The following is a 55,701-nucleotide window of genomic DNA, read 5'->3' as shown; positions in this document are numbered from 1 at the left end:
CAGGCGCGACGGTGCACTTCGTGATCCCCGAGACCGATGCCGGCCCGATCGTGATGCAGGGCGCGGTTCCCGTCAGCGACCACGACACGGGTGATACGCTGTCCGAGCGCATCCTCGAAGTCGAACACCGCATCTACCCTGAGGCGCTGCGGCTGCTTGCGACCGGCAAGGTCCGGATCGAGGGCGATGTGTGCAGGACGGAAGGAAGCGGGCCGTCGGAGAATTTTCTGGTTGCGCCGGTGGTGCGCTGAACCGCTGTCCTCGCGGCGGTCTTTCCAAACGAAATCCCCCGGCGGAGCCGGGGGCAACGTCATGATCTCTCGCATGTCAGTCTTGAGAGAAATCAGGAGACCTTGAGGTTCTCCGCGGAGGCTTTGCCGCGGTTCTCCACGAGGTCGTATTCAACCACCTGGTTTTCGTTGAGGGTGGAGAGTCCGGCACGCTCGACGGCGGAGATGTGGACGAATACGTCCTTGTCGCCGCCATTCGGCTTGATGAACCCATAGCCCTTGGTCGGGTTGAACCATTTGACGGTGCCCTTTTGCGGCATCGCTAGTCTCCTCCACTAGGTATAAAAAAGACGCGGCCGCTGTTTCGCGTGCCACGCCACAAACGGGCTTCCGAAGTCTGTTCGAGTCTCAACGTCGCGAAACGCACAGCGAGCGGCCAATTCCGATTGTGTCCAATATTGCAACATGAAAATCGCGCGTTAGCAAGCAGTGCGCGAATTTCAAGGGCGGGCAGGACGTGCCGCCCTGCAATTTCCGACCTGTGGCCGCGGAACCACAATCGAGGCAATAGCCTCGGTGACAGCGTGCTCAGCGGTTGACCCTCCGGAGCAGTTCGGCACAAATCGCGACATGCGCGCGCCGTGCGTGTTGCATTTTTGCGCGCCGCCTTTTGCTTCGGGATTTGTCGACATGTGCTGCACATCGCAGCCCTCCGGGACACGGCAGACGATCGGGCTGGACCGCGTCCGCAGGGTCGCGGCCGCGATCGCGGTGGCGTTTGCGCTTGTCCTGACGATGTCGGCGACCGCGCCGGTCTTCGCGCAAAGCCCGACACCGACGCCGACCCCGACACCCACGCCGTCACCGACCCCGATGCCGTCGCCGACAGCGACCAATTACGACCAGTCGGTCGGCAACAGCGCGCTCAATCTCGGCTCCAACTTCCTGGAGCGGCTCAGCAACCAGGCTTCGGGCGGTTTCGACCGGGCGTCCCGCACCAATCCCGGCGGCGGCGGCGCGTCGGCGAGCACGGAAGATCCGCGCTATCGCACCTGGTTCGAGGGCTACGGCATCTCTGTGCGCTCCGACGCACAAGGCGACTTTGTCGGCGACAAGCGCAAGACGGCCGGCGGCGTCGCCGGCTTCGGCGCGCGCGTGGCACCGGGTGTCAATCTCGGCTTCTCCGTCGACCAGAGCCATACCGACATCGACGTGCCGCTGGCGCTGCAGTCGGCGACGCTCGACCTGACGCAAATCGGCATCAACGGTTCGGTCGACAAGGGCCCGTGGACCTGGGCCTTTGCCGTGGTGCACGGCTTCGGCAAGGTCCGTTCCAGCCGCGACACCGGCGTCGGCCTTGCGACTGCGGGCTATCGCGCTGCGATCGACGGCGCGCTAACCGAGATCAGCTATTACTGGACCAAGGACCAGATGCGCATCGTGCCGAAGGGGGCGCTGGAATATGTGCGCGCCACCAGTGCGGCTTTCCAGGAGACCGGCGGCCTCGACCCGCTCAACGTCGGCTCGACCGCGCTCTCACGCGCGCGCGTGATGATCGGGGCCGAGATCGGCCGCTACTTCATCATCGACCAGAAGATCCTCGACCTGTCCGCCTACGGCAAATTCGTCGACAATTTCCATCAGGATCTCGGATCGATCCAGGTCAGCCTGGGAACCCAGAGCATCGTCGTTCCCGGCATCGGCGAGAGCCGCTACGGCGCGGATGCCGGAGCCTCGGCTTCGCTCAGCCTGACCAACGTGGCGCGGCTTTACGTCAATTACGACGGCAAGTTTCGCAGCTTGCTGACGTCGCACCAGGGCACGTTCGGTTTCGAATACAAATGGTGAGCGGAAAGCTCGCCTGGCTGTTCAGGCCGGCGTCGCCGCGACATATCCCGTCAGGCCAAAACCCTCCCGCGCGGCCGTCATCATCGGCACCAGCGCGTTCGGATGGATGAACTCGTCGCGGAAGCAGGGATAGGCCTTTGGATCGAAGATCTTCTTCAGCCAGTCGACCACGATCTTGTGGCGCTCGGAGGCTCGGAACTCCTTGTGATAGGTGAGCCAGAGATCGGCGTGGTGGCTGACGCCGAGATCGACGGCGACCAGCGGCGCGCCAAGCGCGATCGAGACCGTCGGCAGGAAGCCGATGCCGGCGCCGCGTTCGACGGCGTAGAGCACGCCGACCGAGGAATTGGTCTTGATCCCGACGATACCTTCCAGCGACTTCAATCCGAGCACACGGGCATAGGCGCCGTCGTCGACCTGCGGTGCGCTCTGCTTGATGATGCGGTGGTTCTTCAGCTCCGCAAGGGTCGCGGGCACGCCGTAGAGGTTTTCGTACTCCTTGGAGAGGAAGGGATAGATGTGGAGGCGGCCGAGCTTGGCGACGATCAAATCGGGATTGGTCGGCGGCTCGAGCTGGATCGCGATGTCAGATTCAAGCCGTGCGACGTCGGCCTGCTCCATCGCGCAGCGCAGGTCGACGGTGATCCTGCGGTAGGTCTTCTGGAAGTCGATCAGTCGTGGCAGGATCCAGAAATTGCCGGGGCCCTCCGTCACCGCGACGCGCACGATGCCCGAGGTGTCGTTCGACGATCGCGACGCGCGCCGGAAGACGTTGAAGGCATGACGCTCCATATGCGCAACGTCGGCGATCATCGCGGTGCCTTCATCGCTGAGCGTGAGCCCGCTCTGGTCGCGCAGGAACAGCTTGCAGCCGATGCTCTCTTCGAGCCGGTCGACCCGGCGCATCAGCGTGGTCGAGGTGAGCCCGAGCTCCTCGGCGGCATTGCGAAAACTTTTATACTTTGCGCACGCTAAAAACAGTTTCAAATCGTCCCAGGACGCATCCAGGGCTTCTTCACGGTGCTGCATCATCGCAGCACCCCGGTGCAATAACTGCTGCATACTCCTGATCCCCAGCCGCTAAGCTCAGTGGCATAGCGGGGCGCGAAGCCTCGAACGATAGAGGCGTGACATGGGTATGGAAAGGGGCTCGTTTGCCGCAAGGCATGATTTCGATGCCTTACCGCTGAGCGCGGACGTCGATGTCCGCTGCGCGCAATTTTCCGAAATTTCCGCACTTGCGCAGATGGCGCACCGGCTGGTGCCGGGCGTGCGGATAGGGACAGAAGAGCTTGCGCGATACTTCACGTTCGATCCCCAGAGCATCCTGACATTCAGCCGAAAGGGCCAGCTCGTCGGCGGTATGGCCTTCCTGTTCCTCAACGACCGCGGGCACGATGCGCTGCTGCTCGACGAGATCTGCCTCACTGCGCCCGAGACGCACTATCTCGCTTCCGCGAAGGAAGAGGTCGCCGCCATCTACATCTGGGCGATCGCGGCGACGGGGCGCGGCATCGCTGGTCTCGGCAAGGCGGCTGCACACCTGCGACAGCTAAGGTTTCGCGGCGCGGATTGCTATGCGCAGCCGTCAACGGTGGCAGGACGCGACATCATGAAGGCGACCGGCTTCGCGCCGGTCCCGAGTTTCCAGCCCGACCTCTGGTGCTACGAGCGGCCCTGGCATCGGCAACCCATGCGTATGGCGGGCCCGATCATTCAAGCAAGGAGTTTTGCAGATGCACGGTACTAGGATTCCCGTCGCCAAGCCCTGTTCCCGCGCCATCACCATCCGCCTCGCGCGCGATCCAAACGATCTCATGCTGGTCACCGCCATTCGTTCCGCGGTCTATCTCGCCGAGCAGGATTGTCCCTTCGAGGAGGAGTTCGATGGCAACGACATGGTCGCGGCGCACTTCATCGGCTTCGTCGGCAACGAACCTGCGGGCTGTCTGCGGGTGCGCTTCTTCGGCGATTTCGCCAAGGTGGAGCGGCTCGCGGTGCGTCACCAATACAGGCGCTCGCGCGTCTCTTTCAAGCTGGTGCAGGCCAGTGTCGACTACGTGAAGCGCAAGGGATTTCGCAAGATCTACGGTCAGGCGCAGGACAGGCTGGTCGATTTCTGGGCGCATTTCGGCGCCAAGCCGCTCGGCCATAATCGCAAGATCACGTTCTCGGATTTTTCCTACACGGAGATGCTGCTGGAGATCGAGCCGGGCCCGGACGCGATCACGCTGGACAGCGATCCCTATGTGATCATCCGTCCCGAGGGCGATTGGGACCGGCCGGGCGTGCTCGACGCCTCGGCGGGGCGGGCGGTGACCTCGCCGCTGCGGGACCTCGCGCTCGCTGACCGCTGAAATTGGTGCAGCCTGGCGCAAGACAATGCTGGCCTCCATCCACGACGATCCGCCACTCTTGGTCTGTGCGGATCTTCAGGTCGAATATCTGACCCCCGGGCGTCGCCACGTCATCCTCGACGGCGACGCCGCGACCGCACGCTGCCTGGAATTGCTGATGCTATGGCGCGGCAATCTGTGGCCCGTGATGCATCTGAAGCGCATTGCGCAGGCCGCGTGGTTCAATCCGGCATCAAGGCTGACCGATTGGATTGCGGAGATGAAGCCGCGGCCGGGCGAGCTGACGTTCGAGCATCCGCTCCCGTCCGCCTACAGCTCGTCGCGGTTTGTGGACTACATGTCCAATATCCGCAATGTCCGCTGCATTCTGATCGGTTTTTCCCTCGACGAGACCATCTTGGCCACCGCCGCCGACGGGTTTCACCGCAGCCATCGCTATCGGGTCGTCGCCGACGCCGTGGCTTGCCGGCAGCCGGCCACGGGCGATGCCGCCGCCTATAAGCATGCGGTAGTGAATGTCATCGGGAATTTTGCTACAATCCAGTCCAGCGCCGAACTGATCAGAACCAGCGGCGCCGTTGCGGTGTAAGCGCCGCGACCGGCGGATGGGGTGAGAGATTGTCACGGGGAGACGAGCTCAAGGAGCTGGCGAGCGACCTGTCGCATGCCGCCGAGAAGGCGCGCAGGCTTGGCCTGCCGACGACGGTCTATCTGCTTTCGATGGCGCTGGTGGAGGTGAGGGAAGCCGCAGCCGGCGCCGGCGACGGGCATGACGACGACGCGGCGTGAGAGCTGGCCCAGCGGTTCTCTGACGTGAGGCCCTGGATGTGCCGTTCCGTGATGCGCGGCTTTGTCATCTGCGGCTTTGTGCAACGCTGCTGAGCGCTTGCTGCCGACGAATTGGCGTTGCAAGTTCTGCGCTGTCGCAATAGCCAAGGTACTCGATCACCGAGTGATGACGCCGGCTATGCCTGCGACGTGACGCTTTCAAGGATCTCTAGCAATGTCCATGCTGCCCAATTCGCAAGAGGCCCGGGATGTGGCCTATCAGCTCCATCCCTACACCAACGCGCGCACGCATCAGCAGGCCGGTCCCCTGGTGATCGAACGCGGTGATGGTCCTTACGTCTTCGATGCATCGGGCAAGCGCTATTTCGAGGCGATGGCCGGTCTGTGGAGCGTCGGGCTCGGCTTCAACGAGAAGCGGCTGGTCGAGGCCGCATACAAGCAGATGCAGGCGCTGCCGTTCTATCACACGTTCTCCGCCAAATCGCACGGGCCCTCGATCGACCTCGCCGAGAAACTGGTGGCGCTTGCGCCTGTGCCGATGAGCAAGGTGTTCTTCACCAATTCCGGCTCGGAAGCCAACGACACCGTGTTGAAGCTGATCGCCTATCGCTCCAACGCGCTCGGCCAGCCGCAGCGCAAGAAGGTGATCAGCCGGATGCGCGCCTATCACGGCGTCACCATTGCGTCGGCCAGCCTGACGGGTCTGCCGAACAATCACCGCTCGTTCGACCTGCCGCTGCCGAACATCCTGCACACGGGCTCGCCGCATTTCTACAAGGACGGCGCCGCCGGCGAGAGTGAGGAGGCGTTTGCGACGCGCCGGGCGGAGGAACTCGATGCCCTGATCCAGAAGGAGGGACCCGATACGATCGCGGCGTTCTTCGGCGAGCCGGTGATGGGGGCAGGCGGCGTCATCGTGCCGCCGGCGACCTATTGGGACAAGATCCAGGCGGTCCTGAAGAAGTACGACATCCTGCTGGTCGCCGACGAAGTGATCTGCGGCTTCGGCCGCACCGGCAAGATGTTCGGCTGCGAGACCTACGGCATCAAGCCCGACGTGCTCGTGGTCTCCAAGCAGATCACCTCGAGTTATTTCCCGTTCTCGGCGATCATCATGAACGACCGCATGTTCGAGCCGATCGCGGACGAGAGCAACAAGATCGGCGTGCTCGGCCACGGCTTCACCGCGGGCGGCCATCCGGTCGGCTCGGCGATCGCGCTGGAGAATCTGAAGATCATCGAGGAGCGCGGCCTGGTCGCGCATGCCGCCGAACTCGGTGCCTATATGCAAGGCAAGCTGCGCGAGCTCACCAGCCATCCGCTGGTCGGCGAGGTCCGCGGCGTCGGCATGATCGCGGCGATCGAGCTCGTGCTGGACAAGGGCCGCAAGACGGCCGCCAGCACGCCCGGCGCGGTCGGCGGCATCGCCAGCCGCATGCTCCAGGAGCGCGGCGTGATCTCGCGCAACATGCTGGATGCGATCGCGATCTGCCCGCCGTTGATCGTCAACAAGTCCCACATCGACGATCTGGTCGCAGCGATTACCGGCGTGCTGAACGACATGAAGCCGGAAGTGGCCAAGCTAACGCCGGCGTAAGCCGAGCCACGGCGTCAAATTTCGTCATTGCGAGCGCAGCGAAGCAATCCAGAATCCCTCCTCGGAAACAGTCTGGATTGCTTCGTCGCAAGAGCTCCTCGCAATGACGGTGGAGAGGCGGTGCGGCTGACCGTTACGCCCGCTGAACTCCGATCACGCGGCCTTTCTCGACCGCCAGCGCCAGCTCGCCGCGCTTCAGCTTCAGCGCGGCGTCACCGAACAGCTCGCGGCGCCAGCCGCGCAGGGCGGGGACGTCGGCCTCGTCGTCGGCTGCGATCTCTTCGAGGTCGTCGACCGTCGCGATCACCTTGCTGGCGACCGCATGCTTCTCGGCGGTCATGCGCAGCAGCACCTTCAAGAGCTCGACGATGGCCGCGCCATTGTTGTTGTTGCGCGGCTTCTCCAGCTTCGGCAGCGTCGCAAAGTCCCGGGCCAGGCCGCGCTCGACCGCGGCGACGATGTCCGCGCCCCATTTGGACTTCTCAAAACCTTTCGGCACCGAGCGGAGATGGGCGAGCTTCTCCAGCGTGGTCGGCGCGTGGGTCGCGATGTCGGTGACCGCCTCGTCGCGCAGCACGCGGCCGCGCGGCACGTCACGGCTCTGCGCCTCCTGCTCGCGCCAGGCGGCGACCTCCATGAGGACGGCGAGATCCTTCGGCTTGCGCACGCGCGTCTTCAGCCGTTCCCAGGCGCGCTCGGGGTGGAAGTCGTAGGTTCTGGGGGAGGTGAGGACCTCCATCTCGATGGAGACCCATTCGCTGCGGCGGCGCTTCTTGAGATCGGCGTCGAGCGCTGCGAACACGTCGCGCAAATGGGTGACGTCGGACACCGCGTAATGCATCTGCTCCTTGGTCAGCGGCCGACGCGACCAGTCGGTGAAGCGGTGGGTCTTGTCCGGGCGGTGGCCGGTGACCTTCTCGACCAGCGCGTCGTAAGCGATGCTGTCGCCGTAACCGAGCACCATCGCGGCGACCTGGGTGTCGAACACCGGGTGCGGGATGATATTGGCCTGATGCCAGATGATCTCGATGTCCTGACGGGCGGCGTGGAAGACCTTCAGCACGCCCTCATTGGCCATCAGCTCGAAGAACGGCTTGAGATCGATGCCGGCGGCCAGGGTATCGATGACGATAGCCTCCTCGGCGCTGGCCATCTGCACCACGCACAGCAGCGGGTAATAGGTGGTCTCGCGCAGGAACTCGGTATCGACGGTAATGACGGGGTGCTTGGCCAGCCGGCTGCAGGCAGCCGCGAGGTCAGCGGTGGTGGTAATTAAATCCATGAACGGCCCATGACACTTGATATCAGCCGTTCTGCCGAAAGTGCTGTGATGTCAAGGGGCTCGATGCGAATTCGAGCCTTGCATTCGGTCCGGAATCGTCTTTTCCGACGAAATTCCTATTCGTAGCGGACCCGGTGCGAGGATTTGCGCGCGCAGGGCAGCGCCACCACGACCACGCACATGCCGACCAGCGCCAGCCCCAGGAACTCGAAAACCAACAGATCCACGGCGAAATCTCCAGAAACATTGATAGATTTGTCGGGGGCGCGTTGAGGGTCTGTTAATTGCGATGGTTACCGGCGGTGCGACGGGCCGGATGGTGGACGGGGGGTTAATGGGGGCGCTCAGGCGATCGCGTTCGCCAGCACGCTTTGAAAGCCACCAAAGCCGGGCTTGGCCACGTCTGAATCGTAGTCGAAGCCCATATTGACGGTCTCACCCGACTGCTTGATGTTCCAGCCCTTAAATGTCTTCGATCCGCGCCAGCCGGTGGACATTGCGAGCCACGCGTATTTGGCCAGGCCCTGATTGGTCAGCGTTCCGCAGGTGAGGCCGGAGCCGTAGACGCCGATCTGGTAGATCGGCGCGTGGTGGCTGATCGCATCGAAGCCGGATGCGATCCCGCGAAAATAATCGCGAACAGGTCCTGCGATCTCCGTCGCGTTGAAATCGGCGTCCACGGCGAAATAGATGGGCGTGTCCTTCGGCTGGCCGGCAAGTAGCGCCTGATGATAGGCGGACGTCGCCTCGTTGACGCCGCTGGTGAACGAAAAATGCCCGATCTTGTCGGAGGCGCTCTCCCAGACCGCAACGACCGACAAGCCGGCGGCCGAAAGGGTTGCCACCTCCTGGGCGGACAGTGGCGGATAATGTGATGAAGCGTTGCGGTAATAGCGGCAGACGAAGGTGAAGCCCGCTTTCTTGATCTTCACGGCTTTGTCCTGGCAGTCCAAGGCACAGTCGATCCCGCCAACCGTCGAGCCCGATCCCGCCGGTCCCGCCGATCCAGCTCCAGCCGTGCTCGCGCCGAGGTTGTCGGGCGGGCCGCCGGTCGGCTTGCTCTGCGGCAACAAGCCGTTCTCTTTGCCGACCTGCGCAAGTTGGTCCATGAACAGATTGTCGATGTGGCCCTGCAGTTCGGTGATGATTGCTTTCAATGTATCGGTGATCGCCTGCAGCTTGGCGATCTCGGTTTCGAATTCCTCGAGCGTGATTCGAAGATCGAGATCCGAGAGCGCTTGCAACTTCTCCACGATCTTCTGGCGATCCTCGTCGGTCGTTGCCTTCTTGTAGGCCTGGCGCAGTGACTCCTCGAGGTCTTGGATGATCTCCAGCGGGGTGGATGCCATGCCCTATCTCCCGTCAAAACTGATTTGCTCGAAATTGCCGAAAGTCCTCGTCGTCCGGGGATCAGGCCACACCGTTATCCCGTCCGGCTTGCGCGAGCTGGTCCATGAACAGATTGTCGATATGGCCCCGCAGCTCCGCGATGATCTTTCTCAAGGCCTCGGTGACCGCTTGCAGCTCGGCGATGCCGGACGTGAAATTGCGTTGCGTGATCTCGAGATCGAGGTCGGAGAGGGCTTGCAGCTGCTGCTCGATCTTCTGTCGATCCGCGTCCGTGGTCGCCTTCGTCAATGCCTCTTGAAGCGGCACTTTGAGGTCCTGAATGATTTCCAGCGCGGTGGGCATACGTCGCCTCCCATTCGAAATTACTTGGTCGCAAGCTCCGCAAGATGCTTCTTTGCGCTCTGCGCGACAGCATCCATTTCGATCGCAACCGCTGTCAGGCCGGTGATGGTGCTGACGACGGTGGGGGGTGCCTCGGCGGCCAGTTTGGCCCGTTCAAGCGCTTTCGCGGTCGCATCAATCAAGATGACCCAGTCCGCCAGCAATTTCCTGTACGTATTGACCTTGTCTGTATCGGCCGCAGTCAGGCCTGCTCTCACCGCGGTGTCGCTGTTTCGTATGGCTGCCGTCAGAACCGGAAAAATATACCGCGTCGATTCACGCAGCTCGTGCAGCAACGCCATCACTGTCGGATATGCCTTCACCAGGAAAGTACGAAAGTACTCTCGCGAGCGAAGTTTCAACGCCTCTTGAACGAACGGCAACAGGACCTGGAATGCAGCATCGATCGCGGGCAAGGCGGCCGCGACATGCGGCTCCGCCTTGGTCAGCCCCGAAATGACTGATGAGGTGTCTTTGACACCGGAAATCAACGAACTCTCGAGCGCAGAAATCTTCCCGGCCAACGCCTCGGCGGTTTGCCCGGTCTCCAATCCATAGAGGATGTCGTTATAGGTTTTGATCGTGTCCAGCGAAGCACGTAATGCGGCTGTGCCGGGCGGATCGATGGAGTCGGTGTAATATCTTGCTAGATTGGGATCGAACGTGACCGAGTTCAGGGCCTTCCTGTTGACCCTGAGAAACAGCCAGCGTTCCTGAATCGCAAGCTGATCGAAGATCGACGCGGATGTTGTTTGCGCCTTGTCGAACGCAGCCTTGTAGGCTTCGAATTCGGCGATGCCACCCGTCGCACAGGCATTCAACGCGAAAGCCGCAGCGATCAAGAACAAGGCCGCTCTAAGATCTACAATACGCCTATAAAAATAAACAGACCAACGCTCACGCATGATCCCTCACGCCCATCTTATGTGATGAGCGCCTCCCCCAACATCAGATGTTAGGTGAGTGATGCGGATAATGCAACCGCAATATGCGGCGGGAAAATCGCAGGCCGACGGAGGAAGTGGTTTGCCGGGCTGCCGGCGCTCCCGTGGGAAACGCCGGCACGAGTTAGATCCGTGAGACCTACGGCAGCTTCAGCGACGTCTCCGCATTGTAAGGCTTCAGCGTTTCGTCGGCGGCCTTCTGCGCCGCAGCCAACGCTTCCTTCGGCTGCTTCTTGCCGTTGAGGACCAGCATCACCTCGTCCTCGAGGTTCTTGCGGACCGGCACGGTCTTGTAGGTCGCGAACCACGGCTTGGCGACGTCGAGCTGCTCGACGGCGGTCCTGGCATCCGGGTTCTTGTTCAGGAAGTCGACCATGTCAGGCGTCTTGTACGCCGCCATGTTGGGCGCGAAATAGCCGGTGGCGCGGCTCCACCAGCCGCTCTTCTCGGGCGAGGTCATCCACTTGATCAGCGTCCAGGCCGCCTTTTGCTTCTCGGCTTCGAGACCTGCCGGAACGATCAGCGAGGCGCCGCCGATCGGCACGGCGTTGCGGACGTTGCGCGGGATGAAGGCGACCTTGTAGGCGAACTTGGCGTTGTCGCGCACATAGGTGAGCGAGCCCGTCGACAGCATCATCATCGCGGCGTTGCCGGAGATGAAGGCGGTGCTGACGGCAGGTCCTGGCGTTGCGCCGGGCGGATGCACCTTGTGCTTGGTGACGAGATCATTCCACCAGGAGAGCGCCCCCAGCATCGAGGGCGTGTCGTAATAGACCTCGCCGCCGAACTCCTCGTTGTAATAGCGCCCGCCATTGCTCATGGTGAGCGTTTCCATCATCCAGCCGCAATAGTCGTAGGCGCAGGGAATCTCGATGCCCCATTGGGTCACCTTGTCGCCCTCGCGCTTGGTCAGCTTCTTGGCCCAGTCGGTGAGCTCGGCCCAGGTCTGCGGCGGCTGGCTCGGATCGAGGCCCGCTTCCTTGGCCTTGTCCGCGTTGATGTAGAGCAGCGGCGTCGAATTGTGGAACGGCACGCCATAGACCGAGCGGTTGATCACCGCGTTGCCCTGCAGCGCCGGGAAGAACTGGCCCAGAAACTTTTCCTTGGTGGTGCCGTCGGCCTTGATCAGCGCATCGAGATTGGTGAGCTCGTTCTCGATCTGCATGTCGAGCAGGAAGTTGGCGGACATGATGACCGCGGACGGCGGCTTGCCGGCCTTGATCGCGGCGCGCGTCTTGATCAGCGTGTCGTCATAGGAGCCGGTGTAGACCGCGGTCGCCTTGATGTCGGGGTGACCTTCGTTGAACTCCTTGATCAGGGTGCCCATGTCGCGGGCGAGCTTGCCGTCGACCGGGACGGGGAAGAACAGATCGATCTCGGTCGGACCTTCGCCGGCGAGAGCGGGAAAGGCGAGGGCGCTTGCCAAAGAGCCTGCCGTGGCAAGGCCGAGCATGAGCCTGCGGGAGAACAGCATCGGAAAATCTCCTATTTGATGCCTGAGGTGACGAAAGAGCTGATGAAGCGCTTCTGGAAGATCAGGAAAGTGACGAGCAGCGGGGCGATCACCATCAGCGTGCCGGCGGCGATGGTGCCCCAGGCCTGCGTGCCTTCGGCGGTCTTGGTGAAGACGGACAGGCCCACGGTGAGCGGCCGCTTGTCCGGCGAATTGATCACCATCAGCGGCCACAGGAAGTCGTTCCAGTGGCTGGTCACGGAGATGATGGCGAAGGCCGAGAAGCTCGGCATCGACAGCGGCACGTAGATATGGCGGATGCGCTGCAATAGGCTGGCGCCGTCGATCAGGGCCGTGTCTTCCAGCTCGGTCGGAATCGCCTCGAAGGCCTGGCGCATCAGGAAGGTGCCGAAGGCGGAGGCGAAGAACGGCATCATCACGCCGGTGAGCGTATCGTAGAGGCCGAGCCGCGCCACCAGCGACAGGTTCGGCACGATCAGCAGCACCGGCACCAGCATCAGCTGCATCAGGAATAAATAGAAGATCAGCGTCTTGCCGACGAAGGCGAGGCGCGCGAAGGCAAAGCCCGCGAGCGTGATCGTGACGAACTGCACCAGCAGGATGCCGGCGCAGATGATCGTGGTGTTGAGCGTGTAGCGCGGGAAATCGCCGATCTCCCAGGCATCCCTGATGTTGTCGAGAGTCGGCTTCAGGCTCGGCATCAGCTCGGCCATGGCGTTGATGCCGTCGGAAGCCGGGCGCAGCGTCGCCACGACCATCCACAGGAAAGGGATGAGCCAGACGATCGCGAGCAGCACGGTCAGCAGAAAGCCGAGCTTTGGGGTGATCTCGCCCCGTGTGGCGAGCGGGGCGTCTTTGTAGAGCCGCTCCATCAGCTTCATGGCCCGCCCTCGCGGTTCGCCATGGTGCGGAACGACAGCGCGGTGAGGCTCATCAGCGCGGCGAGCGTCAGCAGCGTCGCGGCCGAAGCCTTGCCGACGTCGTAATGCTCGACGGCCTGCTGGTAGATGTAGAACAGCACGAGACTGGTCGAATTGGACGGCCCGCCCTGGGTCATGACGAAGACGTGGTCGACCTGCGTCACCGCGTTGAGGATCGCGATGACGGTGACGAACAGGAAGGTGGGCTTGAGCTCCGGCAGAATGATGTGGCGCAGGCGCATGTAGGGCCCGGCGCCGTCGAGATGAGCGGCCTCCATCACGTCCTCCGGAACGGCCTGGAGGCCGGCAAGGAAGAACAGCATGTAATAGCCGGCGTTCTTCCAGATCGTGATGACCATGATCGCCTGGAGCGCGACATCGGGGTCGCCGAGCCAATTCGGCAGCACCGGAAGCAGGCGGCCGATGTAGAAGTCGAGCAGGCCGACATTGGGCAGGAAGATGAACATGAACAGCGCGGAGGCCGCCACCATCGGGATCAGCACCGGCAGGAACAGCGCGGCGCGCAGCGCGCTGCTGACGGCATGGGTGCGCGACAGCGCCAGTGCGAACAGCAGCGCGAGCGCGATGCTCGGGATCGCGGTGCCGACGGCGTAGATCAAATTGTTGACGACGGCGCCGGTGAAGGCGGGGTCGGCCAGCACCGCGCTGATATTGTCGAGACCGACGAAACGGACCGGCGCCTTGGGCGTGGCACGCTGATAGAGCGCATCGACGAGCACGCGTCCCATCGCGCCATAGGTGAACAGCGCGAGGAAGATCAGCGAGGGCAGCAGCAGCAGATAGGCCGGCAGCGAAGCTTTGAGACGGGTGGTGAGGCGCTTCAGGACATCCAGGCGCGGCGCTGCCGAGGTCGCGACCGGGAGAGCCGCGGGTTCAGCGAGGCTCATCTCACCGCGCCGCGAAGTTGAGCGCATAGTGGCGGCCATCCACTCCCGCCGGAGGCTCGAAGGGGAAGCGCAGGCTTTGGTCGAGGAAGTCGTGGCTGTGCACGACGAGATTGTCGTCGGCGATCAGCACCACGCCATAGGCCGGCGGCTCGTGGCTCGCCAGATGGTCGGTGGCATTGGCGTCCAGCTCGAACCAGACCTGGTGATTGGTGCCGCGCAGGGTCGAGAACGGGATCTTGCCGTAGCTGCCGAAGATCGGGCGGTGCACATGGCCGAAGAAGAGGTGGCGGATGCGCGCGCGATAGGGCGCGATGATTTCGGCGAACTCGGCGCTCTGCTTCAGTCCGATCTCGTCCATCGCGTAGACGCCGACCGGGAGGGGCGGATGATGCATGAACACGACGAACTCTTGGTCGGCGGGTGCGGCTGCAAGCGTGCTCGCGAGCCAGCCGAGGCGCTTGGCGCACATCTCGCCGGCGTGGCTGGTCTCGTCCAGCGTGTCCAGGAAGACGAACAGGCCGTGCTCGGTGGTCCGCGTGCCCTGCACGAAGCCGTTGGGATCGCGCGGCGCGGCCCTCAGGCTGTCGAGGCAGGTGACGCGCTTGTCGTGATTGCCGACCATGGCGATGTAGGGAATCTTCAGTGCGGCCATCGCGTCGGCGAAATTGGCGTAGGATTCCGCCTCGCCCCAATGGGTGAGGTCGCCGGTCACGACCGCAAACGCGGCGTCGGACTGATGCTTGTTGATGTCGGCAATCGCCGCGTCCACCCGGGCGCGCGGATCGAGGCCGTAAAGCGTCGAGCCGGGGTTCGCCAGATGCGTGTCGGTGAGGTGGATGAATTTGAAGGGCATGCGCGCGCTGTGTCGGGATGGTTGGAGGACGGACGCCTCCGGCAAGACGACCCTGACAGGCGGTTAGAGCGCGTGTGTTTCAGTTTGATGACAGCGGTTCCCGCGCACGGGACGTGTCCACAACGTCCGCGGGACGAGGATGCACCGCGCAAGGCGCAATCCACGTAGTGAACCAATTAGAGATGGTCGTGCGCGGTCGGACCCGCCTCACGTCCCGCAGAACGTCCGCAGCACCCGCTGGTCCGGCAGCGGCGGATCGGCGTAGGCCGCATACTCCGGCTGGTCCTCGAACGGATTTGCCAGCACCTTCACCAATTCCTCGAACGGCGCGTAGTCGTCGTCGTGCACGGCAGCCTGGATCACGGCTTCGACGCGGTGGTTGCGCGGGATGAACATGGGATTGACGGCGTGCATGGCGGCTTGCCGCTCGGCTGCGCCTTGCTGCTCCAGCGCGATGCGCGCGCGCCAGCGGCCGGCCCATTCGTCGAAGGCCGCAGGCTCCATGAACTGCGCGCGGACGTCGGCGGCGTCATCGGCCGCGGCGTCGCCGAGCTTGCGGAAGGTGAGGGTGAAGTCGGCCTGGTTCTTGGCCATGGCATCGAGCAGGTCCTGGATCAGGGCCTCGTCGCCGTCGCGCTCCGTGAACAGGCCGACCTTCTTGCGCAGGCCAGCCTGATAGGCGGCACTGAACTGGTCCGAGAAGGCGCCGAGAATGTCCTGGGCTTCGGCGACCGCCTTCTCTTGGTCATCGGAAAACAGCGGCAGCAGGCATTCAGCGAGCCGCGTCAGATTCCACAGCGCGATGCGCGGCTGGTTGGCATAGGCGTAGCGGCCCATCTCGTCGATCGAGGAAAACACCTGTGCGGGGTTGTAGGCGTCCATGAAGGCGCAGGGGCCGTAATCGATGGTCTCACCGGAGATGGAGCTGTTGTCGGTGTTCATCACGCCATGGATGAAGCCGACCAGCAGCCAGCGCGCGACGAGCTCGGCCTGACGCGCGACGACGCCGGCGAGCAGCGCATGATAGGGGCGCTCCGCCTCGCGCAGCTGCGGATAGTGCCTGACAATGACATGATCGGCGAGGGCGCGGATCGCGTCGGTGTCGCGGCGGGCGGCGAAGAACTGGAAGGTGCCGACCCGGATATGGCTGGAGGCGACGCGCGTCAGCACCGCGCCGGGCAGCGCGGTCTCGCGGATGACGTGCTCGCCGGTGACGACGGCGGCGAGCGAGCGCGTGGTCGGGATGCCCAGAGCGAACATCGCTTCGCTGACGATGTATTCGCGCAGCACCGGCCCGAGTGCCGCGCGTCCGTCGCCGCGGCGGGAGAACGGGGTGGGGCCCGAGCCCTTGAGCTGGATGTCGCGGCGGACGCCCTCCCGGTCGATGACCTCGCCGAGCAGGATGGCGCGTCCGTCGCCGAGCTGGGGCACGAAATGGCCGAACTGATGCCCGGCATAGGCCATGGCGATGGGGTCGGCGCCGTCGGGAACCGTCTTGCCGGCCAGGATCGCCGCACCTTCCGGGGTGTCCAGCATGTCCGGATCGAGCCCGAGCTGGACCGCCAGCGGCCGGTTCAGCTTGATCAGCCGGGGGGCCGTGACCGGGGTCGGCGCGACGCGGGCGAAGAAGCTGTCCGGCAGCGCCGAATAGGAGTTCTGGAAGGGGAAATGCACTGTCATGGCCTCAAGATAGGGCTGGAACGCCTGATGGCAAAGGCTTGGGCTCCGATAAGCCAAAAATGGGCCCTCCGGGTCCAAAACAGGCCGTTCCCTTGGTTGCCGCCTTGGGCCTCGTCGGGTAAACCCTGCCGCAATCTCGGACCGGCCGTGACAGGCCGTCCGATTCGACCCCTCCGACATTGATTTTGGGACGACCATGCATCGCTACCGGTCACATACATGCGGCGCGCTCCGCGAGAGCAACATCGGCGAGACGGTCCGCCTTTCGGGCTGGGTCCATCGCGTCCGCGACCATGGCGGCGTGCTCTTCATCGATTTGCGCGACCATTACGGCCTGACCCAGTGCGTGGTCGATCCGGACTCGCCGGCATTCGCGCAGGCCGAGAAGCTGCGTTCGGAATTCGTGGTGCGGATGGACGGCAAGGCCCGCCGCCGCCCCGAGGGCACCGACAATGACGATCTGCCGACCGGCAAGATCGAGATCTATGTCACCGAGATCGAGGTGCTGGGCCCGGCGGGCGACCTGCCGCTGCCGGTGTTCGGCGACCAGGAATATCCCGAAGACATCCGCCTGAAGTACCGCTTCCTCGATCTGCGCCGCGAAAAGCTGCACCAGAACATCATGACGCGCGTCGAGATCATCAAGTCGATGCGCCGGCGCATGGAGGGGCAGGGCTTCTTCGAGTTCAACACCCCGATCCTGACCGCGTCCTCGCCGGAAGGCGCGCGCGACTTCCTGGTGCCCTCGCGCATCCATCCCGGCAAGTTCTACGCGCTGCCGCAGGCGCCGCAGCAGTACAAGCAGCTGCTGATGATGTCGGGCTTCGACCGCTACTTCCAGATCGCGCCCTGCTTCCGCGACGAGGACCCGCGCGCCGACCGTCTGCCGGGCGAGTTCTACCAGCTCGACGTCGAGATGAGCTTTGTCACGCAGGAGGACGTGTTCGCGGCGATGGAGCCCGTGATCACCGGTGTGTTCGAGGAGTTCGCCAAGGGCAAGCCGGTGACGAAAGGCTGGCGCCGGATTCCGTTTGCCGAGGCGCTGCGCAAATACGGTAGCGACAAGCCGGATCTGCGCAACCCCATCGAGATGCAGGACGTCTCCGAGCATTTCCGCGGAAGCGGCTTCAAGGTGTTCGCGCGCATGCTAGAGGATCCCAAGAACCAGGTCTGGGCCATTCCCGCGCCGGGCGGCGGCAGCCGTGCGTTCTGCGACCGCATGAACTCGTGGGCGCAGGGCGAAGGCCAGCCCGGTCTCGGCTACATCATGTGGCGCGAAGGCGGCGAGGGTGCAGGTCCCCTCGCCAACAACATCGGGCCCGAGCGCACCGCTGCGATTCGCGCGCAGATCGGCACCAAGGAGGGCGATGCCGCCTTCTTCGTCGCCGGCGATCCCGACAAGTTCTGGAAGTTCTCTGGTTTGGCCCGCAACAAGGTCGGCGAGGAATTGAACCTCACCGACAAGGAGCGGTTCGAGCTCGCCTGGATCGTCGACTTCCCGATGTACGAGTACAACGACGAGGACAAGAAGGTCGACTTCTCGCACAACCCGTTCTCGATGCCGCAAGGCGGCCTCGAGGCGCTGAAGGGCCAGGATCCGCTGACCATCAAGGCGTTCCAGTACGACATCACCTGCAACGGCTACGAGATCGCCTCGGGCGGCATCCGCAACCACGTGCCGGAAGCGATGGTGAAGGCGTTCGAGATCGCGGGCTACGGCGAGCAGGAAGTGGTCGACCGCTTCGGCGGCATGTACCGCGCCTTCCAGTACGGTGCGCCGCCGCATGGCGGCATGGCCGCGGGCGTCGACCGCATCGTGATGCTGCTCTGCGGCACCACCAATCTGCGCGAGATCTCGCTGTTCCCGATGAACCAGCAGGCCATGGACCTGCTGATGGGCGCGCCGTCGGAAGCCACGACGAAGCAGCTGCGCGAGCTGCATGTGCGGGTGAACCTGCCGCAGAAGTGAGGCTGCACGCCTGGTCTCGTGCCCCGGACGCAGCGCAGCACGCAGTGATGCGCTGCCGAGCCGGGGCCCATGTCGCGGTGAACCGCAAGCTCTCTGGGGCCCGGCTCTGCGTCGCGTCAATTCATGCCGCGCCGCGTCCGGGACACGAGATCAAACTACAACCCCGTCGACGCCTCGATCCTGAACTGCGCCAGCGCGTTCTCCGGGTCGGTCTGGATCAGCTGCATCAATTGCATCAGCGGCACCTTGGCGCGCGGCGCGAGCTTGACGGTCAGCGTCTGACCTGATGTCTCGACGAAGCCGGCGAGCGCATCCACCGCGCCCTTGGCATCGGCGCTGGCCCCCGCGATCTTCTCGCCTTGCGCCCTGATCATCTCGACGATGGCGCTGCGTGCGGCGTCGCGGCTGACATTCTGCATGCGCGCGAACTGCGCGACGACGAGATCGACGACGCCGCTGTCGCGCAGCGAGAGCTCGAGCGCACCGGTCTCGACCTGCGCCGCCTGGCCCATCGCCTGCACCGGATCGGACGTGAACAGGCCGCGCGGCACGTTGGCGAGCGCGAAGCCGACTTGCGCTTTGGCAAGGTTGCCGAGATCGATCGTGGCCGGCGCAAGCGCGAACGCGCCCGTCGATTCCGTCCAGGCCGCGCCGAGATCGAGGTCGATGGCGAGCTTGTCCACGCCCGCCATGATCAGCGGCTGCAACGCCGGATTGGCGGGATCGGTCGGCGTGACCATCTTCACCACCAGATTGGCTTTGCTCGGGATCGATCCGACCAGTTGGCCCCAGTTCAGGCTGATCGTGTCGATGGTGAAGAGCTGCCGCGTCGTCTTGTACGGCGAGACCACGCCCTTGATCTCGGCGCCTTCGAGCACGCGGAACAGGCCGAGCATCTGATCGGGCGAGGGCGGCTGTCCCGGCGTCTTCAGGCTTGCTGCCCAGCGCATCAGATTTCCGGCGCTGAAGGACCTCAGCGTGAAGCGCTCCATCTTGAGCTGGCCCTGCGGCATCGGCATCTCCAGGCCTTCCAGCGCGATCTTGTCCTGATCGTATTTGACCGCGTTGAGCCGTCCCGTCCCTTGCGGCGTCTCGACCGTTTGCTTGCCGACTTCCGCCTTGCCGATCCGAAAGCCCTCGAAGAAGTCAGCCACCTTCTCGATCATGTCGCGTGATTGCGCAGGCGTCGGGATCGAGCCGTCAGCCGGCACCAGCGCGATGATCTCGGCCGGGCGGAATTTCGAGGGACGGATCGCAATGTCGTCGAAGGTGATACCGTCGATCAACACGCGCACGCCTGGCGCCGTCGTCACCACATATGAATTCACTGAAATGCGTCGATAGATCCTGTGAAAATTGTCATCGCTCGACACTTGCTGATCGAGCGCGGCCCTGACGGCGGTCGCGTCGAAATCGTAGATGGCGAGACCCGACATTTCGCCGGTCATTTTCGCGGGCTTGCCCGGCTGGGCCAGGTCGAGTGTAAAGCTGACGTGGTCCGTCTTCGCGGTCTCGATCTTGCCGCGGTTGAGGTTCTGGACCGACAGACCCGAATAAACATAATCGCCGCTGCCGGCATTGCCGCTGCCGGCATCGACGTTGACCGCGATGGTCGGCGCCGTGATCGAGGACGCCGAGACGGTCGCGTATTGCGCGAGCATGAAACGGTACATGTCGATGATCGAGGCGGACAGCGGCGTGCCGTCTGCACGGGTCGGGCCGTAAAAGTCGCGCGCGCTGATTTGTGGGATCTTGTAGTTCGCTTTCAGCTTCGCCTGCTCGCTGGACGTGTAGGCGACCTCGACGCCGGACAGGTCAATGTTGTCGGCCGAGAAATGGGTCTCGTCTGGCTGGTGGACACCGACGGCCGTGACCTTTGCGACCTTGATGTTGGCGAGCTGTGGCTGGGCGGGTTCGACCGCGATGTCCTCGATGGTCAGTGTCCGGGTCGCGAGCTCGAACGTGACCTTGCCATGGCTCGCCTTGCCGCCGCCCGAGCGGATCCGCTCGAACGCCGCCTCGACCTCGCCGGTGGCCCGGTGCTGGACATAGAGGTTGAAGCCGAACCATCCGCCCGCGCCGAGCCCGGCTGCCACGATCAGGCCGATCAGGATTCGCTTCATTTCCGGCTCCAGTTGCTCGTTCTGCACCGCGCAACCTGCCATATTCGCGAAACGCCGCGCGGTCCAGGGAAAGCTATGGTTTTCAAACATTTGGCCGCACGCCCTGTTGATGGGCGCGCAATCGGATGTTGCCACCGGGGCGCCCGGCGTGCTTCATCCCGTTTCCATGACCCGGAAATACGGTTCGCTTGGACAGCGGCCCCGGATCGTGCATTTTGAGGCGGGTAACGCGAGGCAAGAGACCGCATGTCGTCCTATTCTGATGATCTCCACCAGGCGGCGCTCGCCTACCATCGTCTGCCGCGCCCCGGCAAGCTCGAGATCCAGGCGACCAAGCCGCTTGCCAACCAGCGCGACCTCGCGCTGGCCTATTCTCCGGGCGTTGCCGCGGCCTGTACCGAGATCGCCAAGAACCCGGCGGAAGCCGCCACCTTGACGACCCGCGCCAATCTGGTCGCCGTGGTCTCCAACGGCACCGCGGTGCTCGGCCTCGGCAATATCGGCCCGCTGGCCTCCAAGCCCGTCATGGAAGGCAAGGCGGTCCTGTTCAAGAAATTCGCCGGCATCGACGTGTTCGACATCGAGATCGCCGCCGACACGATCGACCGCGTGGTCGAGACTGTCGCGGCGCTCGAGCCGACCTTCGGCGGCATCAATCTGGAGGACATCCGGGGACCCGAGTGTTTCGAGATCGAGACGCGCTTGAAGGAGCGCATGAAGATCCCGGTCTTCCATGACGACCAGCACGGCACCGCCATCATCGTCGCCGCCGCCATCACCAATGGTCTCAGGCTGAACGGCAAGAAGCTGTCCGACGTCAAGATCGTGGCGTCGGGGGCAGGGGCCGCGGCCATCGCGACGCTCAATCTCCTGGTGTCGATGGGCGCGCAGCGCAAGAACATCTGGGTCTGCGACATCGACGGGCTCGTGCACGAGGGCCGCAACACCACGATGGACCGCTGGAAGGCGGTCTATGCGCAGAAGACCGACAAGCGTACGCTCGGCGACGTCATCGGCGGTGCCGACATCTTCATCGGTCTCTCGGCGCCGGGCGTGCTGACGCCTGACATGGCCAAGGCGATGGCGGACAAGCCGCTGATCATGGCGCTCGCCAATCCGACACCGGAGATCATGCCGGAGGAGGCGCGGAAAGCGCGGCCCGACGCCATGATCTGCACCGGGCGCTCCGATTATCCGAACCAGGTCAACAACGTCCTCTGCTTTCCCTTCATCTTCCGCGGCGCGCTCGACGTCGGCGCGACCGCGATCAACGAGGAGATGAAGCACGCCGCGGTCGAGGCCATCGCGCAGCTCGCGCGCGAGGCGCCGTCGGATGCGGTGGCGCTCGGGGTCGAAACCAGCGAGGCGGGCGGTTTCGGCCCGGGCTCGCTGATCCCGAGCCCGTTTGATCCCAGGCTGATCCTGCGCGTGGCGCCGGCGGTTGCGAAGGCGGCGATGGAGTCCGGCGTCGCGACGCGTCCCATCACCAATTTCGACGAATATGCTGCGCAGCTCATGCGCTTCGCGTTCCGCTCCGGCCTCGTCATGAAGCCGATGTTCGCCAAGGCCAAGACCCAGCCGGTGCGCGTGATCTACGCCGAAGGCGAGGACGAGCGCGTGCTGCGCGCCACGCAGGTGGTGCTGGAGGAGAATTTGGCGCGGCCGATCCTGGTCGGCCGCCCTTCGGTCGTGGAGGCGCGCATCAAGCGCTTCGGCCTCTCGATCCGCGCCGGCAAGGATTTCGACCTCGTCAATCCCGAAGACGATCCGCGCTACCGTTCCTACGTGCAGTCCTATGTCGAGGTCGCCGGCCGCCGCGGCGTGACGCCGGATGCGGCCCGCACCGTGGTGCGGACCAACAACACGGTGATCGCCGCGCTCGCGGTCACGCGCGGCGAGGCGGACGCCATGCTGTGCGGCGTCGAGGGCCGCTATATGAGCCATCTGCGCCATGTCCGCGAGATCGTCGGATTCTGTCCGGGCATCAGCGACTATGCGGCGCTGGCGCTGCTGATCACGAGCAAGGGCGCCTTCTTCATCGCCGACACGCAAGTTCGCCCCAATCCGAGCGCGGAAGAGCTGGCCGAGATCGCATCGCTCGCGGCGGTCCACGTTCAACGCTTCAACATCAAGCCGAAGATCGCCTTCATCTCGCATTCGGATTTCGGCAGCTACGACACCGACTCCTCGCGCAAGATGCGCCTGGCGACCCAGCTGTTGAAGGACAAGCATCCCGAGATCGAGGCCGACGGCGAGATGCAGGGCGATACGGCTCTCTCCTCGGCTGCGCGAAGAATGGTGCTGCCGCATTCCAAGCTGGAGGGCGAGGCCAACATCCTGATCATGCCGACGCTGGACACCGCCAACGTCGCCTATCAGATGATCAAGTCGCTGGCGGACGCGCTGCCCGTCGGCCCGATCCTGATCGGCCCGGCGCGCCCCGCGCACATCCTCACCCCGTCGGTGACGGCGCGCGGCATCCTCAACATGACGGCAGTCGCGGTGGTCGAAGCGCAGGAGCGCGCGGCGCGGCAACAGCCGACGTTGTTCACGTAAGGCTGGCTCCAGCGTCATCGGCGGTGCAATCCCTTCTCCCCTTGTGGGAGAAGGTGGCGCGAAGCGCCGGATGAGGGGTATCTCTCCGCGAGTGGCCATCGCGAGAGTTTGCTGTGCCGAGAGATACCCCTCATCCATCTCGCCGCTGCGCGAGCCACCTTCTCCCGCAAGGGGAGAAGGTAAGAGGCGCCAACCTTGAATTCCTTTCACTTCTCCATTTCGCTGTTTGTAAACCGGCGCACGACTCTCCATAATCTGCTCACGCGTTCCGCGCTCTAAGCTTGCCAAGAGGCCGATCATGCCAGCGTTCGTGACTTTCGGGCGAATTCTGTTCGCCGTGCTGTTCATCTACACGGGCGCGACCAAGCTCTTTGCCATCCAGGCGACGGCCGACTTCATCGCCAGCAAGGTCGTGGTGCCCGAGATCGTCGCGCCCTACGCCAAGCAGCTCGAGACGGCGACCGCCATGACCACGCCGCAGTTGCTGGCGATCGCGGTCGGCGGGCTCGAGATCATCGCGGGGTTGATGATCGCGCTGAATTTCGGCGCGCGGTTCTTCGCGATGCTGATGATCATCTACGTCGCGGTTGCGACGGTGGTGCTCGATGACTTCTGGAACCAGGCTGCGCCCGACAATGCCAAGATGGTGGTCGACGCGCTGAAGAACCTCTCGATCATCGGCGCCTTGTTCATGCTGATGGGTTACGGCCGCACCACGCGTCCGGCCGAGGCCGCCTACGGGGACGTCTAGCCGCGAGCTGACAGCCGGGCGTCAGCTCCCGAGGTCACAAGTTTGATGTGATCATTCCGTGAGGTGGTCACCGGTAACAAGATGCCGGTACTGTGCATGGGGTTGATCTTCGGTTTTTAACTTCAGGCCTGGCGTCGACGCCACGGCGTCACCGTCACCTCGTGCCCGGAGTCGAGGAGATACGGCGCGCCGGGCTTCAGCCCGTGCGAGGCCAGCACCTCGTGCGGCGTCCGCTGGGGCACGCCGACGAAACAGCCTTCGCCGCCGGGCAGGCGCACATGCGGGGCTTCCGACAGCCAGAACGTGTCATAGCGGTCCATGAACAGGTCGAACACGACGGGGCCGCCGATGATTGCGACCGTGCCGGAGGCGACATCCGCAAAGGCGCAGGCCTCCTCGAAGCTCGCATGATCCGGATTCCACAGCGTCGCGTTCGGCATCTCGGGATCGACGGTGAGGGCCTTGATCCTGCGCGTCAGGATCAGCCGCTTGCGCTTCGGCGAGTTCGGCTGCTGCTCATGCGAGTTGCGGCCGTGCACGATCAGCGCGGCGCGATCGAGGGCCTGCTCGAAGAACAGCTTGTCGCCGTCGAACTTCAGGCTGTCGGGCATGACATGGGTGGCGTCGGCAAGCATGCCGTCCGCCGAGACGATGACGTAGCCTTCGATCTGGAAAGACAATGGCCGTCTATTCGGAAACCGTCGTCACCACGGAATTGACCGGGCGCTGGCTCACCGTCGGCAGCTTGACGTCCTTGAGCAGCTCCTGGTCGTATTCGGGCAGCGTCGACGCCGGGAATTTGGCGCGCATCGCCACCACCTTGTAGCCGCCGGCTTTGAGGCGCTTGAGCAGCTCGGGCAGGGCTTCCGCCGTGTGCTTCTGGAAGTCGTGCATCAGGATGATGCCCTTGCCCTTGGTGTCGAGCTTCTTCATCACGGTCTCGACCACCTTCTCGGGCTTGGAGGCCTTGAAGTCGAAGGAGTCGATGTCGCAGGAGAAGATCGCGGTGTTGCGGTTGCCGAGATAGGTGACCATCTCCGGCGGATGCTGGAGCGCCGGGAAGCGGAAGAACGGCGAGGGCGAGATGCCGCCGAGCGCCCACTTCACCGCGGACAGGCCCTTCTCGATCTCTTCCTTGCGCTGCGCTTCGGTGAGCTTCTTGTTGTTGAGGTTGGCGTGCGACCAGGTGTGGGTGCCGACGGTGTGGCCGGCGGCGTAGACCTGCTTCAGGATCTCCGGCTCGTAGGTCGCGTGCTTGCCGATCGAGAAGAAGATGCCGGTGGTGCATTCATCGGCGAGCGCCTTCAGCACCGCGGGCGTGTTCTTCGGCCAGGGGCCGTCGTCGAAGGTCAGCACCACCTCCTTGTCGCGCAGGAAGTCGAGCTCCTTGAAATGCTCGAAGCCGAAGCCGGGACCGCCGGTGGTATCGATCTCGACGGTGCGGGCGACACCGAGCGCGCCTTGCGTGTTGCAGGCCGCGCGCGCCGGCTGCGGGGCTTGCTTGGGCGGAGGCGGATTGACGAAACCTGCTGGCGCCGCCGCTGCGGGAGCGGCCGCCGGAGCCGGGGCGGGTGTTGCAGCTGCCGGCGTCGCCGCCGGTGCGGCTTGCGTCGCGGCTGCGGGCTTCGCGGCCGGGGTCTGCGACCACGCCGCGCCGGTCATGGCCAGAGAGATCGCGCTTGCCAAAATCAGTCCTGCCGCCACGCGCATGGTGTTGTCCTCGAGATTGATCCCGTTGTTCCGCCGCGGCTTTTCGCCTTCGGCCAAACCGTCCTGCCCTTACGATCCTAGCCTAGATGGTGGCCCATCGCCATTGCAACGGCTGTTTGGCATCCCGCCATAATTGTGCCCAGCCGGATGGGCTGCGCCTCGCGTCAGCTGTCGGCCAGCGCCTTGGCAATTGCCGTCTTGATCCGCGTGTCGGCCGGCTCGACCGCTGACGGAAACACGTCGGCGATATAGCCGTCGCGGCCGATCAGGTATTTGTGGAAGTTCCAGCGCGGAACTTCCCGAGGCCGCGCATCGGCGGCCCATTTGTAGAAGGGATGCGCCTTGGCGCCGACGACGGCAGCCTTAGCGGTAATCGGAAAGGTAACGCCATATTGGTGGTGCGCGGTCGCCGTGATCTCGCTGGTGCCGCCGGGCTCCTGGCCGCCGAAATCGTTGGAGGGCACGCCGATCACGGTGAGTCCGCGTTCGCGAAACTCGCTCCAGAGCTCCTGCAGGCCGGCATATTGCGGTGTGTAGCCACACAGCGAGGCGGTGTTGACCACCAGCAGCGGCTTACCGGTGAAAGCGGCGAGGCGGATGTCGTCGCCCGACAAAGCGGGGAAAGAAAACGCATAGGCCGAGATCCGGCTCATGCCGCCATCGGCAAACGCACGCGTCGCCGGCGCGAGCACGCCCGCCAGCGCCACGGTGAGCACGGTCCTGCGGTTCATCATGACGGCATCCCCCGAAATGATCCGGGCCGCATGTTACTCCGCCGGTGCGCCCGGCCTCGTCAACACCGCGTTATCGGCCACAGTGAAGCAGGTCAGTACAGACGAACGATGAAGTCGGTGCCTTCGCCGGTCTCGCCCTGGTTGATGCCCTGGTCGGAGATGATGATGGAGCCGCCTGATGTCAGCATCTCGTTGATCTTCGCCATGGTGTCGGCGGGGATCGAGATGCGGTCGAGCGCCGCGGCCGGGCTGTCCGGCGTGACGACAGGCTTGGCAGCAACGGGCTTGGCGGCGACGGGGATCACGGCAACGCCAGCCTTGCGGCGGGTGAGGCGGCTGTCGTCCTCGCGTGCCGCAGAACGGGCGGAGACGGGCAGCGACACCACCGACCAGCGCAGCGCATTAGTATCGGTCTTGTCGAGCTCGGCGGTGAAGATGTGCGTGCCGAGCGGACGGTCGCTCGTGGCGATCGTGACCGGGACCTCGAACAGCGGCGCAAAATTCTGCCGCACGTAGAGCTTGGAATCCTTGCGGCTGATGAAGACGGCGATCTGGCCGGCCCGCTTGGGTGTGTCGGGCTTGGCGGTCGGTGCGGGATCGGCGACGCGGGTCTCGTCCTTCTTCGCCTCGGGGGAGCCGGCGACCGCAGGTGCCGGTGCCTCGGGCGTCTTCGCGGAGTCTGCGGCTTGCGTCTTGACCGGCTCGGCCTTGTCGGCGGGCTTGTCCTCGGTCGCCGGCTTGGCGGCTTCTTCCGACGCAGTCTTGGCCGCGTCGGATGCTTCGGCCGTCTCGGCCTTGTCGGCGGGCGCGGCGGCTTCCTCATGCGCCGGCGCATTGCCCGTGGTCACATCCGACATCACGGTGTGGCCGACGGAGGCGCGCAGCTCGAGCACCGCGTCGGCGCTGGCGGTCTTGGTTTCGACAGGCTTGGTCTCGGCGGGCTTAGTTTCAGCGGGCTTGGCTTCGGCGGCTTTGGTCTGCGCTGCGCCCTTGTCTGCCTTGTCGCCGACATTGGTCTGCGGCTCGAGGCTGGCGGCGGGCTGCGGCGGAACGCGCAATGAGGCGAGCATGGGATGAGAGAAGCTGTGCGGCGTCATCTCGCCGGGCGCGACGATGACGCGCGCGCCCATCTTGGTCCAATTCCACATCTTCACCGCGAACGCCATCGGCATCCGGATACAGCCATGCGAAGCCGGATATCCCGGCAGAACGCCGGCATGCATGGCGACGCCGGACCAGGTGATCCGCTGCATGTACGGCATCGGCGCGCCGCTATAGATGTTGGAATGATGGAACTTGTGCTTCTGGATGACGCTGAACACACCCATCGGCGTCGAATGGCCCTTCATGCCCGTCGACACCGGAGATTCCGCGAACACGCCATTGGTGTCGTAGACCGTGACCTTCTGCCGGTCGATCGAGACGACGATAACCAGCGGCCCCTGCGGCTTGGTGCCGGCTTCCTTTTGGGCGACAACTTCCTTCTTGCCGGTCGCGCTGCGTTTCTGCGGCTTCTGGCGCGGTATCTCGGGATGCCGGTCCTGTCGGCCGTAATAGGAGCCGTCGGAATAATCCGTCCAATAGTAATATGCTGCGTCTGCCTGGCTGGTCGCGCCCATCGCACTCGCCGCCGTCACAATGGCGACCTGCCAAAGGCGCGCCGGCTTGGCAGAGAAACCCGACCCGTTCACGCTGTTCATCCTCGAATCCATAATCCAAATCAGACGTTAGTCTCGCAAAGGGGATACGCGTTCACCAGCAGCGCGGTTCTGCCATCAGCTACTTTTGTCCAAGACGTAACAAAAAAGCCTCACAGAGCGGTAAACGGCGGCCGTGCCCGTCCGCTCGTCGTCTTCCTGAGCGGCGGCCTCATACCTACATTGTGGGGACTTGTTACCGGAGAACTTCATGTCATCTCGTTTCCCTGGTCTTGGCGGCATCCGCTTGAAAGGCCTCGCCTTATTCCTCCTGGCCTTGGCTGTGCCGGCGGCGTCCGCGCATGCGGCTGACGAGCCCGATCTGATCTTCCGTCGCTCCACCGTGTTCAAATGGATGAGCCCGAACGACAAGCTCGCGACCTATGGTCTCGACGATCCCGAGGTCGAGGGCGTCGCCTGTCATTTCACGGTGCCGGAGAAGGGCGGCTTCAAGGGCTGGCTGGGCCTTGCCGAGGAGGTCTCTGACATCTCGCTGGCCTGCCGCCAGGTCGGCCCGATCAAGTTCAAGACCAAGATGGAGCAGGGCGACGACATGTTTCGCCAGCGCCGTTCGCTATTCTTCAAGAAGATGCAGATCGTGCGCGGCTGCGACGCCAAGCGGAACGTGCTGGTCTACATGGTCTATTCGGACAGGCTGATCGAGGGCTCGCCGAAGAACTCGACCTCCACCGTCCCGATCATGCCTTGGGGACCGGCAGACGCAAACGTCCAGAAATGCGGCGAGTTCTTCACGCAGTGACGCCTTTGACGAGATGCGAGCCGGTCAGCCGCACGAAGGCCTGCGGCGCGGCCTCAAAGCCGCGGCCGGACTGCAGCGACATCACGCCGGCCGAGGCGACGCGCCTCGGTCGTTGATCTCCGCCGTCGGTCCGCTGGTCCGCCTCGCGCGGCGTTGCGCGATCCTGCATCGTCATGATGGCCATCCCTCAACTGAACGCGCCCGGTGATCCCGGGCGTCTTGGTTTCGATGGCTTGGGTCGCAGCCGACGCGCCCCCGGTTCGACCAGACCCAGCCTTCGTTTGACATCCTCTTCAGCAGAAAAACGTAAAATGCGTGTGAAGCGCGCAATGCGTTACGGTGACGGCGGCGGCGCGGAGGCGGTTGCGCGGCTGGATCAGGAGCCTGGCAGGCCGCTTTCAGCTCCGGCGCGACCTGACTGAAATGATTGGCAGTTTTGGAGAATTGTGTCGTCGCCCTGCAGGGGACGAAACAATTCTCACGCCAGATGAAACCATTTTGCGTTTTTGGCGCATCACGGGCGAAACCGCCCATGGTTATCAGCTTCACAACGACGACGGCGCACCGCCAGCCAGGGAATTCGGAGACAAGACCATGCGCGCGCTCAGCTTTATCCTTGCTTTCGCTTTCGTGGTTGCCGGTTCCTCGTTCGCGGGTTCGCCGGACGGCAATCTCCCCGGTATCGGCACCTTCCAGTACAGCGGCTCGCCGATCACCACCGCGACGTCGCAGCCGATCGTGGTTGCCGCGCGCTTCTGATCGATAACAAGAAAATCAGCCGATAAAGGCCGTCATGCTCGTTCGATTTTGCGCCGCTGCGTTCGTGTCCGTCCTGACGATCAGTGCGGCCGAGGCGCAGGTACGCGCGCCCTCCAGATTACCGGATCCCCGCACCGAGTTCGTGCGCCAGTGCGCACCACGGATGATCGGGCGCTGGGAACATCCCGAGGAAGTCTGCGGCTGCCTGCATGATCACGCCGCGGCGGCCGTCGAGGACCGCGATCTGCGCGAGGCGCTGTTGCGCGGCATCAGCGAAACCGGCGTACCTACCATCGAGACCGACTGGGTGCCGGCTTCCAAGCAGGGCGAGATCGGCCCGACCTTCACCAAGATCGCCAAGCCGACCTTGCAGTGCATGTTCGATCCGGCGAAGCAGTAGCTATTTCGTCTTCGGACCGTAGCGCGGCACGCAAGCGGCGGTGCGCACGACGCCCTTGTCCGACATCTTCGCCCCCCGCACTTCCTTGATCTGTCCGGCGGGACAGGTTCCGTCGTCCACCTGCACGCGCTGACCCAGCTTGAGATCGCCGATGTCTTGCTCGCGTCCCACCGAGCCGGCATGTGCCGTCGCGGCAAGTGCGATGGAGATCAGGAATGAGAGGCAGATCGTGCGGCGTAGCGGCATGGCGAAAGGTCTCGGAGACGATGCCGCAATGTAGGGACTGGCCGGCGATTCTCATAGTGAACGTTCGTCACGCGCCCCTGGCCGCCTTGGCCCTCGCGCGCAGGGCCGCGCGCGACTCCCTCGCCAGCCGTTCGGCGGAGGCCGTGAGCTGTGGAACCGGATGGCCGGAGAATCCCAGCACGAAGCCGGGCAGAGGCCGCGCGCGCGAATAGGTGTCGGCCAACAGCCAGCCTTCCGCGCCGGCCGCCTGCTTGGCCCGCGCGGCCACCGACAGGTCGACCGACGGATCGAACCGGGCGACCAGATGCAGGCCTTGTGAGGGCACCGGCACCGAGAGCACGCCATCGGACGCGGCTTCCAGCGTTTGGGCCAGCACATCGCGTGCGTCGCGATAGAGTTTTCGCACGCGCTTGAGGTTTGCGGCGAACGCGCCTGAATTGAGCATGTCGGCCACGGCACCTTCCATCAGCGTGGCGGGGAAGCGGTCGAGCGCCGCGCGCGCCGCCGTCACGTCCGCGATCAGGCGTTCGGGCAGGGCGCAATAGCCTATGCGCAGGCCCGGAAAAAGCGTCTTGGCGAACGTGCCGAGGTAGATCACGCGCTGGAGACGGTCGATGCCGGCGAGCGACATCAACGGTGCGCCGTCATAGCGAAACTCGCTGTCGTAATCGTCCTCCAGCACGAAGGCACCGGCCTGCCTGGCCCAGTCCAGAAGCTCGAGGCGCCGCGGCATCGACATCTGCACGCCCAGCGGAAACTGGTGCGAGGGCGTGACATAGGCCGCGCGTGCGTCGGGCGCCGCGGTGCGGCCCTTGGCGATCCGCATGCCGTGCTCGTCGACGGGAACGGGCACGGCGCGATAGCCGCAATGCACGATGGTTTTTCGCGCGGCCGGATAGCCGGGGTCTTCGCACCAGACCTGGTCGCCCGTCCTCAGGATCGCGCTCAGCACGATGCGCAGCGCGTGCAGGGTACCCGACGTCAGCATGATCTGATCGGGATCGCAGCGCAGCCCGCGCGCCGACAGTAGATGATCGGCGATGGCCGCGCGCAGCTCGCGGCTGCCGCGCGGGTCGCCATAATGCAGATGTTCCGACCCGAAGGCGCGCATGCGCCGGCCGACGAAGGCGCGGAAGCGCTGCACCGCGCGTTCGTCGATATGCGTGCAGCCGAGCGCGAACGCGCCTTGTCCGGGCGTTTCGACAATCGCCTTGGGCTTGGTCGGCGCGGCCGCGCGCGCCGGGATGCGCGCGGCGACGAAGGTGCCGGAGCCGACAGTGGCCTCGGCAAAGCCATCGGCGATCAGTCGCTCATAGGCGTTGACGACGGCGTTGCGCCGAAAGCCCGTTTGTTTCGCCAGTGTGCGGGACGGCGGCAGCGGCTCGCCGGGTTTCACCAGGCCGCCGACGATCATCTCGCACAAGGCCTGATAGAGCCGGTGCGCCGACGAGGCGCCGGCCGTGATGTGGGGACCGGTGAGGTCGAGCGGCAGTTCGGCCTTAACCGGCGAGGGGATGGAATTGGTCGGAATTTTTCGCATGGAATTGGAACTATCGCAGACCAAATGCGCCGCTACAACTGCGCCCGTTCTTTCCAATCCGATCAGGAGCGGCCGTGAGCCAGACCGAGACCACCAATTCCTATCCGACCTCCGCGCGCAACCAGGTGAAGCGCCGGCACGACCGCGGCTTCTACGATCACGACACGGTTCATCGCATCCTGGATTCCTCGATGCTCTGCCACGTCTCCTACGTGATCGACGGCCAGCCCTATTGCACGCCGACCTTCTTCTGGCGCGAGGGCACCAAGCTCTATTGGCACGGCTCGAGCGCCAGCCGGATGCTGCGCAATCAGACCAGGGGCGAGCGCGTGTGTCTCACGGTGGCCCATCTCGACAGCCTCGTGCTGGCGCGCTGCGGCTTCAACCATTCCGCCGACTACCGTGCGGTGATGGCATTCGGCACCGCCTATCTCGTTACCGATCCCGCGGAGAAGGAGCGCGCGGTGATCGCGATGGTCGACCGCTTCTTCCCGGATCGCACCGCGAGCCTTCGGGCCAGCAACACCCAGGAGATCAAGGCAACCTCCTTCATCGCGATGGAGATCGAGGAAGCCTCGGCCAAGATACGCGCCAAGGGTGTTGCCGACGACGAGGAGGATTATGAATTGCCTGTTTATGCCGAGCGCATCCCGGTTCGCACGGTGCTCGGCGCGCCCGAGCCGTGTCCGCGCCTGCTCGACGGCGTCAGCCGGCCTGCGTCGCTGAATGGCTATTCCGAAGGCCGCCTGCTCGAAGATGCATTGCGGGATGCCTATTTTGCAGAGTACCCGAACGGCTGAAATCGGCTAGCCTGCGCACTCCTTGGGACCATTGGAATGCCTGGAGTTGCCTGATGAATGCCGAAACGCAGCAGAGGATTCTCGACGCCGTCGATGCCGGCTTCGAAGCCCAGCTTGCAACCACACGCGATTTCGTCGCGATCCCTTCGACCCGCGGGGCGGAGGGGCCGTGCCAGGACATGATCGGCGACCTCCTGCGCGAGCGTGGCTATGAGGTCGATGACTGGCACATCAACGTCGACGATCTCAAGGATCTGCGCGGCTTCGGCCCGATCGAGCATGATTTCTCCAAGGCGCGCTCGGTGGTGGGGACCTATCGTCCCCAAACGAACGGCGGCAAGTCGCTGATCCTGCAGGGGCACTGCGATGTGGTGCCCGCCGGCCCGCTGGAATTGTGGGACACGCCGCCGTTCTCGCCCGTCATCAAGGACGGCAAGATGTTCGGCCGCGGCGCCTGCGACATGAAATCGGGCACGATCGGCGCGCTCTATGCGCTGGACGCAATCAAGGCCGCGGGCTTCAAGCCGACGGCGCGGATCCATTTCCAGTCCGTCATCGAGGAGGAGAGCACCGGTGTCGGCGCGCTCTCGACGCTGCAGCGCGGCTACCGCGCGGACGCCTGCTTCATCCCGGAGCCGACCGGCGGCAAGATGGTGCGCTCGCAGGTCGGCGTGATCTGGTTCCGCCTGCGCGTGAAGGGGCATCCGACGCACGTGGCATTCGCCGGCTCCGGCGCCAACGCCATCATGGCCGCCTATCATCTGATCCAGGCGCTGCAAAAGCTCGAGATCGAGTGGAACGAGCGCGCCAAGGCCGACAAGCACTTTAGGACGTTGAACCATCCCATCAATTTCAACCCCGGCATCATCAAGGGCGGCGACTGGGCCTCCAGCGTGCCGGCCTGGTGCGACGTCGATTGCCGGATCGCAGTGTTGCCGGGCTGGTCGATCGCCGATCACCAGAAGGAGATCATGGCTTGCGTCGCGGCCGCCGCGCGCAACCACCGCTTCCTCGCCAACAATCCGCCCGAGATCGAGTGGTCGGGGTTCCTGTCGGAAGGCTACGAGCTGACCGACGCCGCCGCGCCGGAGGCCGCGTTCAGCAAAGCGTTCGGCAAGGTCTATGGCGGCACGCCGGAGGACCTCGTCTTCACCGCGCTCACCGATACCCGCTTCTACGGCCTCAACGAAGGCATCCCGAGCCTCTGCTTCGGCGCCAGCGGCGGCGAGATGCACGGCTTCAACGAATTCGTCGAGCTGGAGTCGCTGAAGAAGACGACCAAGGCGATGGCGCTGTTCATTGCGGAATGGTGCGGAGTGGAGAGGGCGTAGCGGCCACCTCGATCGCGGCTCTCGTAGGGGTGGCAAAGGCGCACTTGCGCCGTGCCCACGAATTTTCTCTGACATGACCAAATGCGTGGGCACGCTGCGCTTTGCTCGCCCCAAGATATCTCGGCCGGAGCGGCTGTTGCTCGAAACAAGGGCTCTCCAAAATCCTTTAAGCTTAAAATAAGTACTAGGACGCCACCTGCTCTGGTGGCAGACTGGCGCCCATCGCAAGGCCTGAGTCCTCGGGAGTGACAATGCGCGATTGGGATGATGCTTACGCCAATTCGGCCCATATCCCGGGGTCGGACAAGATGCCGGGGCTGTGGGCGGAGCGGGCGGGGGCCTACCGGGCAGGGCTGACAAATTTTCGCGCTGATATCGCCTACGGCGCGGGTGAGCGCCAGAAGCTCGACCTGGTCCTGCCCGACGGCGACAGCGAAGGCCTCGTGGTGTTCGTCCACGGCGGCTACTGGATGCGCTTCGATAAATCGACCTGGACTGATCTGGCCGAAGGCGCACAGCAACACGGCTGGACCGTGGCGCTGCCGAGCTACACGCTGACGCCGGCCGCGCGCATCTCCGACATCACTGCCGAAATCACCGCCGCGATCGCCAAGGCTGCTTCGCTCGTCGCAGGACCGATCCGGCTTGCCGGGCACTCCGCCGGCGGTCATCTCGTCACGCGCATGTTGTGCGACGACAGCCGGCTGGAGCCCGCCGTCTTCAACCGCATCGCCGGCACCCTCTCGATCAGTGGCCTGCACGATCTGCGTCCGCTGCTGAAGACCAAAATGAACGACACGCTGCGCATGACCGTGGAAGAGGCGGCGCTCGAAAGTGCTGCGCTGCATCTGCCGCGCGGACATTCACCTGTCACCGCCTGGGTCGGCGGCGGCGAGCGGCCCGAATTCATCCGCCAGTCCGACCTGATGGCCAATGTCTGGACCGGTTTCGACGTGCCGACCCGTCTTGTCGTCGATCCCGGGCTGAACCATTTTACCGTGATCGACGGACTGAAGGATCCGGCCTCGCTGATCACCGCGCGCCTGATCGGCCTCGACTGAGCAAGGCCGGGAAGATCGATCGAAAGGGCCTGTCCATGACCTCCAGCGATTACGATCCCACGAGGGAAGGCGCCGAGACCGATTTCGCGCGGCGCATGTCCTATGCCGACTATCTGTCGCTGGACGCGATCCTGGGCGCGCAGCATCCGTTGTCGGAAGCGCATGACGAGATGCTGTTCATCATCCAGCATCAGACCACGGAATTGTGGATGCGCCTCGCCATCCACGAGCTCAGTGCCGCGCGCCGCGCCATCGCCCGGGACGAGGTGTCGCCCGCCATGAAGATGCTGGCGCGGATGTCGCGCATCTTCGAGCAGCTGAATAACGCCTGGGACGTGCTGCGCACGATGACGCCGAGCGAGTACACGCGTTTTCGCTCGCAGCTCGGACAGTCCTCGGGCTTTCAGTCGCGCCAGTACCGGCTGATCGAATTCCTGCTCGGCAACCGCAACCATGCCATGCTCAAGCCGCACGCGCACGATGTGGAAACGACAAAACTGCTTGAGGCCGAACTGGCGACGCCCAGCCTCTATGATGAGGTGCTCAGGCTTGCCGACCGCCATGGGCTGAAGATGCCGGCGGCCGTGCTCGCGCGCGATGTTCGCGAGACCCACAGCTTCAACGAAGGCGTTCTGCAGGCCTGGCGCGTCGTCTACGAGGCGCCGGAGACGCATTGGATGCTCTACGAGCTCGCCGAGAAGCTGGTCGACTTCGAGGATTATTTCCGGCGCTGGCGCTTCAACCACGTGACCACGGTCGAGCGCGTCATCGGCTTCAAGCGCGGTACCGGCGGCACCGGTGGGGTCAGCTATCTCAAGCGCATGCTGGAGGTGGAGCTGTTCCCCGAGCTCTGGCGCGTCCGCACCATCCTGTAGAAATGTCCAAAGAAGTGTCTATGACCAGATATCGCGTCTACGTCGACACCAAGGCCCTGTTTCATGTGCCTGACGGCGTGATCTATCTCGACGGCAATTCGCTCGGTGCGCTGCCGCTGGGCGTTGCCGAGCGGGTCAACCGCGTCATCACGACGGAGTGGGGCAATGAGCTGATCCGTGCCTGGAACACCGCGGGCTGGTACGCCCAGCCGCGCCATGTCGGCGACCGCATCGCCCGGCTGATTGGCGCGGAAGCAGGCTCGGTGATGGTCGGCGACACGCTGTCGCTCAAGGTCTACCAGGCGCTTGCCGCTGCGCTCGACATGAACGCGTCGCGCAAGATCGTCTTGTCTGATACCGGCAACTTCCCGACCGACCTCTACATGGCCGAGGGCCTCATCGAGACGCTCGGGCGCGGCCATCAATTGCGCCTGGTGGCACCGGAGGAGATCGAGGCGTCGTTGTCAGAGGAGGTCGCGGTCCTCTACATCACCGAGGTCGACTATCGCACCGGCCGCCGCCACGACATGGCGGATCTGACCGCGAAAGCCCATGCGCTCGGCATTGTCACGGTCTGGGATCTCGCCCATTCCGCCGGTGCGCTGCCGGTCGATCTTGCCGGGAGCGGCGCGGATTTTGCGGCGGGGTGCACCTACAAATATCTCAACGCCGGCCCCGGCGCGCCGGCCTTCCTCTACGTCGCGCCGCGCCACGCCGATACGGCGCGGGCTGCGTTGTCGGGATGGATGGGCCACGCCAAGCCGTTTGCGTTCGAGCTGGCCTATGCGGCTGCCGGCGGCGTCGAGCGCATGCGCGTCGGCACCCCACCGGTGCTGGCGATGGCGGCGCTGGAGGCCTCGCTCGACATCTGGGACCGCGTCGATATCGCGGAGGTTCGTGCGCGATCGCTGGCGCTCGGCGACCTCCTGATTGCGGAGGTCGAGCGCCGCTGCCCGTCCTTGAAGCTCGTCACTCCGCGCAGCCATGAGCGTCGCGGCTCGCAGGTCTCCTTCGCCTTCGAGGGCGGCTACGCCGCCATGCAGGCGCTGATCGCCCGCGGCCTCATCGGCGATTTTCGCGCGCCCGATATCATGCGGTTCGGGATCACGCCACTGTATATCGGTGAGAGCGAGATCGTGCGGGCGGCGGAGATCATCGAGGAGGTGGTCGCAGGCGAGGTGTGGCGGCGGCCGGAGTATCACGTTGTGAATGCCGTGACCTGAGGAAGGTCGTGCGCCCGGACGTAGCGCAGCGACGCTGACGCGTTGTAGCGCGTCCGGGACAGGAGAGTGTCGGCGACCCCGCTATCCGCGTTCATCCCCACAGCGCCGTCACGATCGCATCGAGCCCGTCCGTCAACGCTGCCGGTCCCGGCGGCAGGATGATTGGTGACTTGATCTCGACGATGCGATCCTCGCGCACGGCCGGGATATCGCTCCAGCCATCACGCTGCTTGATGCGGGCGGCGACGACCTTCTTGCCGCACCAGGAGGCCAGCATCACGTCCGGCGCGGCCTCGCGTACCGCCTCCGCCAGGACGATGCGATCCTTCGCGGCCTGCCGATGGCGCAGGTCCGGAAACACATCCTCGCCGCCGGCGATCTCGATCAGCTCGGACACCCAGCCGATGCCGGAGATCAGCGGATCGTCCCACTCTTCGAAGTAGACCTTCGGCCGGGGCGAGGGGCGGGGCGTTGCGGCGATCGCTGCCAGGCGCCGTTCCAGACCTTGTGCGAGGGCCTCCGCGCGCTCCGTCGCGCCAACCAGCGCACCGAGCGTGCGGATCATCGCGAGGATGCCGGCGATATCGCGCTGGTTGAAAACATGGACGTCGACGCCGGCGCGGACGAGGTCGGCGGCGATGCCGGCCTGGAGATCGGAGAAAGCCAGCACGAGGTCCGGTTCCAGTGCCAGGACCTTGGGGATGTCCGCGGAGACGAAGGCCGACACCCGCGGCTTCTCGCGCCGCACCTGCGGTGGGCGGACAGCGTAGCCGGAGACGCCGACGATGCGGTCCTGCTCGCCGAGCAGATAGAGCGTCTCGACGGTTTCCTCCGTCAGGCACACGATGCGGCGGGGCGGGAAGTGGCGCATGGCGGGACCATATGCGCTCATGCGGCTGATAATGTCACGGTGACGATGACCTCAGACGTCATTGCCTTGCCGCACAAAGCAATTCACGCTGAGGCAACAAGGAATTGGGAGGAGATCTGATGACGCCGCTCGAAAAACTTAAAGCAATGAAGATGCCGTTCGCCGAGCTCAAGGGCGTCGAGTTCATCGAGGCGGGCAAGGACCGCGTGGTGGCGCGGATGACGGTCCGGCCCGATCTCTGCACGCTGCATCACACCATCCATGGCGGGGCAGTGATGGCGCTGGCCGATTCCGTTGGCGCGGCGGCGACCGTGATCAACTTGCCGGAGGACGCCAAGGGCACGACCACGCTGGAGAGCAAGACCAATTTCATCGGCGGGGCCAGGGAGGGAACCACGGTCATTGCCACCGCGACGCCGGTCCATCGTGGCAGGCGGACCCAGGTCTGGACCACCCGGCTGGAAACCGAGGACGGCAAGCTGGTGGCCGTGGTGACCCAGACCCAGCTTGTCCTGTAAGACTACGGAGCTTTGATTTTATTAACGAATTGGTCGTTCTCCATGCCTCTAAGTTGGGCAGGTCCTCGTCTTGCAAAAGATGCTGCGATGCACAATATAGAGGGTCTAGGGATTCGAACGCCTCCTCGAGGGACACCAAGAGGAGTTTTGACGTGGTACTTGAAGAGACCGTCCGCACGGCCCCGGGCTATGTGCGGACCTTGATCCAGCAGGAAGAACTACCGCTCCTGCGTGATCACCTGCTGAGGCTCGACGCCGCAAGCCGGCACGACCGTTTCAACGGTTTTCTCGACGACAGCTTCATCGAGCGTTACGCCGCCCGCTGCGCCGAGGACGGCACCGTGATCGTGGCCTATATCGTCGACGGCGTTGTCCGCGGTGCGGCCGAGCTGCATCCGCCGGAAGATGAGGCTTTGCCTGAAGTCGCCTTCAGCGTGGAAGCCTCCGCGCGGCGCCAGGGTGTCGGCACCGTTCTGTTCCGCCGCTTGATCGCGGAGGCGCGCTGGAAGGGCTACAAGCGTCTGCGCATCACGACGGGCGCCGAGAATCACGCGATGCGGGCGCTCGCCAGGAAGTTCGGAGCGCATCTGGCCTTCCGCCATGGCGAATCGACCGGCACGATCGATCTTGCCAAGACGCCTGAAGCCGAGCTCGCCGATCTCGCGGCGTCGCCGTTCACGGCCGGGCGCGCGCTTCTCAGCCTCAATTCGACCTGCTGGAAGATCATCTCCAGCATGTACGACAATCGCGCGGCCTGATCTCAAATCGCAGGCTGAATCAAAAAGCGGACCGGCATCGCCGGTCCGCTTTCGTATTTGGGTCCTGGAACGAATGCTTCAGGTGCCGGTGCGCGTACCGAAGCGGCGGACGACGCGGCGCTCAACCACGACGGAACGCTGCGCACCCTGTTCGCCGGCGATCACGCGCGTTGCAGTGATGCGGCTGTTGGTGCGCGCCTGCTTCTTCACCTCGGCCTGCACGACATCGAGCGGCATCCCCATCAAGGCTGCGGCGATCTCGGCCTGCTGCTCATGATCGTCGGTGATGCCGATGGCGGCGAAGATCGCCTCGTCCAGGGTCGGCGGATCATGGCGGACGCGCCGCGTGCCATATTTGGTATTCCAGTCTGCGCTCATAACGGCCTCGTTTTGATGCCGGGATACCTAGTGCCACCAATGTTGCATTGCAATATGAAATTGGTGTGGCATCTCAGCTATGCACCGGTCGGGTGTCGCAGCAGTGACGCACCACCGGTATCGACCTCAATCCGCTGCTGGGGCCAGCGTTTCAGGGCGGCGTGCCCGGCCTCGGTAAGCCCGTAGATTCCCCGGTCGGCCCGTTCGAACCAGCCGTACACATTGTTAAGCAAGATCTTGCCGGCATCAGGACAGCGTTCGCGCAGGTCGCGCACGCGCCGCGGCCCGTCGGCGAGCGCCGAGGCGCAGGCCAGCGCCTGCTGCCGGTAGGCCGTCATGATCGGCGCGCGGGTGCTGCCGCCGAGCACGGGATCGCCCTGGCGGCGCTGATGCTCGGTGACGAGGCGCGATCGCAACTTCGGCTCGCGGCGCGGCGCCGCCGTCGGCGGCTTCACCAGCACCTCGACCTGTCCGCGGTCGGTGACGCCGAGCATGCCGAAGCCGAGGCGACGGCAGAGATTGCGATAGCGCGCATCGCTCTCGCGTCCCTTGCCCCGGATCGACATCTTCGCTGCGATCCAGACCTCGTCGCCGGCCGGCGCGCGGTCGACCGCCTGCAGGATCAGCTCGAGATTGAAGGCGAGCTTGAGCTCGCCGATCACAACGATCGGCGGATCGCCGGCGCTGAGGCCGACGAGATCGCAGCCGCCGATCTCGCCCTTCACGGTGAAGCCGAGCTCTTCGAGGAAGCGTTTGACGGGCAGGTAGAGCGCGGTTTCCACGGGACGTCCGATCGGAGAATCAGTTGCGGAAGTCTAGCCCGGATCGGACCTCGGCCTCGGCGCCATTTGATCCGGAACAGTTGGTGCGATTATCCTGCGACCGGAACCAACCGGGGCGCCTTCACGAAGATGACGATCAGGAACGGGCTCTATCACATCCGCATCGAGATGCTGGACGCCGTGCAGGGGGGCAATCAGGGCGTGATGGTGCTGCGCGACGGCACGATGCGCGGCGGTGATTCATTCTTCTTCGCTTACGGCACTTACACCTCGGCCAACGGCAAGTGGAAGGGCGAACTGACCAACGAGGAGCACTCGCCCTCGTTCGACGAGCGCCCCGTGTGGGGCCGCAAGGTGGTGACCATCGGCTTCAGCGGCACCTACACCGACGAGACCGCCTATGGCGAGGGCATCGCGCTCGCCGGCAAGCAGAGCATCCGTTTCAAGGGCAGTCTGCGGCTGCTGGTTCCAGATTGATCACACTCGCCCGCCCACGGGGATCAGCGCGCCCGTGACGCCGCTCGCGGCGTCGCTGGCGAGGAACAGGATGATTTCGGCGAGTTCCTGCGGCGTCACCCATTTGGAAAAGTCCGCCTTCGGCATGTCGGCGCGGTTGGCGGCAGTGTCGATGATCGACGGCAGCACCGCGTTCACCGTGACCTTGCCTTTCCACTCCTGGGCGAGCGCCTCGGTGAGCCGATGCACCCCCGCTTTCGATGCCGCATAGGGTCCCATGCCGGAGCCTGCCTGCAGCGCGCCCATGGCGCCGATATTGACGATGCGCCCGGCCTTGGACGCGGACAGGTGCGGCAGCGCCGCGCGCGAGGCGTTGACCGCGGTCAGCACGTTCAGCGCATGCATGCGCTGCCAGGTCTTGATGTCGCCGTTGCCGACGGTTTCGAACGCGAAGCCGCCGGCGATGTTGATCAGTGCGTCGAGCCGGCCGAAATGCTTGGCCGCCGCCTCGACCGCGGTCTTCGCCTGCGCCGCGTCGGTCAAGTCGACGCCGCCGATCTCGATGCGGTCGGGCGTCGCGGGCACCTGCGAGGGCGCACGATCGATACCGGCCACGCGCGCGCCGCGCGCCTGCGCGATCTCCGCAACCACATTGCCGAGCGCGCCGCGCGCGCCTGTCACGACCAGAACCTTGTCTTGCATCATCGCTCTCCGGGCGTTGTGAGTTACGCTTGCAGATAGCGCGCCTGCAGCGCGGTCCGCTCTGCTGTGCCGAGCTTGAGCCCATCGCGCAAGTAGGTTTCGAGATCACCGTATTCCTCGCCGACCGCTTCGAACGCTGCGGCAAGATAGGAGGTCTCGACGCTGCCGATGGCGTTGCGAACGTCATCGGGCAGGTCGGTGGCAGCCGTCGCGTCGCGCTTGTAGTGCTGGTTGGTCAAGAGGTAATCCTCGGTGATGATGTCATCGGGCACGCCGAGCGCATGCAGGATCAGCGCGCTGGCAAAGCCGGTGCGGTCCTTGCCGGCGGTGCAGTGGATCACCAGCGGCGCGCGGTCTTCGAGCAGATGTCCGAACAGCTCACGAAAGCTGTGCGTGTGGTGGCGGACATAGTTGCGATAGGACTCCCGCATCAGCTCGAGCGCGACCGCTCCTGTCAGGGTGCCCCTGGCGAGTTCGGCCCGCAGCGCGGCGACCACGCTGGGCTCGATCGGCAGCGAATGGACCGTGATCTCGTTCACGACGCAGACGCCGGCCGCGCGCTCCTCCAGCCCGCGGAAGTCGAATGCGCTTCGCACGCCCAGCGCACGGACGATCTCGACATCGGCAGCGGTGAGCTGACCGAGATGGTTGGAGCGGAAGATGTGCCGCCAGCGCGTGGTGCGGCCATCGGCGGTCGGATAACCGCCGAGGTCACGAAAATTACTGGCGCCTTGCAGGGCGAGGTGGCGGGCAGGGGAGTCTCTCAGAGAAGAGTCTTGCATGGGATCGGCTTCGGTTATGGTTCCATTGGACGCACGAGGGGGCGTCCTTGAGGTTTATACAGGGGGTGATCATGAGCCGGCACAAGACCATTCTTTTGGGGATCACCATGCTGTCGGTCGGAATTGGCAGCGTGCCGCAGGCTGACGCGCAGACATTCCGGACCTATCGATGCGCCGATGGTACGCAGTTCATCGTTGGGTTTTATGACCTCGACAAGCGGGCCTTTCTCCAGATCGACGGCGAGCCGATCACGCTGGCCAGGCGGCTGTCAGTCTCGGGTGCGCGTTATTCGGGAGCTGGCGTCACGCTGAAGATTCCCAAGAGCGGGCCCACCACGGTGAAGCACCTGAGGCGGCCCGTGACGAGCTGCGTGGAGGCCGGACAGCCCGGGATCTAGCCGCGGGCGCAGCCGGAATCAAAAAGGGCCGAAACATTGCTGTTTCGACCCTTTTTCAACTGCCGCCAGGCGCTCGCCCGAGCGCGGCGGTTTCAAACCAACCACAGGCATCAGCGATCCCATTTCGGCTTGGCGTCATCGACCGCGTCCTGGTGATACCAGCTGTCGCTGCAGATCGAGACGTTCGCGGGTAGCGAGGCGGGATCAGCAGGAAGGCGGGTCTCGCCAAGGCGGCGTCCGGCGAGAGCTGCGCGGCCCCCGACCGGGAATTGGTAGATCGTTGCCGATCCGTGACTCAGACCATTGTTCATCATTGCGATTCTCCTGGGTCGAAGCGCATTGGCCTCCATGGTGCGCCCGACTCGTTCGATTGTGGTTACCGGAATCCCCATATCGGCCCCGCCCCCCGAATTGCAAAGTGCTGAAAAGGAAATCAGTTGCCGCCCAATTTGTGGGCAGCGGAAGGTCTGCATCCCCTAAGGCACCCTGTCAGTGACCAACGCCCAGGCCATTCCAAAGGTTGCTCGGTAGGGGCGGGCGACTTTGCAAAAATTGCTGGCGGTTGATGCGCGTTTCATCGGCAGCTTCCGTCACCGCGCCGCCTGCTTGAGAAACGAGCGATTTCCTCGGGGTTTTGCGCTGCAGCTACACGCAAAGGTGCGCGGCTATGACGCATATCGCCGGGGTCCGTCCGCTCGCGGCGAGGCGACCTCGGCGGTGGTGGAAAACCTTCTGCACTGCGGCCTTTTGGCACGCAAAATGCTTGTAAAGGGCCGGCCGATGATGGCCGGGTACAAAACGTTCAGGGGCCTCCGGGCCCCCAAACCTTTCGCATCATCTACAGAGAGGCTCAATGACCAAGTATAAGCTCGAGTACATCTGGCTCGACGGATATACGCCGACTCCGAATTTGCGCGGCAAAACTCAGATCAAGGAATTCGCGTCGTTCCCGACGCTCGAGCAGCTTCCGCTCTGGGGCTTCGATGGCTCCTCCACCCAGCAGGCTGAAGGCCACAGCTCCGATTGCGTGCTGAAGCCCGTCGCCGTCTTCCCGGACGCGGCGCGCACCAACGGCGTGCTGGTGATGTGCGAAGTCATGATGCCCGACGGCAAGACCCCGCACGCCTCCAACAAGCGCGCCACCATTCTCGATGACGCCGGCGCCTGGTTCGGCTTCGAGCAGGAGTACTTCTTCTACAAGGACGGCCGTCCGCTCGGCTTCCCGTCGTCCGGCTATCCGGCGCCGCAGGGTCCGTACTACACCGGCGTCGGCTACTCGAACGTCGGCGACGTCGCCCGCAAGATCGTCGAAGAGCATCTCGACCTCTGCCTCGCGGCCGGCATCAACCATGAAGGCATCAACGCGGAAGTCGCCAAGGGCCAGTGGGAATTCCAGATCTTCGGCAAGGGCTCCAAGACCGCTGCCGACCAGATGTGGATGGCCCGCTACCTGATGCTGCGCCTCACCGAGAAGTACGGCATCGACATCGAGTTCCACTGCAAGCCGCTCGGCGACACCGACTGGAACGGCTCGGGCATGCACGCCAACTTCTCCACCGAGTACATGCGTACGGTCGGCGGCAAGGAGTACTTCGAGGCCCTGATGGCCGCCTTCGACAAGAACCTGATGGACCACATCGCCGTCTACGGCCCGGACAACGACAAGCGTCTGACGGGCAAGCACGAGACCGCGCCGTGGAACAAGTTCAGCTACGGCGTTGCCGACCGCGGCGCCTCGATCCGCGTTCCGCATTCCTTCGTCAATAACGGCTACAAGGGCTATCTGGAAGACCGCCGTCCGAACTCGCAGGGCGACCCATACCAGATCGCTTCGCAGATCCTGAAGACGATCGCGTCCGTGCCGACCGACAAGAAGGCCGCGGCCTAAGATCCTCCCGGCCCGGGCTGGGGGGCTGGCCCGGGTTGGTGCTCAATCCGCCGGAGCTGCAAGGCTCCGGCGGATTTTTGCATTTGGATGACAGTCGCTCCCGCAAATCTCGGAGGCGCGAGACTTGTCCATCGCCCCGGAAAACGGGATAGAGTGCGCCAGGATGCGCGCGAGGGCCGGGGACACGGCTGGTGTTTGAGGGCTTCTACAAGGTGAAGTTTCAGCTCGGCGACGCGGTCGGCCGCAGCGTGATGCATGCCGGCAATGGCAAGATGCTCGGCGGCAATTCGGCCTTTGCCCATATCGGCACCTATGAGAAGACCGACAGCGGCGTCGACGTCGTGATCAGCACCGTCCGCCACAACCCCGATCCGAACTACCGCGCCATGGCGGGCACCGATGATGCCACCTTGCTCGCCAAGGGCTGGGCGGATGGCGATCTCTACCGCTTCAAGGGCGAGCTGAAGGAGTTGCCGGGCGTTCCCTTCCAGTCGGTGATGACGCCAATCACGAACGACGAGGTGCCGATCGCCGGTGGCGTCGGCGAAGCCGGCATCGCCGACGGTCTCTACTCCATCCATCTGCGGATGCTCGACGGTCTCGACGGCGGCCTCACCGGCGTGATGCTGCTCAACCAGGGCCGCATCCTCGGCGGCGATGCGGCGTTCTACTATCTCGGCAGCTACGCCGCCGCGAACGGGCGCTGGAAGGGCCAGATCCTCAACCAGGAGCACACGCCGGCCAAGGACGATCCGATCTTCGGCGGCCACGAGGTCGGCATCGGTTTCTCCGGCCGCTACGACGCGCAGGAGGCGGTGCTGGAGGCGACCGCGCTCGCCGGCAAGCGCAGCCTGCGCCTGACCGCCGCGCTCAAGCTGATGCACCGCGCCTGATCGCACCGGGAAGCGCACATGGAAAAGCTCCGCATTCTCTCGACGCTCGGCCTGATGGGCGCGATGCGCAGCCTGTCCTCCGCCTTCGCGGCTGAAACGGGCATCCATGTCGACGCCGACTTCGCGCCGACCCTGGCCCTGCTGAAGCGCTTGCGCGACGGCGAGGCTGCCGATCTCGTGATCCTCACGCGCGAGGGGCTGGACGAGGTGATCGCGGAGGGCCGCGTGCTCGCAGGCGGCGCTGCCGATCTGGCCCGCTCCTATGTCGGCATCGCCGTGCGGGCAGGACAGGCGCATCCCGACATCGCAAGCGAAGCGGCACTGCGCAAGACGCTGCTCGCAGCACGGTCCGTTGCCTATTCGCGGCTGGGGGCGAGCGGCGTCTACTTCGCCCAGTTGATCGTACGGATGGGGATCGCGGCCAAAATCAACGCCAGGGCCACCATCGTCGAGCAGGGCTTTACCGCCGAGCGCCTCGTCAGCGGTGAGGCCGATCTCGCCGTGCAGCAGATCAGCGAACTAAAGCAGGTCGAAGGCATCGCGGTGATCGGCCCGATCCCGCATGATTTGCAAACGCCGGCGGTGTTCTCGGCCGGCCGTGTCGCGAACGCGAGACATGTCGACGCCGCTGGCCGCCTGCTACGCTATCTGGCTTCGCCGGAGGTCGTGCCCATCCTGCGCCAATCGGGGCTCGAGCCCTAGAGTTGCCGGGGCGTGGACGCAGCGCAGACCTCGCGCGGCTCACTTCATGTAGTACGCGAGATTGTTGCGGGCGTCGCGATAGGTCGTCTCGAGGAAGCCGGGATATTCGGCGGCGGCCTGCGCGACGGCACGGACGACGCAAGCCCAGAAATCGCCGTCCCATTTGAAATGCGCTTCCGCCGCGCCCTCGAATTTGACGGCGGTGATGATCGCCTGCCGGATCGCATCGTCGTCGGCGTGCGGGTGGGCGCGCTTGACGTACCCGAACATCGGCCCCTCGTGGGCATGGTCGCGTTCGTAGCGATATCGCTCGGCCATCTGCTGCGGCGTGAGGGTGCGATAGATGCGAACCTCTTCGGCGGTCGGGCGCCCTTCGATCGAATCCAACCGGTAGCGCCAGCGCCAGAGTTCGAACGCGGCATCGAGCAGCGGCTGCTTCGCCGCGCTGGCGACGAATTCGGCGATCTGCTCTTCGGCGGATGGCTCTGTCTGGTTCATGCCCCTTGGTCGCACGCTCGTGCCGGCGGGTTCGAGGAGGCTCGATCAGGAACCAGCTCCGGCACCGGCCGTTGAATCGGAGGAAGCGGGAGGCCCGATCATGATCCGCAAACTGGCATCCGGCGAATATCGCCTCTATTCACGCAAGGTCGATCCGAAGACCGGCAAGCGCCGTAACCTCGGCACCTTCAGGAGCCGGGCGGCAGCCGAGAAGCACGAGCGCGAGGTGCAGTATTTCAAGCGTCATTGACGCGTGAACAAGGCCGGTCGGCACCGGCCAGGCAAAAAGTCGAAAAACAACCCCATGCACAGTAGCCAAGTGGTTGAAATCGCTCGGTCGCTGAAATCACTTGTCGGGCGACGTCGCGTCCTGAGGTTTCGGCGAAAAGTGTCTTGTCCCGCCGGGCAAAACAGCGGCGATGCATCGCGGCCGCGGCGATCCGCAACGCCCCTGCGCGGAAAAACCGGATGGCAGAGATGCGGCGGCAATGCTAGGTAGCCCGCGATCCTTTTCCGATTTTGCGGGTTCATTGCGTTGCTGGACGGGCTCTACAAAGTAGAATACGGCGTCAACGATGCGTTCGGGCGCAGCATCATGTGCCTGCATGACGGCAAGATGCTGGGCGGCAATTCGGGCTTCGCGCATCTTGGCACCTATTCAGAGCGTGACGGCGAGATCGTCGCCGAGGTGATCACCGAGCGGCACAATCTCGATCCCAACTACAAGCCGCTGATGGGCGCCGACGTCGCCTCGATCGGCGCGCGCGGCCGGCTGGTTGGCAACGAGATCCGTCTTCAGGGCGGCGCGAACACGATGCCGGGCGCGCATTTCTGGGCCAATCTCACCCGGCTCGACGACGGGGCCTTGCCGCCGCGCGGCACGATCGGGCAGGGCGGCATCGCCAACGGGCTCTACGGCATGAGCCTGCGCGCGCTCGACGGCGTCGATGCCGGCCTCTCCGGCGTGATGCTGCTGATCGACGGCCGCATCCTCGGCGGCGATGCATTCTTCTACTATCTCGGCTCCTATTCCTCCGCCGACGGCCGCTGGAAGGGCGAGATGCTGAACCAGGAGCACACGCCGGCGAAGGGCGAGAACCCCGTCTTTGGAGGGTTTGAAGTCGGGATCGGTTTTTCCGGAACGTGCACGGCCGACGGTGGCGAGCTCGAAGGCATCGCGCTCGCCGGCAAGCGCAGCCTGCGCCTTGCGGCCTCGCTCAAGCTGATGCGGAAGGCTTAGGAACGCATTCACAAATCTCGGATGTCCGCTTTCCGGGATGAAGCGAACCTCACGCGAGGTCTTGCGCGAACGAGCCTATCGCTCCGCAGTCAGGCTCCCGCTCTCACGCGCCGGTGGACATGCCAACGCGTCCGAGGCCTGGCAATTTGAGCGCGGGGCGTCGGATGTCGAAACCGAGCACGGCACCGAAGAAGTTGACCTCCAGGCCTTCGACCCAGCCGATCGAAACCCCGATATATCCGGCCAGCGACGCATAGAGGCCCGTGCCGGACGCCGTGACGCCGACCCATCTGCCGGTGTACGGGAAGTCCTTGCCGATTGCGGTCGGAGGCAGGACGGCTCGAAGCTCGGGGACGGAGTCGAGGGCCGCCTGCACGAAGGTGTTGGAATTGGGACCCGGCCAGACGCTGTAATCGCCATAGGATCGAAACTTGTAGTTTTCGATCACATCCCGGATTTTGGGGATCAACGCCTCCGCGCGCGCTCCGTCGACTGCCACGATGATTTCCGGCGCAGCGCCGAACCACCGCCCGTCCGGAGCAAAGCCGTTGGTGCGGATCGGCTCGCCCCAGGCCGTGTAGTCGTACCTCGTGTAGGTCGTCGCATTGTTCTCTTTGACGACGATCCAGGTGTGAACCGCGAAGATGCTGCGCCACCTGACCGTTCTCGCTCCGAACACTCGCACGACGGCTTCGGGATGGTCGGCGGCGGCGAGCAGAAGACCAGCGCTCGACCGATCGGCGGTTTGCCAATTCTCGCGGCCATCGCCCAGCCAGAAATATCTCGCCGCTGAGACGGCCAGCGGTGCGAAGACGAGGAACAGAAAGATCAGCAAGGGCTTCTTCAAGGGAGTGGGTACGGCGGGGCGTGTGACAAACATATAGTTCGCATGAATGCCTCTGCCAGAGCTGCTCCCATCGGCGGAGCCCGAGGTACTTGGATCAGTCATTGTTCCGCAACCTCGACAGGATTGGAGTTCACACATGGACATCAAGGAAGCTGAGGCGATGACAGAAGCCTCCGGATTGACGGACGATCAGGGCGGCATGGCGCGAGCCACCAAGCAACGGTCGAGTTCCGCCGCGCCTAAAGCTGCTTTCGGTGCGCAGCACAATTCGTCCTCTTTTGATTTCGCGGCGCGATGGGCTGACCAGTTGCGCGAGATGGCGGTGAAGGCGCCGTTACGGTCGTTGCTCGTGGCCTTTCTCGCCGGAGCCTGGATCGCTCGCCGCCGATAGGTTGCGCGTATACGACAGTGTAGCGATCTGAGAGCTTGCTGGTGAATGGAGCGACAGAGATGAGGTGTCTAGCGATCGCGGCGACTATCCTGCTGAGCACCATTTCGGTCTCGATGGCGCAAAGCTCGGGGGGCGCCTCAGGCGGGTCTTCATCCGCCGGTGGCGCGGGTGCAGCTGGCCCGGGCGGCACGGGTGGTTCGACGCTCTCGAACGGGACCACGCTCAGCGGAACCGGCGGTTCCCCCGGACCCCACACGTCCAATGCGAAAAGCCAGGGCACGACAGGTGAGAGACTGGGCGTCGCGACGTCTGGGCAGGACGGCGGGGGATCTCGACCGACCTACAACACGCCAGCCGCAAATAGTGCTGTCCAGCAGCTTGGAAATACCGATACGGGCATCCTCAGGAAGTGACGATCATCATCGAGCGTGCTGCCGCCGTCGCGCAAGCTGATGCGGCGGGCGTGAGCTGCTGGGAATTCTTTGCGTCTGCTCACCCGTCAAGAGGCGACGCTACAGTGATAGTGGGATGTCGGCTCTGGCCATGAGCGGACATGCAGTGTTTAGGGGGAGCTGCGCAGGAAACGATGTTCAAGGAGGCCTTCCGCGACGCCGTGGATCGCAAGAATTTGGCCGGCTTGAGGCTCATCTCGCAACTGCCGCGGATTCAGAAATTTCCGGGCCGTCGTGACGTATAGCGTTTTGAGATCGCTGCCGCCAAAGCACAGGCACGTGGGATTGGTCACGGGCAAGGGCACGACGGTATCGATCTGTCCGTCCGGCCGATAGCGCACCAGGCGGCCACCCGAGAAAAAGGCCGTCCAGAGCCCTCCTGCGACGTCAACGCACGCGCCGTCAGGTCGCTCCTTCGTCGCCACATAGTCGGCAAACAGGCGCCGATTGCGGATCGTGCCATCGTCGAGATCGAAATCGAACTGCCAAGTGCGGTACCGCCGTGTGTCCGTGAAATAGAGCGTGCGGTTGTCCGGCGAGAATGCGATCCCATTGGTCACGATGACGTCGCCGAACATGCGTGTCACCTCACCGCCTCCGGTCACCCGGTAGAGCGAGCCCTGCGGACGATGCAATTCGTTATCCATGGTGCCGATCCATAGGCGCCCGCGCGCATCCACGCGGCCGTCGTTGAGACGATTGTCCAGACCACTTTCGACTTCAATGACCCGTCCCGCGGTATCGCCCAAGCGGTGGAGGCTCAAATCCTGCGCGAGCAAATGCGAGCCGTCTGCTGTCATGGCTTGACTGCCAAGGAACCGGCAATCGTAGGAGGTTACTTGGTGCGCGCCCGTCGCTGGATCGAAGGATTGATGCAGCCTGCCGTCGATATCGATCCACCACAGCTTGCGGGTCCGATCGCACCACAATGGCGTCTCGCCGAGAATATCAGCAGCAGCGACCGCGGTCTCGACCTTGGTGGAGGAGATCGGATTGATGCTCATGACGAAATTGGATTCCAGCCGCGTCCGCTGTCACCAAAGGCCTGATATCCGCTCGCCGTGACGGCAATTGTGTCCTCGAGCTTGATGAAACCGCGCGCGTGGGGCAGCGTCGTTTCGATTGAGACGACCATGCCGGCCTTGAGCGGCGCATCGGCGTCGTCGGCGGGATAAGGGATTGGCCCGCTTGCTGTCAGGCGCGGCGCTTCGTGGTTGACGATGCCGGTGCCATGAGCGACGAAGTGCATCTGGCTGCCGTGAGGAGATCGCGCGAGCGCTTCATTCGCGGCGTTGAAGATCTCGCGTCCGGTCAGACCCGCCCGTATCGGGACGCGGGCTGCCTGCTGGATCCCCTCGATTTCCCCGAGCAGATCGACGAGTTCGCCGTCGGGCGCGCCGTGCACGGCCATCCGGCAGAGATCACCGATATAGCCACGGTAGTTTCCGCCCGAATCCAGCGAAACGATCTCGCCGGGTGCCAGACGTTGCTCGGAGGGCGCCCGGTTGAGGCTCGTTCCGACGGTCACCAGGGCATATTCGAAGATCATGTCGCGCGACAATTCGGCCCGGCGCAGATGATCGATGATCTCGCGCTTGCTCTGGCCGACACGGGTACGGCTGACTGCGTCCATCATCGAGGCGACCACGCGCTCGGACGCCTCCCGGAGGATGTCCAGCTCGGCCGCACTCTTGATCGACCGCAGCTTCTCGAGCGGGCGCATGGCCTCGACGATCCGGGCGTCAGGAAGCTCTCGGCGTAACACGTCTGCCGCGTCAACCGGCAAGAACGACATCTCGATGCCGAGACGGAACGAGGTCGCGACGGCCTTCACATGCTCGAGCGCAAGCGTCATCGCCTCGACCGTAGTTGACGAGCCAAAAACGACCGGCGGCATCCAGTATCCCGCGCCGATCCTGTTCTGGACGCTGTCCCGCTCGTTCCGGCCGGCGACATATGCCGCCTTGTCCGGCGCGCCCTTCACATAGACCAGGATCGGCAGGTAGCGGCTGATCCCGATCGCTTCCATGTAGTCGAATTGGAAGTGATAGTACCCACCGAGAAGGTACTGGATGTTGTGTTTCGAGGTGACGATCAGGACGTCGATGCCGGAGGCATCGAGCAAGCCGTCAAGCCTGTCCGTGGAGAAAGGGATATGGGCGTGCATTGATCATTCTTGTGCGCCGACGACTTGATCTTGCGGCAGGCGAGGGTTGTCAGGCGTCCTTCCAGGAGGACACCGCATGCGCGACGCAGCCGTTGATATGGTCGCTGAGGACGGCCCTGGCGTTCTTGATGTCGCGCTTCAGCGCGCACTCCAGGAGCGCTTTGTGCTGGTTGATCGTCTCCGCCCCCCGATAGCGCAGCGCGTAGCGGAAGTATTTGTCGAACACGATCGAATGGGTGTGCATGAGCTCGCGGGATCCGCAGCTCGAGATCAGAGCCTGGTGGAACTCGCCGTCGTACCGCTTGCGTAGCTCTGGGTCGTCGCCTTCCTTGAGGATGGCGCGTTCGGTAGCCGCCAGCTTGTGATGAGCCGAAACCACGCGGCCCTCCCACTCGACGTCGCCAGTCCGGAACGACTCGGCCATGGCATGGTGCTCCAGAAGGATGCGCAGATCGGCGAGTTCGCGCAGGTTCTGGATCGAAATAGGGGCCACCTCGAACCCACGCTGGCCTTCAGCGACCACAAAACCTTCGGACGTGAGCCGATTGAGGATCTCTCGCAGGGTCGAGATGCTGAAGCCGTAATCTTCTTTCATCGCATCAAGCCTGAGACGCCCGGATGGCGTGAGGACTCCGAAAATAATGTCGGACCGAATGCGCTGATAGCCGCTGTCGCCCGCCGACATGGGCCGTTCCTCGAGTGTGGTCATAGGCTTTGGTCCCGCTTGTCCGGATCATCGGCCGCCCCAGGGATCGGCCGAACCATCAACGTTGCCAGCAATATAGCAGATGGATAGAATCCGATGAATGGCAAAATATCATAGGTTATTCATTTTGCCGTTTGACATAGAAATATATGTATGATGTGTAAATAAGCTGAGGGTACGGAAAATAGTGGCTTAAGCCGTGGTTCGTGCCCCTGTGAACAGGGAGGACACGATGAGCTTGTTGGCACGAGCACTGTCTACGGCTGCGATCTGCGTGGCGCTGACAGTCGGCGCATCCGCCGCCGACGACATCCAGGAGCGGACGATCAGGTGGGGCCACCTGAACAACACCGATCATCCCGTCAGCTTCGGCGTGCAGAAGTTCGGCGAGATCCTGGCGGCCAAGAGCGGAGGCAAGATGAAGGTCCGCGAGTTCGCGGCCTCGCAACTGGGCAACGAACTGCAGCAGCAATCGGCGCTGCGCGGCGGCACGCAGGAGATGTTATCGGCCTCGACGACCTCGCTCGCGACCGTCGTCCCGGAATTCGGTCTGATCGACTTCCCGTTCCTGTTCAACACGATCGAACAGGCCGACGCGCTCGCGACCGGCAAGTTCGGCAATGCGATGCTCGATACGCTGCCGGCGAAGGGACTTGTCGGTCTCGGCTATTGGGGCCTGGGCTTCCGCAACGTCACCAACAGCACCCGACCGATCACCAAGGTCGAGGACTTCGCCGGTCTCAAGCTCCGCGTCATCCCGAATCCGGTCTATCTCGAAAGCTTCAGCGCCTTCAAGGCCAACCCGGTCCCGATGGCGTTCGGCGAGCTCTATTCGGCGCTGGAGACCCGCACCGTCGACGGACAGGAGAATCCCTATACGGTCATTCTCTCCAACAAATTCTACGAAGTGCAGAAATACGTTTCCGCCACCAACCACACCTTCACCCTCAACATCATCCTGGTGAGCAAGGCGTTCTGGGACAAGCTGTCGCCGACCGAGCAGCGCCTGATGCGCGAGGCCTACGCAGAAAGTCGCGGTTATCAGAAGGAACAGACGCGTCTTCAGACCGAAAAGGCTCTAGCCGAATTGCAGGCCAAGGGCATGCAGTACAACGCGATCGCCCCCGAGGAGACCGAACGCATGCGCAAGACGGTGCAGCCGGTGGTGGAGAAGATTTCCGCCAATCTTCGCTCCGAAACGGTGAAGCTGTTCAACGACGAGGTCGAGCGCATCCGCAAGGACGTGAAGTAACCGACCTCTCAACCACGCGAGTGGCTGAGCCGGTCATGGGCCGGCTCATCCCTCACTTGTCCGGACGTCACGCATGGCGCGAGCCCTCGATCTCTATTGCACGTTTCTCAAGGCCGTCATTGCCGCGTGCCTCGCAGTCATGGTGGTGCTTGTGTTCGGCAACGTCGTGCTGCGTTACGGTTTCAACTCCGGCATCACGATTTCCGAGGAGCTGTCACGCTGGCTCCTGGTCTGGCTGACCTTCCTCGGCGCCATCGTCGCGATGCGCGAACACGCCCATCTCGGGGTCGATACTCTGGTCCGGATGCTGCCGGCTTCCGGCAAGCGCATCTGCTTCGTCCTCAACTACTGCCTGATGCTGTTTGCCGACTGGCTGTTGCTGTCGGGAAGCTGGCGCCAGACTGTCATCAACCTGGAAGACCGCGCGCCGGCCACCGGTCTTTCAATGGCGATCTTCTACGCCGTCGGTGTGATCTTCGGCGTGTCGACCGCAGTCATCCTTCTCTACGATCTGTATCGGGTGGTCAGCGGGCAGGCGAGCGAGGAGGAGATGGTGGCCGTCAGGGAATCGGAGGAGCAGTGATGTCCTCTGCTGTCGCCGCGCCGCCCCCTCGCGTCACCCGGATAACGCCATGACAATCGCGGTCTTCACGTTCTCGCTGCTTGGCGCGATGGCGCTTGGAATGCCGATCGCCTTCGCGCTTCTCATCTGCGGCGTCGCCCTGATGAGCACGATCGACATGTTCGATTCCCAGATCGTGGCGCAGAATGTCATCAACGGCGCCGACAGCTTTCCGCTGATGGCCATTCCCTTCTTCATGCTCGCCGGCGAGATCATGAACAAGGGAGGCCTGGCCAAGCGTATCGTCAATGTCGCGCTCGTCGCGGTCGGGCATTTCCGCGGCGGCCTGGGCTATGTCACGATTCTGGCTGCATGCATCCTGTCATCGCTGTCGGGATCCGCGGCTGCCGATGCGGCCGCGCTTGCGGCATTGCTGGTGCCGATGATGGTGGCGGCGGGTCACAAGAAGACCTATGCGGCCGGCCTGGTGGCCGCCGGCGGGGTCATCGGCCCGGTGATCCCGCCCAGCATCGGTTTCGTGATCTTCGGCGTCGCGGCCAACGTGTCGATCTCGAAGCTGTTTCTTGCCGGCATCGTTCCCGGTCTGCTGCTGGGGTTAGGCCTCTGCGTTGCCTGGTACTGGGTGGTGCACAAGGAAGATCTGAAACCGCCGCCGCGCGCTACGCTGCGCACCGTTTTGTTTGCAGTGATCGACGGCTTCTGGGCGCTGATGCTGCCAGGGATCATCATCGTGGGCCTGCGCTTTGGCATCTTCACGCCGACCGAGGCCGGCGTTGTCGTCGCCGTCTATTCGCTGTTCGTGGCGACTTGCGTTTACCGCGAGTTGAAATGGTCCGAAGTCTATGCCGTTCTGGTCTCGTCCGCGGTGACGACCAGCGTTGTCATGTTTCTCGTCGCCGCGGCGCTGGTCTCGTCCTGGCTGATCACGGTGTCCGAGATCTCCGGCCAGGTCGTCGATCTCCTGAAACCGTTCATGGGAAACAATACGATCCTGATGCTCGCGATCATGGTCGTTGTCGTGATCGTTGGAACGGCGCTCGACATGACGCCGACAATCCTGATCCTGACGCCGATCCTGATGCCGATCGTCAAAGCGGCACATATCGATCCGGTCTATTTCGGCGTGCTGTTCATCATCAATAATTCCATCGGCCTGATCACGCCCCCGGTCGGCATCGTGCTGAACGTCGTCTGCGGCGTCTCCAGGATCAGCATGGAGGACATCGTCAAGGGCGTTTGGCCCTTCATGATCGCGCAGCTGATCGTTCTTTTCGCGATGATACTCTTCC

At 64.1% G+C, this 55,701-nt stretch carries 61 protein-coding genes (2 of these 61 cut by a window edge); 31 read left to right on the top strand and 30 right to left on the bottom strand.

The features are described 5' to 3' along the window. On the top strand, positions 1-251 hold the 3' end of the coding sequence (gene purN / locus XH83_RS19515; RefSeq protein WP_194402425.1) for a phosphoribosylglycinamide formyltransferase. The gene continues 403 nt to the left of window position 1, outside the view; the window shows 251 of its 654 coding nt (coding positions 404-654); its start codon lies beyond the left edge, outside the window; it ends in the stop codon at positions 249-251. A gap of 92 nt (positions 252-343) precedes the next feature. Here purN and XH83_RS19510 read toward each other — a convergent pair whose 3' ends face one another. Further along, a complete protein-coding gene (locus tag XH83_RS19510; RefSeq protein ID WP_018645416.1) occupies positions 344-550 on the bottom strand; it encodes a cold-shock protein in 207 nt (68 codons plus the stop codon). 370 nt (positions 551-920) lie between these two features. Here XH83_RS19510 and XH83_RS19505 point away from each other — a divergent pair, with 370 nt between their 5' ends. Continuing rightward, positions 921-2,078, top strand: coding sequence for an autotransporter outer membrane beta-barrel domain-containing protein (locus XH83_RS19505; protein WP_194402424.1), 1,158 nt, complete (start codon positions 921-923; stop codon positions 2,076-2,078). A gap of 21 nt (positions 2,079-2,099) precedes the next feature. Here XH83_RS19505 and XH83_RS19500 read toward each other — a convergent pair whose 3' ends face one another. After that, positions 2,100-3,140 (bottom strand): LysR family transcriptional regulator, encoded by a 1,041-nt coding sequence (locus XH83_RS19500; RefSeq protein WP_194402423.1) that lies wholly within the window; start codon positions 3,138-3,140, stop codon positions 2,100-2,102. A gap of 70 nt (positions 3,141-3,210) precedes the next feature. Between XH83_RS19500 and XH83_RS19495 the strand changes: the two genes are divergently transcribed. The 5 genes from XH83_RS19495 (at position 3,211) to XH83_RS19475 (ending at position 6,821) form a co-directional block, all read left to right on the top strand. After that, a complete protein-coding gene (locus XH83_RS19495) occupies positions 3,211-3,828 on the top strand; it encodes a hypothetical protein (protein ID WP_194402422.1) in 618 nt (205 codons plus the stop codon). Continuing rightward, the gene (locus tag XH83_RS19490) at positions 3,815-4,435 is read left to right on the top strand and encodes a GNAT family N-acetyltransferase (RefSeq protein WP_024338084.1); all 621 of its coding nucleotides are present in this window, start codon (positions 3,815-3,817) and stop codon (positions 4,433-4,435) included. Before XH83_RS19495 ends, XH83_RS19490 begins: the two co-directional genes overlap by 14 nt. Before the next feature lie 25 nt (positions 4,436-4,460). Continuing rightward, positions 4,461-5,024: an isochorismatase family protein gene (locus XH83_RS19485; protein WP_194402421.1), complete on the top strand. Its 564-nt coding sequence runs from the start codon at positions 4,461-4,463 to the stop codon at positions 5,022-5,024. Positions 5,025-5,053: 29 nt separating this feature from the next. Beyond that, positions 5,054-5,224 carry a hypothetical protein gene (locus XH83_RS19480; protein WP_194402420.1) on the top strand — a complete coding sequence of 57 codons (171 nt, stop codon included), beginning with the start codon at positions 5,054-5,056 and terminating at the stop codon, positions 5,222-5,224. A 214-nt stretch (positions 5,225-5,438) separates the two neighbouring features. Continuing rightward, complete coding sequence (locus tag XH83_RS19475; protein WP_194402419.1) at positions 5,439-6,821, top strand: aspartate aminotransferase family protein; 1,383 nt, start codon at positions 5,439-5,441, stop codon at positions 6,819-6,821. A gap of 133 nt (positions 6,822-6,954) precedes the next feature. Here XH83_RS19475 and rnd read toward each other — a convergent pair whose 3' ends face one another. The 9 genes from rnd to XH83_RS19430 form a co-directional block, all read right to left on the bottom strand. Then, positions 6,955-8,103 (bottom strand): ribonuclease D, encoded by a 1,149-nt coding sequence (rnd, locus tag XH83_RS19470; RefSeq protein WP_194402418.1) that lies wholly within the window; start codon positions 8,101-8,103, stop codon positions 6,955-6,957. Positions 8,104-8,447: 344 nt separating this feature from the next. Continuing rightward, a complete protein-coding gene (locus XH83_RS19465) occupies positions 8,448-9,452 on the bottom strand; it encodes a glycoside hydrolase domain-containing protein (protein ID WP_194402417.1) in 1,005 nt (334 codons plus the stop codon). 61 nt (positions 9,453-9,513) lie between these two features. Next, positions 9,514-9,795 (bottom strand): hypothetical protein, encoded by a 282-nt coding sequence (locus tag XH83_RS19460; protein ID WP_194402416.1) that lies wholly within the window; start codon positions 9,793-9,795, stop codon positions 9,514-9,516. A gap of 20 nt (positions 9,796-9,815) precedes the next feature. Next, positions 9,816-10,682 (bottom strand): hypothetical protein, encoded by an 867-nt coding sequence (locus tag XH83_RS19455; protein WP_194402415.1) that lies wholly within the window; start codon positions 10,680-10,682, stop codon positions 9,816-9,818. Positions 10,683-10,917: 235 nt separating this feature from the next. Next, positions 10,918-12,252, bottom strand: a complete 1,335-nt coding sequence (locus XH83_RS19450) for an ABC transporter substrate-binding protein (RefSeq protein WP_194402414.1) — start codon at positions 12,250-12,252, stop codon at positions 10,918-10,920. A gap of 11 nt (positions 12,253-12,263) precedes the next feature. Further along, positions 12,264-13,133: a carbohydrate ABC transporter permease gene (locus XH83_RS19445; protein WP_194402413.1), complete on the bottom strand. Its 870-nt coding sequence runs from the start codon at positions 13,131-13,133 to the stop codon at positions 12,264-12,266. After that, the gene (locus tag XH83_RS19440) at positions 13,130-14,080 is read right to left on the bottom strand and encodes a carbohydrate ABC transporter permease (RefSeq protein WP_194402412.1); all 951 of its coding nucleotides are present in this window, start codon (positions 14,078-14,080) and stop codon (positions 13,130-13,132) included. The genes XH83_RS19445 and XH83_RS19440 overlap by 4 nt, the downstream gene beginning before the upstream one ends. Before the next feature lies 1 nt (position 14,081). Further along, the gene (locus tag XH83_RS19435) at positions 14,082-14,933 is read right to left on the bottom strand and encodes a phosphodiesterase (RefSeq protein WP_194402411.1); all 852 of its coding nucleotides are present in this window, start codon (positions 14,931-14,933) and stop codon (positions 14,082-14,084) included. Positions 14,934-15,140: 207 nt separating this feature from the next. Continuing rightward, positions 15,141-16,613: a YdiU family protein gene (locus XH83_RS19430; RefSeq protein WP_194402410.1), complete on the bottom strand. Its 1,473-nt coding sequence runs from the start codon at positions 16,611-16,613 to the stop codon at positions 15,141-15,143. Positions 16,614-16,809: 196 nt separating this feature from the next. Here XH83_RS19430 and aspS point away from each other — a divergent pair, with 196 nt between their 5' ends. Beyond that, on the top strand, positions 16,810-18,582 hold the full coding sequence (gene aspS / locus XH83_RS19425; protein WP_194402409.1) for an aspartate--tRNA ligase: 1,773 nt from the start codon (positions 16,810-16,812) through the stop codon (positions 18,580-18,582). Positions 18,583-18,737: 155 nt separating this feature from the next. Here aspS and XH83_RS19420 read toward each other — a convergent pair whose 3' ends face one another. Continuing rightward, entirely contained in the window at positions 18,738-20,705 is a 1,968-nt protein-coding gene (locus tag XH83_RS19420; RefSeq protein ID WP_194402408.1) for a hypothetical protein, read from the bottom strand. 246 nt (positions 20,706-20,951) lie between these two features. Here XH83_RS19420 and XH83_RS19415 point away from each other — a divergent pair, with 246 nt between their 5' ends. Then, positions 20,952-23,261, top strand: coding sequence for an NADP-dependent malic enzyme (locus XH83_RS19415; protein WP_194402407.1), 2,310 nt, complete (start codon positions 20,952-20,954; stop codon positions 23,259-23,261). Positions 23,262-23,559: 298 nt separating this feature from the next. Then, the gene (locus XH83_RS19410; RefSeq protein WP_194402406.1) at positions 23,560-24,012 is read left to right on the top strand and encodes a DoxX family protein; all 453 of its coding nucleotides are present in this window, start codon (positions 23,560-23,562) and stop codon (positions 24,010-24,012) included. Between the two features lie 122 nt (positions 24,013-24,134). Here XH83_RS19410 and XH83_RS19405 read toward each other — a convergent pair whose 3' ends face one another. The 4 genes from XH83_RS19405 to XH83_RS19390 form a co-directional block, all read right to left on the bottom strand. Next, entirely contained in the window at positions 24,135-24,692 is a 558-nt protein-coding gene (locus XH83_RS19405) for a dihydrofolate reductase (RefSeq protein WP_194402405.1), read from the bottom strand. 7 nt (positions 24,693-24,699) lie between these two features. Then, on the bottom strand, positions 24,700-25,722 hold the full coding sequence (locus XH83_RS19400) for a polysaccharide deacetylase family protein (protein WP_194408324.1): 1,023 nt from the start codon (positions 25,720-25,722) through the stop codon (positions 24,700-24,702). A gap of 164 nt (positions 25,723-25,886) precedes the next feature. After that, complete coding sequence (locus XH83_RS19395; protein ID WP_194402404.1) at positions 25,887-26,456, bottom strand: glutathione peroxidase; 570 nt, start codon at positions 26,454-26,456, stop codon at positions 25,887-25,889. 92 nt (positions 26,457-26,548) lie between these two features. Beyond that, positions 26,549-28,156: a L,D-transpeptidase gene (locus XH83_RS19390; protein ID WP_194402403.1), complete on the bottom strand. Its 1,608-nt coding sequence runs from the start codon at positions 28,154-28,156 to the stop codon at positions 26,549-26,551. 208 nt (positions 28,157-28,364) lie between these two features. Between XH83_RS19390 and XH83_RS19385 the strand changes: the two genes are divergently transcribed. Then, positions 28,365-28,913: a CreA family protein gene (locus tag XH83_RS19385; RefSeq protein WP_194402402.1), complete on the top strand. Its 549-nt coding sequence runs from the start codon at positions 28,365-28,367 to the stop codon at positions 28,911-28,913. Here XH83_RS19385 and XH83_RS19380 read toward each other — a convergent pair. After that, a complete protein-coding gene (locus XH83_RS19380; RefSeq protein WP_194402401.1) occupies positions 28,903-29,088 on the bottom strand; it encodes a hypothetical protein in 186 nt (61 codons plus the stop codon). The genes XH83_RS19385 and XH83_RS19380 overlap by 11 nt on opposite strands. A gap of 188 nt (positions 29,089-29,276) precedes the next feature. Here XH83_RS19380 and XH83_RS19375 point away from each other — a divergent pair, with 188 nt between their 5' ends. Next, the gene (locus XH83_RS19375; protein WP_194408504.1) at positions 29,277-29,672 is read left to right on the top strand and encodes a hypothetical protein; all 396 of its coding nucleotides are present in this window, start codon (positions 29,277-29,279) and stop codon (positions 29,670-29,672) included. Positions 29,673-29,706: 34 nt separating this feature from the next. Beyond that, positions 29,707-30,072, top strand: a complete 366-nt coding sequence (locus XH83_RS19370) for a hypothetical protein (RefSeq protein ID WP_194402400.1) — start codon at positions 29,707-29,709, stop codon at positions 30,070-30,072. Here XH83_RS19370 and XH83_RS19365 read toward each other — a convergent pair whose 3' ends face one another. Beyond that, positions 30,073-30,318: a DUF6719 family protein gene (locus XH83_RS19365; protein WP_194402399.1), complete on the bottom strand. Its 246-nt coding sequence runs from the start codon at positions 30,316-30,318 to the stop codon at positions 30,073-30,075. 67 nt (positions 30,319-30,385) lie between these two features. After that, entirely contained in the window at positions 30,386-31,858 is a 1,473-nt protein-coding gene (locus XH83_RS19360; RefSeq protein ID WP_194402398.1) for a PLP-dependent aminotransferase family protein, read from the bottom strand. Between the two features lie 74 nt (positions 31,859-31,932). Here XH83_RS19360 and XH83_RS19355 point away from each other — a divergent pair, with 74 nt between their 5' ends. The 5 genes from XH83_RS19355 to kynU all read left to right on the top strand — a co-directional run bounded on the left by XH83_RS19355 (position 31,933) and on the right by kynU (position 37,148). Beyond that, positions 31,933-32,658: a pyridoxamine 5'-phosphate oxidase family protein gene (locus tag XH83_RS19355; RefSeq protein WP_194402397.1), complete on the top strand. Its 726-nt coding sequence runs from the start codon at positions 31,933-31,935 to the stop codon at positions 32,656-32,658. Positions 32,659-32,711: 53 nt separating this feature from the next. Beyond that, the gene (locus XH83_RS19350) at positions 32,712-33,989 is read left to right on the top strand and encodes an ArgE/DapE family deacylase (protein ID WP_194402396.1); all 1,278 of its coding nucleotides are present in this window, start codon (positions 32,712-32,714) and stop codon (positions 33,987-33,989) included. Between the two features lie 251 nt (positions 33,990-34,240). Continuing rightward, on the top strand, positions 34,241-35,050 hold the full coding sequence (locus tag XH83_RS19345) for an alpha/beta hydrolase (protein WP_194402395.1): 810 nt from the start codon (positions 34,241-34,243) through the stop codon (positions 35,048-35,050). 35 nt (positions 35,051-35,085) lie between these two features. Next, a complete protein-coding gene (gene kynA, locus XH83_RS19340; protein ID WP_194402394.1) occupies positions 35,086-35,925 on the top strand; it encodes a tryptophan 2,3-dioxygenase in 840 nt (279 codons plus the stop codon). Positions 35,926-35,945: 20 nt separating this feature from the next. After that, positions 35,946-37,148 carry a kynureninase gene (gene kynU / locus XH83_RS19335; RefSeq protein ID WP_194402393.1) on the top strand — a complete coding sequence of 401 codons (1,203 nt, stop codon included), beginning with the start codon at positions 35,946-35,948 and terminating at the stop codon, positions 37,146-37,148. A gap of 91 nt (positions 37,149-37,239) precedes the next feature. Here kynU and XH83_RS19330 read toward each other — a convergent pair whose 3' ends face one another. Continuing rightward, on the bottom strand, positions 37,240-38,019 hold the full coding sequence (locus XH83_RS19330; protein WP_194408323.1) for a cobalamin-binding protein: 780 nt from the start codon (positions 38,017-38,019) through the stop codon (positions 37,240-37,242). Positions 38,020-38,138: 119 nt separating this feature from the next. Between XH83_RS19330 and XH83_RS19325 the strand changes: the two genes are divergently transcribed. After that, a complete protein-coding gene (locus XH83_RS19325) occupies positions 38,139-38,537 on the top strand; it encodes a PaaI family thioesterase (protein WP_194402392.1) in 399 nt (132 codons plus the stop codon). A gap of 152 nt (positions 38,538-38,689) precedes the next feature. Beyond that, positions 38,690-39,295, top strand: a complete 606-nt coding sequence (locus XH83_RS19320; protein WP_194402391.1) for a GNAT family N-acetyltransferase — start codon at positions 38,690-38,692, stop codon at positions 39,293-39,295. 78 nt (positions 39,296-39,373) lie between these two features. Here XH83_RS19320 and XH83_RS19315 read toward each other — a convergent pair whose 3' ends face one another. After that, on the bottom strand, positions 39,374-39,673 hold the full coding sequence (locus XH83_RS19315; protein ID WP_063194198.1) for a hypothetical protein: 300 nt from the start codon (positions 39,671-39,673) through the stop codon (positions 39,374-39,376). Between the two features lie 77 nt (positions 39,674-39,750). Beyond that, on the bottom strand, positions 39,751-40,455 hold the full coding sequence (locus tag XH83_RS19310) for a DUF2161 domain-containing phosphodiesterase (RefSeq protein ID WP_194402390.1): 705 nt from the start codon (positions 40,453-40,455) through the stop codon (positions 39,751-39,753). 129 nt (positions 40,456-40,584) lie between these two features. Here XH83_RS19310 and XH83_RS19305 point away from each other — a divergent pair, with 129 nt between their 5' ends. Beyond that, positions 40,585-40,932, top strand: a complete 348-nt coding sequence (locus XH83_RS19305) for a GrlR family regulatory protein (protein WP_194402389.1) — start codon at positions 40,585-40,587, stop codon at positions 40,930-40,932. Here XH83_RS19305 and XH83_RS19300 read toward each other — a convergent pair whose 3' ends face one another. Both XH83_RS19300 and XH83_RS19295 read right to left on the bottom strand, forming a co-directional pair. Beyond that, positions 40,933-41,613 (bottom strand): SDR family oxidoreductase, encoded by a 681-nt coding sequence (locus XH83_RS19300; protein ID WP_194402388.1) that lies wholly within the window; start codon positions 41,611-41,613, stop codon positions 40,933-40,935. A gap of 23 nt (positions 41,614-41,636) precedes the next feature. Then, positions 41,637-42,380: a tyrosine-protein phosphatase gene (locus tag XH83_RS19295; protein ID WP_194408322.1), complete on the bottom strand. Its 744-nt coding sequence runs from the start codon at positions 42,378-42,380 to the stop codon at positions 41,637-41,639. 86 nt (positions 42,381-42,466) lie between these two features. Between XH83_RS19295 and XH83_RS19290 the strand changes: the two genes are divergently transcribed. Continuing rightward, the gene (locus XH83_RS19290; RefSeq protein WP_194402387.1) at positions 42,467-42,793 is read left to right on the top strand and encodes an MliC family protein; all 327 of its coding nucleotides are present in this window, start codon (positions 42,467-42,469) and stop codon (positions 42,791-42,793) included. A gap of 110 nt (positions 42,794-42,903) precedes the next feature. Here the strand turns inward: XH83_RS19290 and XH83_RS19285 are convergent, their stop codons facing one another. Then, the gene (locus XH83_RS19285) at positions 42,904-43,107 is read right to left on the bottom strand and encodes a DUF2735 domain-containing protein (RefSeq protein ID WP_194402386.1); all 204 of its coding nucleotides are present in this window, start codon (positions 43,105-43,107) and stop codon (positions 42,904-42,906) included. A 539-nt stretch (positions 43,108-43,646) separates the two neighbouring features. On the opposite strand from XH83_RS19285, the gene XH83_RS19280 reads away from it, so the two are divergent. From XH83_RS19280 to XH83_RS19270, 3 genes are all read left to right on the top strand, one after another. After that, complete coding sequence (locus XH83_RS19280) at positions 43,647-44,681, top strand: glutamine synthetase beta-grasp domain-containing protein (protein WP_194402385.1); 1,035 nt, start codon at positions 43,647-43,649, stop codon at positions 44,679-44,681. A 191-nt stretch (positions 44,682-44,872) separates the two neighbouring features. After that, on the top strand, positions 44,873-45,574 hold the full coding sequence (locus tag XH83_RS19275) for a GrlR family regulatory protein (protein ID WP_194402384.1): 702 nt from the start codon (positions 44,873-44,875) through the stop codon (positions 45,572-45,574). Between the two features lie 18 nt (positions 45,575-45,592). Further along, positions 45,593-46,276, top strand: a complete 684-nt coding sequence (locus XH83_RS19270; protein ID WP_194402383.1) for a substrate-binding domain-containing protein — start codon at positions 45,593-45,595, stop codon at positions 46,274-46,276. Positions 46,277-46,315: 39 nt separating this feature from the next. On the opposite strand, the gene XH83_RS19265 is transcribed toward XH83_RS19270, so the two are convergent. After that, positions 46,316-46,774 (bottom strand): hypothetical protein, encoded by a 459-nt coding sequence (locus tag XH83_RS19265; RefSeq protein WP_194402382.1) that lies wholly within the window; start codon positions 46,772-46,774, stop codon positions 46,316-46,318. A 100-nt stretch (positions 46,775-46,874) separates the two neighbouring features. On the opposite strand from XH83_RS19265, the gene XH83_RS19260 reads away from it, so the two are divergent. Beyond that, the gene (locus XH83_RS19260) at positions 46,875-47,024 is read left to right on the top strand and encodes a hypothetical protein (protein ID WP_194402381.1); all 150 of its coding nucleotides are present in this window, start codon (positions 46,875-46,877) and stop codon (positions 47,022-47,024) included. Between the two features lie 285 nt (positions 47,025-47,309). Further along, positions 47,310-48,014, top strand: coding sequence for a hypothetical protein (locus tag XH83_RS19255; RefSeq protein ID WP_194402380.1), 705 nt, complete (start codon positions 47,310-47,312; stop codon positions 48,012-48,014). A gap of 103 nt (positions 48,015-48,117) precedes the next feature. On the opposite strand, the gene XH83_RS19250 is transcribed toward XH83_RS19255, so the two are convergent. Further along, positions 48,118-48,849 (bottom strand): DUF3750 domain-containing protein, encoded by a 732-nt coding sequence (locus XH83_RS19250; protein ID WP_194402379.1) that lies wholly within the window; start codon positions 48,847-48,849, stop codon positions 48,118-48,120. A gap of 148 nt (positions 48,850-48,997) precedes the next feature. Here XH83_RS19250 and XH83_RS19245 point away from each other — a divergent pair, with 148 nt between their 5' ends. Further along, on the top strand, positions 48,998-49,252 hold the full coding sequence (locus XH83_RS19245; protein ID WP_194402378.1) for a hypothetical protein: 255 nt from the start codon (positions 48,998-49,000) through the stop codon (positions 49,250-49,252). A gap of 562 nt (positions 49,253-49,814) precedes the next feature. Here the strand turns inward: XH83_RS19245 and XH83_RS19240 are convergent. Genes XH83_RS19240 through XH83_RS19230 form a run of 3 tightly spaced genes read right to left on the bottom strand, consistent with a single transcriptional unit; the run spans position 49,815 to position 52,580 of the window. Next, entirely contained in the window at positions 49,815-50,708 is an 894-nt protein-coding gene (locus XH83_RS19240; protein WP_194402377.1) for an SMP-30/gluconolactonase/LRE family protein, read from the bottom strand. Continuing rightward, entirely contained in the window at positions 50,705-51,871 is a 1,167-nt protein-coding gene (locus XH83_RS19235) for a Xaa-Pro peptidase family protein (RefSeq protein WP_194402376.1), read from the bottom strand. The genes XH83_RS19240 and XH83_RS19235 overlap by 4 nt, the downstream gene beginning before the upstream one ends. 49 nt (positions 51,872-51,920) lie before the next feature. Further along, positions 51,921-52,580, bottom strand: coding sequence for a GntR family transcriptional regulator (locus XH83_RS19230; RefSeq protein ID WP_194402375.1), 660 nt, complete (start codon positions 52,578-52,580; stop codon positions 51,921-51,923). A 229-nt stretch (positions 52,581-52,809) separates the two neighbouring features. Between XH83_RS19230 and XH83_RS19225 the strand changes: the two genes are divergently transcribed. The 3 genes from XH83_RS19225 to XH83_RS19215 form a co-directional block, all read left to right on the top strand. Continuing rightward, positions 52,810-53,829 (top strand): TRAP transporter substrate-binding protein, encoded by a 1,020-nt coding sequence (locus XH83_RS19225; RefSeq protein ID WP_194402374.1) that lies wholly within the window; start codon positions 52,810-52,812, stop codon positions 53,827-53,829. A 73-nt stretch (positions 53,830-53,902) separates the two neighbouring features. Beyond that, complete coding sequence (locus tag XH83_RS19220) at positions 53,903-54,412, top strand: TRAP transporter small permease (protein WP_194402373.1); 510 nt, start codon at positions 53,903-53,905, stop codon at positions 54,410-54,412. 49 nt (positions 54,413-54,461) lie between these two features. Continuing rightward, on the top strand, positions 54,462-55,701 hold the 5' portion of the coding sequence (locus tag XH83_RS19215; protein WP_194402372.1) for a TRAP transporter large permease. 41 nt of this gene lie beyond the right edge of the window; only the first 1,240 of its 1,281 coding nucleotides appear in the window; its start codon is at positions 54,462-54,464; its stop codon lies off the right edge, out of view.

Source organism: Bradyrhizobium sp. CCBAU 53351 (assembly GCF_015291745.1).
GTDB lineage: Bacteria > Pseudomonadota > Alphaproteobacteria > Rhizobiales > Xanthobacteraceae > Bradyrhizobium.
The sequence above is the reverse complement of the archived record's forward strand: the minus strand, read 5'-3'. Positions and strand labels throughout refer to the sequence as shown.

Coding starts and splice junctions, on each gene's coding strand:
- XH83_RS19510 (WP_018645416.1), bottom strand. CDS start 550: ATGCCGCAAAAGGGCACCGTCAAATGGTTCAACCCGACCAAGGGCTAT.
- XH83_RS19505 (WP_194402424.1), top strand. CDS start 921: ATGTGCTGCACATCGCAGCCCTCCGGGACACGGCAGACGATCGGGCTG.
- XH83_RS19500 (WP_194402423.1), bottom strand. CDS start 3,140: ATGCAGCAGTTATTGCACCGGGGTGCTGCGATGATGCAGCACCGTGAA.
- XH83_RS19495 (WP_194402422.1), top strand. CDS start 3,211: ATGGGTATGGAAAGGGGCTCGTTTGCCGCAAGGCATGATTTCGATGCC.
- XH83_RS19490 (WP_024338084.1), top strand. CDS start 3,815: ATGCACGGTACTAGGATTCCCGTCGCCAAGCCCTGTTCCCGCGCCATC.
- XH83_RS19485 (WP_194402421.1), top strand. CDS start 4,461: ATGCTGGCCTCCATCCACGACGATCCGCCACTCTTGGTCTGTGCGGAT.
- XH83_RS19475 (WP_194402419.1), top strand. CDS start 5,439: ATGTCCATGCTGCCCAATTCGCAAGAGGCCCGGGATGTGGCCTATCAG.
- rnd (WP_194402418.1), bottom strand. CDS start 8,103: ATGGATTTAATTACCACCACCGCTGACCTCGCGGCTGCCTGCAGCCGG.
- XH83_RS19465 (WP_194402417.1), bottom strand. CDS start 9,452: ATGGCATCCACCCCGCTGGAGATCATCCAAGACCTCGAGGAGTCACTG.
- XH83_RS19460 (WP_194402416.1), bottom strand. CDS start 9,795: ATGCCCACCGCGCTGGAAATCATTCAGGACCTCAAAGTGCCGCTTCAA.
- XH83_RS19450 (WP_194402414.1), bottom strand. CDS start 12,252: ATGCTGTTCTCCCGCAGGCTCATGCTCGGCCTTGCCACGGCAGGCTCT.
- XH83_RS19445 (WP_194402413.1), bottom strand. CDS start 13,133: ATGAAGCTGATGGAGCGGCTCTACAAAGACGCCCCGCTCGCCACACGG.
- XH83_RS19440 (WP_194402412.1), bottom strand. CDS start 14,080: ATGAGCCTCGCTGAACCCGCGGCTCTCCCGGTCGCGACCTCGGCAGCG.
- XH83_RS19435 (WP_194402411.1), bottom strand. CDS start 14,933: ATGCCCTTCAAATTCATCCACCTCACCGACACGCATCTGGCGAACCCC.
- XH83_RS19430 (WP_194402410.1), bottom strand. CDS start 16,613: ATGACAGTGCATTTCCCCTTCCAGAACTCCTATTCGGCGCTGCCGGAC.
- aspS (WP_194402409.1), top strand. CDS start 16,810: ATGCATCGCTACCGGTCACATACATGCGGCGCGCTCCGCGAGAGCAAC.
- XH83_RS19420 (WP_194402408.1), bottom strand. CDS start 20,705: ATGAAGCGAATCCTGATCGGCCTGATCGTGGCAGCCGGGCTCGGCGCG.
- XH83_RS19415 (WP_194402407.1), top strand. CDS start 20,952: ATGTCGTCCTATTCTGATGATCTCCACCAGGCGGCGCTCGCCTACCAT.
- XH83_RS19410 (WP_194402406.1), top strand. CDS start 23,560: ATGCCAGCGTTCGTGACTTTCGGGCGAATTCTGTTCGCCGTGCTGTTC.
- XH83_RS19400 (WP_194408324.1), bottom strand. CDS start 25,722: ATGCGCGTGGCGGCAGGACTGATTTTGGCAAGCGCGATCTCTCTGGCC.
- XH83_RS19395 (WP_194402404.1), bottom strand. CDS start 26,456: ATGATGAACCGCAGGACCGTGCTCACCGTGGCGCTGGCGGGCGTGCTC.
- XH83_RS19390 (WP_194402403.1), bottom strand. CDS start 28,156: ATGAACAGCGTGAACGGGTCGGGTTTCTCTGCCAAGCCGGCGCGCCTT.
- XH83_RS19385 (WP_194402402.1), top strand. CDS start 28,365: ATGTCATCTCGTTTCCCTGGTCTTGGCGGCATCCGCTTGAAAGGCCTC.
- XH83_RS19380 (WP_194402401.1), bottom strand. CDS start 29,088: ATGACGATGCAGGATCGCGCAACGCCGCGCGAGGCGGACCAGCGGACC.
- XH83_RS19370 (WP_194402400.1), top strand. CDS start 29,707: ATGCTCGTTCGATTTTGCGCCGCTGCGTTCGTGTCCGTCCTGACGATC.
- XH83_RS19365 (WP_194402399.1), bottom strand. CDS start 30,318: ATGCCGCTACGCCGCACGATCTGCCTCTCATTCCTGATCTCCATCGCA.
- XH83_RS19360 (WP_194402398.1), bottom strand. CDS start 31,858: ATGCGAAAAATTCCGACCAATTCCATCCCCTCGCCGGTTAAGGCCGAA.
- XH83_RS19350 (WP_194402396.1), top strand. CDS start 32,712: ATGAATGCCGAAACGCAGCAGAGGATTCTCGACGCCGTCGATGCCGGC.
- XH83_RS19345 (WP_194402395.1), top strand. CDS start 34,241: ATGCGCGATTGGGATGATGCTTACGCCAATTCGGCCCATATCCCGGGG.
- kynA (WP_194402394.1), top strand. CDS start 35,086: ATGACCTCCAGCGATTACGATCCCACGAGGGAAGGCGCCGAGACCGAT.
- kynU (WP_194402393.1), top strand. CDS start 35,946: ATGACCAGATATCGCGTCTACGTCGACACCAAGGCCCTGTTTCATGTG.
- XH83_RS19330 (WP_194408323.1), bottom strand. CDS start 38,019: ATGCGCCACTTCCCGCCCCGCCGCATCGTGTGCCTGACGGAGGAAACC.
- XH83_RS19325 (WP_194402392.1), top strand. CDS start 38,139: ATGACGCCGCTCGAAAAACTTAAAGCAATGAAGATGCCGTTCGCCGAG.
- XH83_RS19315 (WP_063194198.1), bottom strand. CDS start 39,673: ATGAGCGCAGACTGGAATACCAAATATGGCACGCGGCGCGTCCGCCAT.
- XH83_RS19305 (WP_194402389.1), top strand. CDS start 40,585: ATGACGATCAGGAACGGGCTCTATCACATCCGCATCGAGATGCTGGAC.
- XH83_RS19300 (WP_194402388.1), bottom strand. CDS start 41,613: ATGCAAGACAAGGTTCTGGTCGTGACAGGCGCGCGCGGCGCGCTCGGC.
- XH83_RS19290 (WP_194402387.1), top strand. CDS start 42,467: ATGAGCCGGCACAAGACCATTCTTTTGGGGATCACCATGCTGTCGGTC.
- XH83_RS19285 (WP_194402386.1), bottom strand. CDS start 43,107: ATGATGAACAATGGTCTGAGTCACGGATCGGCAACGATCTACCAATTC.
- XH83_RS19280 (WP_194402385.1), top strand. CDS start 43,647: ATGACCAAGTATAAGCTCGAGTACATCTGGCTCGACGGATATACGCCG.
- XH83_RS19270 (WP_194402383.1), top strand. CDS start 45,593: ATGGAAAAGCTCCGCATTCTCTCGACGCTCGGCCTGATGGGCGCGATG.
- XH83_RS19265 (WP_194402382.1), bottom strand. CDS start 46,774: ATGAACCAGACAGAGCCATCCGCCGAAGAGCAGATCGCCGAATTCGTC.
- XH83_RS19260 (WP_194402381.1), top strand. CDS start 46,875: ATGATCCGCAAACTGGCATCCGGCGAATATCGCCTCTATTCACGCAAG.
- XH83_RS19245 (WP_194402378.1), top strand. CDS start 48,998: ATGGACATCAAGGAAGCTGAGGCGATGACAGAAGCCTCCGGATTGACG.
- XH83_RS19240 (WP_194402377.1), bottom strand. CDS start 50,708: ATGAGCATCAATCCGATCTCCTCCACCAAGGTCGAGACCGCGGTCGCT.
- XH83_RS19235 (WP_194402376.1), bottom strand. CDS start 51,871: ATGCACGCCCATATCCCTTTCTCCACGGACAGGCTTGACGGCTTGCTC.
- XH83_RS19230 (WP_194402375.1), bottom strand. CDS start 52,580: ATGACCACACTCGAGGAACGGCCCATGTCGGCGGGCGACAGCGGCTAT.
- XH83_RS19225 (WP_194402374.1), top strand. CDS start 52,810: ATGAGCTTGTTGGCACGAGCACTGTCTACGGCTGCGATCTGCGTGGCG.
- XH83_RS19220 (WP_194402373.1), top strand. CDS start 53,903: ATGGCGCGAGCCCTCGATCTCTATTGCACGTTTCTCAAGGCCGTCATT.